Here is a 43,322-nt window from a genome sequence, read left to right on the forward strand (position 1 = left end):
TCGAGGTAAGGTTGAATTTGTCCGGTTTGGGTTGCGACCGATAGGAATGCGCCGCGCCCAAAATCACTCACGAGAAGGGTGTTCTCGTCGAGAGCTTCGATGTCGTACAGAAAAACGCCGTCTTCACTAACGGCATGCCGCCAGTTTACTGTGCCATCCGGCGCGGTAGAGATGACCTCATTGCCGTCCACAATGACAATCTGGTTGCCAGAACGCACAATTCCGGTCGGATTGCGCAGACCTTGCCCATCCGAGAGTTTGATTTCCTCGGTCGCGCCGTCGGGAGTGAGCTTGTATAGCCCGCCATTGGTGGCGTCTGAGCCGAACTCTTCATCTGGTCCACCCGGTCCAATTGAAACTGCGTAAAGATCGCGCCCCATGGGCAAAACGGCTTCGGTAAAGGGCGGCAGCGGCTGTTCGGCGACAGCAGGGCAGGCTGCAAAGCAGGCAACCAGTAGCGACAGAGCTTTCATCTCAATTAATTCTCCTGTGTAGCTGCGCTTCAACGTTGCCGCCCTTTTTCCCTGCGATGACTGCTCTGGGGCGGCCTTCTCGAACCAAGCGGTCTGCATCAGATGTTTCGGCCAACGGCCAGAAAGTGCGGAGCCAGCGCGTTGACGGTGGCGTCAATGATCAGCGGGTCTTCGTAAAACTGAAGCTGGTTGGCGCCGTCGATCCAATGCAACGTCTTCTGCTTGGACGCGATATCTTCAAAAATGCGACGGGGAATGTCCTGACCGCTTGCTGCTCTGTCACCATGGATCATTAACACGGGCAGACTCAGTTGAGGGGCTGTTTCGTCGATCCGCCAGCCCCAAATGCCAGCTTCGCTCATGGCGGTGATGCGGTTTTCCCAACCCCCTTTGAAAGTCAGCCAAGGGGCCCTGTTGTCCCAGGGCAGGTACCAGTCCGCAATGGCTGTTGCCGTCAGAAGGGCATCCTCAGAACCGACAATTGGAATGTAGCTTGCTTCCCCCGTTTTTTCGAAATCGGCGGCTGCTTTGGTCGCGCGTTCCATGCGCGCTTCTACTTCCGCATCACTGCCAAGGTACATTCTGGCGGTCTCTGCGGTCAGATAATGACCTGCGACGACCCCGAGAGAGGCCACGCGATCGTCTGTCGCCGCTGTTTCGATCGCCCAATTGACGCCCTGGCAAATCCCAAGAAGATGAAGCCGGCTTGCGTCGATGCCTTCCTGAGCGGCGAGAAATCCGAGGGCCGCCTGGCAGTCTTCAACCTTGGCTTCGCCAGACTCGTAGCGTCGGGGGGTGCCTGAGCTTTCTCCGTGATAGCGTGGATCGAATATCAAAACGGCCAGCCCGCGCGATGCCAGGCGGGTTGCATATTGCACGGGCGATTGTTCCTTTACGAATGCAACAGGCCCGATGATCACAACTGCCGGGTGAGGTCCTTCCGAAGCAGGTCTCAACAACTTTCCGATAAGGGTTTCCCCAGAGCTGTCAAAGGACATCGTTTCAACATCATAAGAGCCAAGTGCCGATTGATCTACGTCACCGGATGCCTCCGCAGTGCTGGGCCGGGCGGCGAAAGCTCCGGTCATGGATGTTGCAATCGCAATTGAGTTGAACATGCGTCGTGTAATCACTGCTGCTATCCTTTCGTGTTCAGTTTGATGGGTGCCACACCCAAAAGGTCATGGGCAGAACGCCTGATCGGCGGGCGCCCGGTTGGGCTTCGCTTGTCAGTTAGCTCGCGACTCGCATAATTGGGATGACGTAGCTAGCATGATGAGCATGCAAAAAATGAATGATGGTTTAACTTCTCTGGATGTGCGGACTCTGCGGTTCCTGCAGATCCTGCTTCGAACAAGTAGCGTGACACGCACTGCACTGCATTTGGGGATCAGCCAGCCCGCTGCCAGTCGAATTCTTGCCCGGGTACGAGACCTGATCGGGGATCCGGTGCTGATCCGAACGCAGTCCGGATACCAGTTGACGGATCATGCGCTGAGCCTGAATGAATCGGTCGATGCGGCACTGTTGGCGATAGCCAACGTCTTCAGGCCTTCCGCCTTTGATCCGCACCAATCCAACCATTGCTATCGCATCGCCTCCACAGATTACGGCGTAGCTGCTGTCCTCGGACCGATGATGGACGCCTTTGCCATTACCGCTCCAGCATTAAAATTCGAAGTCTCACCACTGGTGCCACAAAGCTTTAGCGACTTGGAAAATGGAGCGATTGATCTGCTCCTATACGCGGATTTGGATGCCAGGGACGATCTGCTCATTCAGAAGCTATTTGATGAAACCTACGAAGTTCTTTTTCGACACGGCCACCCGCTTGAGGCACTCGCAGCTTCAGAACGGGTCCTTAGTCCGCAGGACGTTACCCCCTACCGGCTAATTGAGTTCAGTTACCCGGGCACTACCGATTTGAAACCGGATACGATCATGCGGGAAGACAGAGATGGTTCGAATGCCGTATTCCAGCAGCCCTATTTCACCACGCTGCCTTTTTTGGTCGGACAGACGGATGCAGTTGCAGCTGTCCCCAAGCGGCTGGCAAAACAAGTTCAGAAATTGACCTCTCTTTGTTCAGCTCCGTTTCTGCCGAGTAGCGGGTTCCCCTATTATCTTATCCGTCACGAGCGCAGCCGCTTCAACCCGGCGGTCAATTGGCTGAGGGAACAGGCATTGGAGATCACCACGTCCGACTGACCAGATGTTCGAGCCGCGATGATGGTTTGGGCGTGAGAACTTCGAAGCACGGAGAAGCCATTCAAATCACCAGCCGCTCTTGGGTCCTAACGAATCCACAATCCCGCTATGGCTGTTTTAGTGGGCCGAGCTACGACATCGATCGTTACTGTTACATCTCTGCTCAGAGCCGTGCTCCTGATCATCGTCTGCTTTCCAGCTTTGCGATTGCAGCGAACGGCAGCTTTGGCGGGCCGCACCGCAGAGAAGGTGAACAGGGTCGAACGGCAGGAATGGGCCGTTGAATAGGTCGCGGAAACGGGGCAGGGGCTTATGCTGCGTTTGCACCGAGGTCTGCAAGGAGCCCTTTCTGTTGGATGCTGCACTTTGCTCAGCCGGCTGTTTGCGCAGTGCCAATTTCCACCTATTCAGTTTTGCGGGCGGCTGTAGCGAAACCAAATTTCACCTGACTGAGGCCGTCGTACTACGGAAGATGCCGTAAAACCACCTCTCCTGCGTAGCTGCAACCATGAAATTGAAGTACATTCTTCACCAGATCTATGCCGACAAGGTTCAAATCTGCCATTTTGCTAACCTTCTGATGACTTCCATCGCCCAGACCTATCAGAGGATGGTCCTTCCATCATATCCCTTTATTCAGGCTACCCACGAAGGATTAGGTCATAAGGTAAAATTTTGTTTTGATTGGATTTCGGTTTTTCACCGCTGGTCATCATTCCAACCGCCGCAGTTGCAAATTGCGCGTGAGGAACACGTACAGTGTTGAGCCAGGGAGCAAGCCATTGATTCATTGGATTGTCGTCAAATCCGAAAATTGCGATATCGTCGGGCACAGAGAGCCCAAGCTCGCGACACCTTCTGTAAACACCATATGCAATCTGGTCGTTACCACATGCGATGGCGGAGTACTTCTTGTTTGACAGGATTTTCGTAGCAACTTCATATCCACTTTCCATCGACAGGTCAGCAGCCTGAATGTCAGCTTCGTGTACGCTGGTTCCCAGTTCTACGCAGGCATCAAGCATGCCCTTGAGGCGCTTGGCGCTTGTGTCTGAAGAGGTCGGGCCGTGAATGAATGCAACGTTGGGGCCATAAATTCGCAACATCGCAGACGTTTGTTCCCTAGCCGCTGAATAGTCGTCGATACCAACAAAGGGAACCTCGGGCATCGAGGTCAAACGCCTGTTGATAAAAATCACGGGGATCTCTGACTGGAAGGCAGCGAGCTTTTCACTGTCAACGGCGCAAAGCAAATAAACTCCAGATATCTGTCGGGACCGGATTTCCTCCAGGGCTTTATCCTGAAGGTGCGGGTCTTCGTTGGAGTTGAACATCATCAGGGCCTTTCCCTGATCGTTCAGCTGTCGTTCGATTTCCCAGGCCACGGAAGCATAGAAGTTATTCAAAATATTCGAAATAATAAGGGCATAGGTGTCATTGGATTGCCCTCTAAGTGCACGTCCAGCCCGGTTGGGCCGATATCCGAGTGCATCAATTGCCTCTTGCACCTTTTCCCGCGTTGCCTTGGATACCGAAGCCTCGCGGTCATTGATGACCCGAGACACGCTGGCAATTGATACGCCTGCACGTTTGGCAACGTCTTTGATTGAAGGAGGAGAGCCGTCGATTCCGCGCAAATTTATTTCCTATGGATTGAACCGCCGACCGTATGCCGACGTATTGCTGAAACTTTAGCCTACCGTCTAAAAGTCTTCGATTTCCAGACGTAAATCGTAGCATTTCTGTTCTTGTGCACCAAGGATGGCTTCGGAGTTGAACTCTGTCTGCGGTTCCAGCCCAAGTGCGAAGATTCCAGATTGAAAGGCCCGCCATAAAGCGGTTTTAGGCAGTTGGCCGGAATGAAATTCGATCTTCAACCTCGCACCAATGTCGGGGTTTTCAATGCCGATTACGCAGGCCGATGTTGAGTTCGCCTGGGGCGACGGGCCGACATCGACAATCTCGACGTGATCATTGGACGGAATTGCCGAGCCGTCGTCTAGTCGATCACGCAAAGCCCAGTCCTTTCCAACCAAACGTGCGTTTTTATTCAGCATTGGGTAACCGATGTTGAAATGATAGAGGATGCCATGGCGGGTGGGTCTGAAGCCGAGATTTGTGACACGATCAGACAGGTGAACAGACGGTTTCGAAAGGGAGAGTGAAAGCTCCCGCTCCAACTCCAACGCTTCGCCAAAGACGCTGGTCTGGCGGACACAGGTGCGCAAGTGTATGCGATCACCCTGCCAGTCGATTTCTTTTGCCAGAATTTCACATTTGTTCCCCGTAATGCGCCCATGCAGCGGGTGGGCGTTGCGGGTGCGCAGCGGATAGAGCATGTCTTTTGCAGAAGTCTCGGTGGCGGGTCCGTGGTGGTCTAAACCGCAAGTGACCAGGAAACCGTCGAAACCGCGCAGGAACCCGAGCCCGCCTTCGATATCGGGGATTGGGGCATGTGTCACAGCATCGTTGGCGCTGTGCCAGCCAATCTCGCGGCCCATATAAGACAGACGCAAGATGTCTCCGCCGCGATCCAGCGCCACATCCATGGCTAGACCTGAGGGTGTTCGCATCTCGATTAACCTACCACCGACCCCGGGGCCGTCACCAAGCGTAACAAGGCGTATGTCTGCTAACCCATGCAGCAAGATACTTTTTTTTCGTAGGTTTCGTTCCTCAAGGGGAGTCATCGGGTTCCGTACTCCAGGTGGGGGGCCTCTACTTAATGTCGAATGGGTTTTTAGGTTGGCGGCCCGGACCGCCGACCTTGATGGTTTGGTTTAGGTTGACACTTTTTCCCAACGCGCACCGTTCTCGCTCGAACGTACGCAGGCCTCAATGAAGGCCAGCCCGACTGCGCCATCTTCAACTGTCGGAAGGTCGCGGGCGAAGCTGTCGGGTTCCCGTCCTTCGCGTTGGGCCCAAATGCATTCGGCTGCGTTGGAATAAAGGTTACCAAAGCCTTCGATATAGCCCTCTGGGTGGCGCGGAGGCATTCGGGTAGCGGCATTGGCCACTTCCACTGCACCGGGCCCACCGCGTGTGATGCAGCGGGTGGGTTCGCCAAACGGTGTGTAGAAGAGGTTGTCGTTATCCTCACCAACCCACTGGATACCGCCTTTGGTGCCATAGACCTCAATCGACAGACGGTTGTAGTTGCCGGGTGCTACCTGACTGGTCCAAAGTGTGCCGCTGGCACCGCCTTTGTAGCGCAGGAGGACGTTGGCGTTGTCGTCCAGTTGTCGTCCTGGCACGTAAGCACGCAGGTCGGCGCAGACTTCCTCGAGTTCCAGCCCGGTGATGAATGCGGCAAGGTTAAAGGCATGCACGCCGATATCCCCGATAGACCCGCCCGAACCAGCCAGCTTGGGGTCGGTGCGCCACGCGGCCTGCTTTTGACCTTCCTGATCCAGCGCCGTAGTCAACCAATCCTGAACGTAGGACGTGCGGACCACCTGAATCTCGCCCAGTGTTCCGTCTGCGACCATGGCCCGTGCCTGTCGCACCATAGGATAACCAGTGTTATTCTGCGTCAACACGAAGAGGCAGTGCGACGCATTGGCAATCCTCACCAGTTCGTTGGCTTCTTCAAGGTTCAGCGTCATGGGCTTGTCGCAGATGACATTGATGCCCTTTTCCAGAAAGGCTTTGGCCGGTCCAAAGTGCAGTTGGTTAGGCGTTACGATTGACACTGCGTCAATGCCGTCCTCGCGCGCGGCCTCGCGATCTGCCATTTCTTCCCAACTGGTGTAGATGCGGTTGGGATCGAGCCCCAAATCTTGACCAGATGCCTCGGCTCTTGTGGGATCTGAGGACAGCGCGCCGGCTGTAATTTCCCATTTGTCGTCAAGCCGTGCAGCCATACGATGCACGGCTCCGATGAAGGCCCCCTGACCGCCACCAACCATACCAAGGCGTAATTTACGGGCTGCCTTTTCTGTTCCGAAGGATTCGATTGCCATTTTGCTTACTCCAGGCCCAAGATTGCCCGGGCGCCGCTGGTGTCGCCTTTGCCGCCAGCGAAGTCATCAAAGGTTTTGTCAGTGACACGGCGAATGTGGTCACGGATGTATCGCGCACCTTTTGGGGCTGCGTCTTCAGGGTGTTCGATGCAGTCTTCCCATTCGTACACGCACCAGCCCTCGAACCCATATTCAGTTAACTTTGAAAAGATCGCGCCGAAATCCGTTTGCCCGTCCCCCAGCGAGCGGTCACGTGCTGCCCGTTTCAGCCAGGGCTGATAGCCCGAAAGGAAACCCTGTTTGCCGGACGGGTTGAATTCGCTGTCCTTGACATGGAACATCTTGATGCGTTCGTGGTAGAAATCAATGAACTGAAGGTAATCCAACCCCTGTTTCACGAAATGGCTTGCATCGTAGTTGATGTTACAGCGGGGGTGATTGCCGGTCCGCTCATAGAACATCTCAAAGGTGACCCCGTCGAAAAGATCTTCGGTTGGATGTAGTTCAAAGCACAGATCCACACCACATTCATCATAGACGTCGAGGATTGGTGTCCAAATGCGCGCCAATTCATCAAAGGCTTCGTTTATCAGCGCTTCGTCCCGCTGCGGGAATGGATACCAGAAGGGCCAGGCTAGGGCGCCAGAGAATGTGGCATGCTCGGTCAGGCCAAGGTTTTTTGAGGCCTGTGCGCATTTAATCAGTTGGTCGATGGCCCACTCCTGGCGTGCCTTTCGGTTGCCCCGCACATTCTCTGGACACAGGCCGTCCATCCAGACGTCAAAGGCCGGATGAACCGCGCAAAGCTGACCTTGGATGTGACTAGCCGTGTCACAGATGACCACACCGTTTTCCTGCGCGATGCCGTTCAATTCGTCTGCATAATCCTTGCTTTCGGCGGCCTTGGCCACATCTATGAATCGGCCATCCCACATTGGAAGCTGGATCGCCTCAAAGCCGCTATCCGAACACCATTTAGAAATGGCGTCCAGTGAATTGAATGGCGGTTTGTCGTCCGCGAACTGGCCCAGAAAGAGCCCCGGTCCTTTAAGTGTTTTCATTGTGTCCTCCCGTGATTCCATCATTGGCGCCGAATCTTCGCATTGCAACATACGCAGCAAAAATTGGTAACGTTTACATTTTCTATATCAGCCAGATTTGGGCAGGTGTCAAGCCGAGGCGGGGGCTAATTTTCTCGATTTCGGCGAATGAAAGTGTCATGACATACAAAAAAACAATATAAAAACAGCAATATAGTTAAGTTATCAAACTCTGCGTATCGAATGTGATTTCAGTGGCCAACTGGGCCACGAGTCAGAGCCTCTTGCGTTTTTTCGTTTTAATGCTTGACGAATGTAAACGTTTACTGTCACGTTTACGACGCTGCTTATGGCGGTTTGGCTGGCTCTGAGTGCTGAACTTGGAAGAAGCCAAGGATCGATCTCGCAGGGAGGAGACGTGATGAAAGTTAGTGCGACACGCAGGCAATTGCTGAAAGGGGGCGCGGCATTTACGGCAACTGCCGCCATTGGCATCAATCCAAAATTCCTGAGGCCTGCTCACGCCTCGGGGTTCGCGGCTGGTATGACAGGCGGACCCGTCGGGTTCCCGGGGGCCGAACGGTTCCAATACAACGAATCGCATTCTGAAGGTCGCGCCATTGAGGCGATGAAAAAGCTGGTGGCCGAGGGCAAGGCTCCGCAAAAAATCACCATGCTCCTGACAGATGGGGCGATCGGCCAAATCACCAAGCCATTCCCTTCGGGCATGTCCGTCAAAGATGTCTGGGAAGCTGAAACCGGCGTCGAGCTTGAAATCGTAGGCGCGCCTGCAGGCGACATCTGGGCACGTGTGCTGCAGGATGTAACAACCCAGTCCGGTGCCTACGATATTTATACCCACCCTTGGAACAGCCTTGGTGATCTGGTTGAGGCCGGAGGGGCTGCCAACCTTGACGAACTGGTTGAAAAACATAAGCCCGACTGGGCGGATGAAACCCGCGGGACACCTACTGCCCAGACGGCTGAACTGCTTTATAAGTACAACGGCAGCTACTATGGCGCGTCGCTTGATGGCGATTTTCAGACCTGGGTCTACAACAAATCCTACTTCGAAGATCCAGCACATGCGGATGCTTTTGAAGCTCAGTATGGTCGTAAACTGGCGCCGCCCACCACTTGGGAAGAAAGCGACCAGATCAGCGCCTTCTTCACAGGCCGGACAGGTGTCGGCGGCGTGAAGATTTATGGTAACGGCAACGACATGGCGCCATTTTGGGGCCTGCCGCGCTTCTACGCGCGCTTTGCCGCACAGGCGATCCCGAACATGTATTGGTTCGATGAAAACGGTCGTCCGAACCTTGATACCGACGAAGGGATAAAGGCCGCTACAGAATATGTGAGAACCAAGGAGTGGTCTCACCCCGACGTACTGTCCTGGACCTACGCTGAGGGTTACAGCGGTATCGGCAGCGGGCAGACACCGCACCTGACGACCTATACCAATGTGACCAAGTTCGTGGATCGCATGAACGAAGATGGCAGCCCGGCCAATCCCGCGGCAGGCATGCTTAGTGCGCATATGCCGCCAGGTGTGAACCATGGTGGATCACTCGTGCGCCGTTCAGTGATCTATTACAACATCACCGGAACCGTGAGCTCGCGTAGCGCCAATCAAGAGGCGGCTTATCTCTTCCTGCAGTGGCTAAGTTCCACACGCACGTATTCTTGGATGGCAGGCAACCCGTCAGGCTATTTTGATCCTTTCCAAAAGGCTAATTTCAACGAGCCTTTCGTAGAGGAGACCTATCACCCCTACATGATGGACGCGATCCGTGAAACCGTAGCACGGTCAGCGCCCACCATCAACTTCGCAGGGCAAACCGCTTTGGATGCAGCCTTGGACGAAGAACTGCAGGCGGCACTTACGGGACAAAAATCACCTGAAAATGCTATGCGGGCCGCCACCAAAAAGTGGGAGCGTATCATCCAGCGCAAGGGCGAAGACAAGATGATCTCCACCATCCAGAAGAGTCGGGCCGCCTGGCCCACGGTGGTCGACAAGGCCTGAGCCTTTCTTCGAAACGCTAAGCAATTTTCGGGCGTACTGCGGTGCGCCCGGACCAATCCCTATAACCCGGAGGTAAGTCACGGATGAGCGGCCTACTGTTAAGAACCCTAACCGTTGCATTGTTTGCCGCTGTCGCACTTCTACCTGTCGGCTGGATGATCTCGATGGCGTTCAAACCGCCGGCGGAGTGGACTTCGGCGGCTGGCAACGTGACCCTACTTCCGCAGAATCCGACGCTGTCGAATTTCTCTTACGTGTTCACAGGCGAGGCGATGAACCAGCCAGTGTCGCTAGATCGGACGGTCTGGTGGCCGATGTTTGCCTCGCTTTTGACTTCGGTTCTGGGCACGCTCATTGCTATCGTTTGTGGCACTGCAGCTGCCTATGCTGTAAGCCGCCAAAAAATTGGCGAAAGCATCGGGCTGTCGCTGTTGCAGCTGCGCATCTTCCCCCCCCTGGCCGTTATGATCCCCGTCATGATCATGTGGGCTTTTCTGGGCATGATCGACACCTGGTGGGGGCTGTCGCTGATCTACGGCATCGTGACCATGCCCTTTTCCTTTTGGCTGATGAAAACCTACTTCGATGATCTCCCGCGCGAAATCGAAGAGGCCGCTGTTGTCGAGGGCTGTTCTGCCTTTGAAGCCTTCTACCAGATCACTCTGCCGATTGTGGCTTCGGCGGTGGCATCCACGGCTCTCTTTATCTTCATTCTTAACTGGTCGGACTATCTGATCGCGCTGCTGCTTACACGCAAGGACTGGACGACCATTCCGGTCTATATGAACGCCCTGGCGACCGCTGCAAGCGGCCAGCTTTTCGGTGCTAAGGCAGCACTTGGCCTGATCGCCGCCATCCCCCCGATCATCCTCGGCATCTCGATCCAGAAGTTTTTGGTTCGCGGGCTGACCTTTGGAGCCCTGAAACAATGAGCATTCTGGATATTCACACCCCTGCCGAAGCGACCTCTGAGTCGCGACAGGATCGACTCGAGCAGGACCGGGTAACCCTTGCAAAGCGCTTGCTAATTCCCGCGCAGATACTGCTGGTGTTTATCGTGGTCTTCCCGCTTTTGATGCAGGTCTATATCAGCCTGACCTGGTGGACGCCGCTGGACGGTGACCCCTGGTATAAGGCCTATCTGAGCTGGAACTGGTTCGACAATTATCGCTATCTCTTTACGGACGGTGATCTCTGGGGTGCCATTGGGCGGACGATCCTATTTGTGGGTATCGCGGTACCGGTCGAATTCGCGCTGGGGCTCGCGCTTGCGGTTCTCTTTTACGAAGGCGTCGTGGCGCGCTCGGTTCTCTACAGCCTGATCTTGATGCCGATGATGATCGTGCCAGCGGTCGCGGGATATATCTTCTATCTGATCTTCCAGCAGACAGGCCCGCTCAATGCACTTCTATCGATCTTCTGGGACGGTGCATCAGAGGTAAACTGGCTCAGTGATGTGACAAATGCCTTCATCGCCATCCTAATTGCCGAGATCTGGCACTGGACGCCACTGATGTTCTTGATCCTTTTTGCAGGCCTCATGAGCGTGCCTGAAGATCAGATGCGTGCCGCCGTGATCCTGCGCGCCAACTGGTGGCAGCGGTTTCGCTATATCGCATTACCGCGCATCAAACCTGTGATCTTCATTGCACTTGGCCTGCGGATAATCGAAAGCCTGAAAATTTTTGACGAGATTTTCGTGATGACCAACGGAGGACCGGGTGTAGCAACACAGAGCATATCACTCTTTCTCTACAAGCAGACCTTTCAAGGATTGGAATGGTCGTATGTCGCCGCCATCGGGATCACCATTCTTGTCGCACTCAGCGTTCTGACGGCCGTCATCTTGACACGGGTCGACCGGGCAAACGCGACAAGCCAGGAGAAAACCTGATGTCCAGTATCTCAATCAAAAACGTGTCCAAGCACTTCGGTGCCTTCACCGCAGTTGATGACATCTCGCTGGAGATTCAGGACGGAGAGTTTGTTGCTATTCTGGGGCCCTCGGGTTGCGGCAAGTCGACGACAATGAACATGATCGCAGGGCTTGAGGACGTGAGCGCGGGCAAGATCCTGTTTGACGGCCAAGACGTCACCAACCTCAAGGTACAGCAGCGTGGTGTGGGGTTCGTCTTTCAGAATTATGCGATTTTCACGCATATGACGGTACGTGAAAATCTGGCGTTCGGGTTAAAGATCAGTGGGGTTAACGCTGCCGAAATCGACAAAAAAGTGCACGACATGGCAGATTTCATGGCTCTGTCGCATCGCCTGGAAGAACCTTCGTCCAGCCTCAGTGTGAATGAGCTGCAAAAGCTAGCTATCGGTCGGTCTGCCATTGTGGAACCAAGCATCTTCTTGCTTGATGAGCCGCTTTCCAATCTCGACGCAGCTTTCCGAGAAAAGATGAGGTCAGATCTGCGGCTGCTACAACGAGAGCTTGGACAAACCATGGTCTATGTCACACACGACCAGATCGAAGCCATGGGGCTTGCCGACCGTATCGCGGTAATGAACCAGGCCAACCTGCAGCAGTTCGGTACACCTGCAGAGATTTATTCCCACCCCAAAAACGTCTTTGTGGCGCAGTTCATCGGTGCGCCCAGCATGAACATCGTCAGCGGCAAGCTGATAGACACGAATGGGGCATTGGACTTTCACTTTGCCGGGCGCGAAGCCAATGGATTGCGGCTGACCGAAGGATTGGCGCAAGCGGGCCGCAACAATGGCAACCAGTCTATCCTGTTTGGTTTCCGCCCCGAAACACTTTCTGTGTCGAATGCGCCTGCGCTGAATACCATTCCCGCTGAAATTTCACTTGTGGAAACCATTGGACGGCGGCGGATCGTGCATTTCCAGTCAGGTAGCACAAGCTTCCTTGGCGTCTTTGAGCGCAGCTTTTCAATGCGCGCCGGGGACACCACTAACGTGCGGTTCGACGTGTCCAAATGCCATTTATTCGACCCCAAGAGCAAGTTGCGTCTACCTGTGCCGGTGGAGGCAAATCGAGATCAGAAGGAGCTGGTTCATGGCTAAAATTCAACTCGAAGGCGTGAGCAAACGGTACGGAACCTTCACAGCTCTGAAAGATGTCACACTCACAGTAGACACGGCTTCTTTTACCTCTGTCTTTGGGCCGCCTGGGTCGGGAAAATCGGTGTTTCTCAGAATTCTCCTGGGCCTGGAACCTGTGGACGATGGTCGAATTTTGATCGACGGCAAGGACGTAACGCGAGCCGCACCAAATGAACGCAACATGGCCATGGTTTTCCAGAACTTGGCACTCTTTCCACATCTGACGTCGCGCCAGAACATCGCCTTTCCACTACGTCGCCGACAGGTTGCTGAAGGGGAGATCAATCGGCGCATCGATCAACTCACCTCGGTTCTTAGTATCGGGCATATTCTGCACAAGAAGCCAGCGGCTTTGTCCGGAGGTGAGCGTCAGCGCGTAGCCATCGCACGAGCACTGGTAAGGGATGCTTCGGCCTATCTGATGGACGAACCCATTGCCGCGTTGGATGCGCGACTGCGTGACGACATGCGGGTCGAGCTCAAACGCCTGCAATCGGAACTGGGCAAGACTTTCATCTATGTCACCCACGATTGCGAAGAAGCCATGAGTGTGGCCGATAGCATGGCCATACTCGAAGCGGGTAAAGTCATTCAGTTCGACAGGCCCGACGGCATCTACGCAAAACCCGCCACACAATATGTGGCTGAACTGGTGGGAGCGCCCAAGATCAACTTGTTGAACGGGCGGCGCCAGAAAAATGAGGTCCACGTCGCTTTCGGACGTTTCGCGTTGGGGGATCATCGGGCTGGAAGTCAGGTGCCGGACGGGGAGGTGTGCATCGCCATTCGCCCGGAATCGGTCACGCTGCAAAGTCCGGTCGCAGACAGCCAGCAAGGTGGAAAGGTGACGGATATCGAGCGTCTTGGCGCCTTTGCCATTGTAACACTTGGGGAGAGGGATAGTCACCTAAGGGCGATTGTACCCGGAGATGCGCAATACACCGTCGGCAGTACCGTGGGTGTCTCGGTCGCTCCGGAAAATATCCTGCTCTTTAATACCCAGACCGGCAACAGGATTTGCTGAATGCCTAGGGCTTGTATGACAGACAACACATCGGTGGCCATCATCGGCTTTGGGTTGATCGGGCAGTCCTGGGCGGTGAGTTTTGCTCGCGCGGGCTGCCAGGTTGTGGTCTTTGACCAAGACCCCGCACTCTTTAGCACCGCCAAATCAGAGATTGAAATTACCCTCAAGGAACTTCACCGGTACGGTCTGCTTTGGGATCAGTCACCGGCGGAAGTCTCGACACGCATACGACATGCGGTGTCGCTGGAAGATGCTGTGTCCGGAGCCACTCACGTACAAGAAAATACGCCGGAGATTGCCAGCATCAAAACAGAGATATTCTCCCGTCTCGATGCAGCGACACCGCAGGAGGCCACCATCGCCAGTTCCACCTCTGCCTTGCTGCCATCCCAGTTCTGCGGCGGGCTAAAAGGTGCAGAACGGTGTTTGGTGGCCCACCCTCTTAACCCTCCCCACCTTATTCCCGCCGTGGAGCTGGTACCGAACCCGGAAACTTCGGATGAAGCCATGCTCAGGGCGCAACGGCTGATGGAGGCGATCGGACAAACTCCAATTTTGGCCAAACGCGAAGTCGCTGGTTTCATCATGAACCGGTTGCAGGGTGCTTTGCTTGACGAGGCTTTCTCGTTGGTCAGCAAGGACCTGGCCTGCATTGAAGATGTGGACACTGCGGTGCGGGACGGCCTGTCGCGGCGGTGGGGATTTATGGGGCCGTTTGAAACCATCGATTTGAATGCGCCCGGTGGAATCGCTGCATTTATGGATCGTTATGGCCCGGCTTACGCCGAGATCGGCAAGGATCGTCCAAACCGGCCGGTTTGGGAAGAACGCTTGCAAAAAACCGTCACCTCGGCGCGCCGGGCACAGTTGCCGGAAAATGAACTCAACTCGCGTCGCGCGTGGCGGGATCGAAATCTCGCGCTATCGGCATCCCTGTTCAATCAACTGAAATCAAAATGACCATGCCAAAGACACGAAAAACCATCATTACCTGTGCTTTGACCGGCGCAATCCATACTCCGTCCATGTCGCCTTACCTGCCTGTGACACCAGAGGACATTATCGAAGAGGGGGTGAAGGCAGTTGAGGCTGGAGCAGCAATTCTGCATGTGCATGCTCGCAATCCCGAGACCGGGCAACCGGATCAGTCAGTCGAGGCTTTCGCAAAGATTTTACCCGAACTGAAGCGGCGCACCGGGGCTGTGATCAACATCACCTCGGGCGGCAGTCCCTTCATGACTGTCGAAGAACGCTCGCGGCCCGCCGCACATTTCGCTCCTGAGCTTGCCTCGCTCAATCTCGGTTCGATCAACTTCGGGCTTTTCCCGATGCAGGACAGGTTCGGAAAGCTCGAACAGCAATGGGAAAACGACCATCTGGAGAATTCGCGCGATCTAGTGTTCCGCAACACGTTCAAAGACATTGAATATGTTCTGAACACTTGTCGCCGCAACGGGACCAAGTTCGAATTTGAATGCTACGACATCGGGCATCTCTATAATCTTGCGCATTTCATTGGCCGGAAAGCTGTAGAGCCGCCTTATTTCGTTCAATCGGTATTTGGGCTACTAGGTGGGATTGGTAACCACCCCGAAGATGTTGCGATGATGCGCCGGACGGCGGACCGACTCTTCGACGATCAATACTTGTGGTCGGTCTTGGGGGCCGGGGCGAGCCAGATGCGCATTGCAGCGCTATCGGTTGCCATGGGCGGTCATCTTCGCGTGGGCCTCGAAGACAGTCTCTGGATTCGCCCGGGAGAGCTGGCGGAGTCCAGCGCTGAACAGGTGAAGCAGGCTTGCCAGTTTCTCGACAGCCTAAGCGTAGCGCCGGCAACCCCGGACGAAGCACGCGAAATTCTGGGGCTCAAGGGACAAGACAAGGTGAATTTCTGATGGACATTTCCGTAGTTGCGGACGTGAAACCCCTTTTGGGCGAAAGCCCGGTCTGGGACACCCATTCCGAACGGTTGTTCTTTGTTGACAGCCTTGGCAAGCGCATCTTTCGCATGACATTGGATGGTAACGAGGTCCGAGCCTGGACGGTGCCTTCTGAAATTGGTTCCATGGCGCTTTGCAAAAACGGAAACGCCATAGTTGCGCTCAGCGATGGGTTTCACGAGCTGGATTTTTGCTCGGGTGAGCTCAGGTTTATTGTCGATCCGGAACCCGATAGCCCGAACAACCGCCTCAACGACGGCAAGGTTGACCTGCAGGGTCGGTTTGTGTGCGGATCCATGGACACGAATGAAGAGGCACCGGCCGGCGCGCTGTGGCAATTGGGGCGTGGCGGAGAAATCCGACAACTCGATAACGGGATTATCTGTTCCAACGGCCCATGCTGGTCCCCTGATGGACAGGTGCTCTATTTTACGGACAGCTTTACAGGCGAAATTTCTGCCTACGACTATGCGCCCGAGACTGGTGCCGTGTCCAACAAGAGGATTTTCGTGCGCACAGACAACAGCCGCGGAGGCGCGCCGGATGGAGCGACAGTAGATACTGAGGGCTATCTCTGGAGTGCCATGGTCTTTGACGGGCGTATCTTCCGTTATGCTCCGAATGGAGAAGTTGACCGTGTAATCGAAATGCCAGTGGTGAAGATTACCAGTCTGACCTTTGGCGGGCCGCGTCTGGATCAGCTTTTTGTTACATCCATGGCCGAGCCACCGTTGCCGAAATACCCAGGCGACGGGCCATTGCGCGGCTCGCTTTTCAGAATTGACGGGCTTGGTGTCAAAGGCATGCCAGAGCCGCGTTTTGCCGGTGAACTGGAAGGACTGACAACATGACCATTACTGCAAAAACAGCGATTATCACCGGTGCAGCACAGGGAGTTGGCGCGGCTGTTGCCCTCCGGTTGGCCAAAGGCGGTGTGGGCAGGCTGATTCTGATTGATCGGCAGGATGACAAACTCGAATGTGTTTCCAAAGAACTGATGGAACTCGGTGCCGAAACGGTGTGTCTGCCGCTAGACCTGACGGATGTTGTATCGCTCAAGCGTCAGGTCAAGACGGTTATCGAACGGGTGGGGCGTATCGACATCGTGGTGAATGCGGCAGGAACCACTGCCCGCGGCGGATTGGATGATACAGACCCCGAAACGTTGGATTTCATTTTCGATTTGAATGTGCGCGCGCCATTTTTTCTGATGCAGGAAGCTGCACGTGCGATGACAAAGGGAGGGGTCATCGTCAACATCACCTCGATGCTGGCCTATGGCGGGCCGCCTTTCCTGCTTGGATATTCTGCCAGCAAAGCGGCCCTTGTCGCATTGACCAAGGGAGTGGCAAATGCGCTTAAACGTGATGGGATCAGGGTCTTTGGTGTAAACCTCGGCTGGACATGGACGCCGGGCGAACACGATACGCAGACTCAGGTTCACGGTCTTCCGGAGAATTGGTGCGAAACCGTAGGCGCGACGCAGCCCTTTGGCCGTCTCCTGATGCCCGAGGATCCGGCTGGGCTGATAGCCTTTCTGGTTTCAGCGGATGCCGCAATGATGACCGGTGCGATCATAGACCTGGATCAGTTCGTAGCGGGAACGGTTGACGACAATCCTGGTGCCGCATGAGCCGCGTAACTGCGTTCAGGCCGCGACCCATCATTGGCCCCAGCGCCAGTTCCCGCGATCTGTTGGCCGATCTGTTCCGGACAGGGGTAGAAGCCGCGTCAGGCACCAAAGCCGTCGGGGATTCTTATTCCCTATCCTCCTTCCAGCGCCCTTCCGCTGTACTCGCTGTTGGAAAGGCAGCTTACCAAATGCATGCTGGTCTACCTGAATGCGAACGCTCTCAATTGCCTTCCCTGATCGTTACAAAGCACAACCATGTGCCTTCAGGCGTGTGCGATGGTGACAACGTCCGTATCATTGAGAGCAGCCACCCCATACCGACAGAACAGTCTCTATCGGCGGGGCAGGCGGTGTTGGATTTCGTGCGAGGGCTCGGACCAGACGATCGCCTTTTGGTATTGGTGTCGGGGGGCGCGTCATCTCTCGTCGAGGTTCTCAGTGACGGCATCCAGCTCAAAGAATTGCAATCCTTGACCCTTGCGAGCATGGCCGATGGTAGCGACATCGAAACGATCAACCGCCGCCGTCAGGAGATTTCGCAGATCAAGGGTGGCGGGCTGCTCACCCATTTTCAGGGCAGGTCCGTAGATGTTTTGGCGATATCCGATGTTGAGGGCGACGACATTGCGGTTATCGGTTCGGGTATCGGGCACAAGGCGGCGGGCGAATTCGAATATGACAGTCACATTGTGGGCTCGAACGCGCAGGCCCGCGCGGCAGTGGCAAGAAAAGCCACGGAGCTTGGCCTCACGGTTCAGATCAACCGCGAGAACCTCTATGGCGATATTCTGGATATTTCCTCCGAAATCATAGAAACCTGTGTGGCAGGGCGCGACGGGATCTACATTTTCGGCGGCGAACCTACTGTGCAGTTGCCTGAAAATCCGGGGTACGGAGGCCGCAACCAAAGCTTGGCCTTGATGATTGCGCACCTGATTCAGGGTCGACAGGATTTAACCTGTCTTGTGGCGGGCACGGATGGAACCGACGGCGTGACCGATGCCGCCGGTGCAATTGTCGACGGAAGCAGTTTCTCCAGGGTGAAGGGCGGCGACGACGCCCTGTCCGGCGCCGATGCTGGCACATTTCTGAGCGCCACGGGCGATCAATACGTGACCGGCCCTACGGGAACAAATGTGATGGATTTGCTGCTTGTGCACAAGCGCAGCGCTTGACTTTCATGCAGTAGGAAAAAAGCATGACCCAACACGACTCCGAATTTGTTGGCGCTCTGGGTGCGAACCGGCGCCGAACGAAAATTGTTGCGACACTAGGACCATCATCGAATTCCAAGGATACTATCCGGGCTTTGGCACTGGCGGGTGCGAACGTGTTTCGGATGAATTTCAGCCACGGTACTCATGCCGATCACACAGGCATACACGCCGCTATCCGCTCCGTCGAGCAAGAGCTGGGATACCCGATCGCTATTTTGGCCGACCTTCAGGGCCCCAAGCTGCGCGTCGGGACATTTCAGGGAGGTGCGGCAGAGCTTAAGGAAGGCCAGGAATTTGGCTTTCGTTTAGCCAAGATGAATGGGACTGCAAACGCGGTTTCGCTTCCGCACGGCGAAATCTACACTTGCGTGCAACCCGGCGATGACATGCTGATCGATGATGGCAAAATCCGAATGCGTGCCAAGACAGTTTCGGCGGACGAGATAGTTTGCGACGTGTTGGTCGGCGGGATTATCCGCGACCGCAAGGGTGTTAACTTGCCTGATCGCGCATTAGAAATCTCGGCGCTGACCGACAAAGATCGTGGCGACCTGAGGCTGGCTTTGCGATTGGGGGTCGACTGGGTGGCAATGTCCTTTGTGCAGACTGCGGCCGATATTGCCCATCTTCGAGAACAGATCGGTGGTCAGGCTAAAATTGTCGCAAAGATTGAAAAGCCCGTGGCCGTCGCCAACTTCGCCGAAATTCTCGAGGCGACCGATGCCGTCATGGTCGCGCGCGGCGATTTGGGTGTCGAATATGCTTGGAGTGACGTTCCAACCGTACAAAAAGACGTCATCTCCAAATGCCGGTTAGTTGGGAAACCGGTGATCGTTGCAACACAAATGCTTGAATCTATGATCTCAAGCCCGGCTCCGACGCGCGCCGAAGTCTCGGACGTGGCCAACGCGATCTTTGACGGTGCCGATACGGTGATGCTGTCGGCCGAATCCGCCGTTGGCGCGTATCCTTCTGAAGCTGTCAGTGCGATGAGTTCGATTGCTGTATCATCCGAGTATGCACCGCATTATTGGGAGGGATTGCGCAGCCCTGACGGTATTGACCCTGGAAACGATTCCACCTCGATTGCCAGTGCGGCTTGCCTGATAGCGCATATGCGGCACGCGTTTTGTATCGTGACCTATTCCGAAACTGGTGCGACTGCCAAGCGGGTGGCGAATTCCCGACTGAATGTGCCCGTTCTGGCCTTTTGCCCGGCGCAAAAACCAGCGCGCCAATTGGCGCTTGTCTGGGGCGTGACACCAAAAGTCAGCAGGAGTCGTGCCGATTTCGACTCCTTTCGCAACGGGCGTATTCCCGAAAGTTTGGCCGGGTTTGGCGGGATACCCGGAAACAAACCGGTTGTTGTCACGTCTGGCTCGACCTTTGGTCAGCCGGGCGGCACGGACTCGATCAAAATCGCCTATATGAGTATGCCAAATAAATCGGAGGCACCAAGATGAGCTCCTTCATCGGGTTCTGTCGCAATTTCCTTTGAGGATTGCGTATATGGAACTGGCGCGGCAGTTATCCTGCCAATTGGGCGAACTGCTGAAACGGCGAGAGTCCAGGCGTGAATTGGCATTTGCGGATCATGCTAACCGATTCGATGCCAGCGAGAGCGGCGCAGCTGAATCGAAAGACTTGAATCCCAACATTGGCCTGACCCGGCGTTTAATGAACCGGTGATCTTGTTCTATGATGTTATTATCCGGAAAGAATGAGCTCGACGCTCCAATCAGAAGTGTTGCAGTCCTCGAAGTGGATTAGAATTGATCCATCGGGATTGGGGCGTTGGGAGCACGAATGGCGGGCAGGCCGAAATATCTCATGAGCTGCTAGCTCGCGCTATTATCTGGCCGCCCCTTCGACTTTGCGCTCGCAGCGAACGGCAGGTTCGGCGGGTCGCGCCGCAGCATAGAAACTAAGGAGTGAATGTCCGGTATGGGCCGACAATGGCTGCGTGTTTCTTGAAGGGCACGAAATGCGCCGAATCCGGCAACTTCGGAAGTTAAGATTAGCATTTTTGTTCAATCAGATTTTGCGGACGACATCTTTCCAATACGGTTCCCGAAGCCTTGGTTTGAAGATCTTTCCACTGTCTTCACGGGGCAAGGCCTTGTGGAAATCCACGATCCGTGGGTGTTTGAAACGCGCTAATTTGCCATCCAGAAATGCTAGAACTTCCGCCACGTCCGGGGGCCAGCCCGCTGTGGGTTCGATGGCTGCCACAACCTGTTCCCCAAATTCAGGGTCAGGCGCGCCGAAGACCGCCACATCATAGATGAACGGCGCACGCATCAGCACGCCCTCGATCTCGGCGGGGAAAATGTTGACCCCACCCGAGATGATCATGTCCTTCTTGCGATCTGTGATGAACAGGTAGCCCTCTTCATCGACGTGTCCCAGGTCGCCGACCGAGTAATGCCCGTGTTTCTCGACATTCGCACGCGCGTCCGGGTCGTTGGAATAGTCAAAGCCTCCGAACGCATCCATGCGGACATAGATTTCGCCGACCTCTCCGGTCGGAAGCTTTTCTCCCTCCGGTCCCAATATCATGATCGAGGCGCCCATTTGCATCCGCCCTGCCGTTCCCGGTCTGGCGAGCGCCTCAGGGGACGACACCATTGTCATGAACCCAATTTCGGTCGCGCCATAGCTTTCCCAGAAGACGGGTCCCCACCAGTCAATCATGGCAACCTTCAGGTCATGAGCCCACGGAGATCCTGTCGAAACTGCGAATTTCACAGATGACAAATCGTATTTTTCGCGCAATCTTTCGGGCAATTTCAACAATCGGCTCATCATGGTTGGAACCAAATAAACGTGGGTTACTTTCTCTGCTTCAATCGCGGCCAGAAAGCCCTCGGGGTCAAATCTAGGAGCCAATACGGTCGACACGCCAGGAGCGACCAACGCTGCGTTTGTGAGCGTTGACGGGGCGGAGTGATAAATCGGTGCCGCCGTAAAGAACCGTGCGCCCGGCTCCAGTTGAAGCATCTCTGAGCCGACCCGTTGCAAGACATCCTCAAAGTTCTTGCGCTCTCCGGGTTGAAGGCGTCGCACACCCTTTGGTTTGCCGGTCGAGCCGGACGTGTAGCGCAGGAGGGGGCGCATCGGGGCGCGCTGCTCTATTGGGATCTGCGCCTCCAACAGGGTGCTCCATTCCGGGAACTCCGCACTGTCTCTGGCTTCAATTGGACTAATGTCGAAGGCCTCGCAAAGCGCAGGGCCAGGACGTACACCAACGACATGGCGGCCCGTTAAGGCCGGGCGCAGGGCTTCGATGAAGTCACGATGAACGATCACGAATTCCGCGCCGCTATCGTCGCAAATATCAGTAACCTCTTCGACGGCTGCGTGCCAGTTCAACGCGACGATCACTGTTCCGGCCAGAGCCGCCGCGCGCATGATCTCCAGGTGGGTTAAGTCGTTCCGCATAATGATTGCCACGGGCACGTCTTCCCCTGCGCCCATCGCTCTCAATGCGGCCGCCCCTCGCGTCGCGCGGTCCTCAAAATCGGCGCGCCCAATGCGCTGGGAAAAATCCGCAACGAAGGTTTCGTTTGTGTGCGTGTGATCGGCCATTGACGCCCCCAGGATGCTGAGACCGTCAAGATACTCCATTGCCCAAGTGAAGTCTCCTATCGAGCAAGATGCGCGCCACCTGAGCCGCCGAGCAAAGCACAAAATAGCCATTCGTTGATTGAGCTCGAGCGGCTGCTTCGTTCGCGATGTGTGAGTTGATCAGACCCGAAGCTTTGCAGCCGCAGCGAATGTCTACTCTGACGGGCCGCGCCGCAGCGACGGTGACCAAGGTGGAACGGCAGGAATGGGCCGGTCTACGCGATCAGCTGACGGTGGGGCAGGGGGCTGTGCTGCAACGGCACCGGCGTCCGGAATGAGCCCATTTAGCACAATTGCTGCGATTTCTACTATTGTACGCTTTCCGCAGCAAGGAAGACATCAAATTTGGACGACAGACGTTTCCAGATAAGTTTCAGTTTAGTGATACTGATTGCCTTCTCAGCTGTAAGCGGCCGCATCCTCAACAAAAAGTTCAACTGAGCGCCTGTGTACGCTTGTAGACCGGGTCGTAAGATAGAATGTCGACGTCCAGTTAAGCCGATCAGGTGCGACGGCTCTAAGCTTGTCGTGGTATTCCAGACTTGTTGCGAAATGTACCGGCAAGGCCCCGAGATAGTGCCCGGTTTCAATCAAAACAGCCATTGCCTCCATATTCGCCACGACCGCCCGCATTTCAGTGGGTTTCAATTCGGGTGAGACGAACACATCGTAAGAACGCTGGCAAATCGGATACGCCGCGAGGTCCTCAAGACTTATCTCCGCGTCCGGTACCGAAAAAAGCGGATGATCCCGCCCACAATACAATCGATGTTCTTCGTTGCAAAGTTTGGTGTAGCGCAATTCCGGCACCTGTTTGCGAAACGGCGCGATGGCAACATGCAAATCGCCCGAAATCAACCCTTGCGTTAATTCGATCGGCGAAGCGACGATTATCTCCAGCCTGACTTCGTTGGGGCGATCCAGAAACCGCTTCAGCGCTTTTGTCAGGTGAAGATCCGCCAGCGTGTTTACGGCATCGACGATCCCGATCCGCAGATCACCAGTTACAGCATCGCGCAACTCCAGCAATTCAGCGTCAAAATCCCTAACGTTGCGCAAGATTTCCTTGGCCTTGTGGTAGGCAATCTCACCGCGTTCGGTCAGGTGAAATCCGCCCCTCCCCCGTTCGCAGACCCTATATCCAAGAGAAGCCTCCAGGTCACGGATTCGGATGCTGATCGCGGATTGGGTGATCCCCAGCGCATATTGTGCGTCGGTGAAGCCATCGCATTCAACGACCGTCACAAAGGTTTCGAGCAATGTATTTCTGAACAGTTTCAACGTCGTCAACTTCTGCAGTTTTCAAGCATATTTTACATAAAAATCTTTCACGTGAACATGAGCAATATGATATTTTTTTGTGTATTTTTCTATGCTGTGCTGACTCCGGCCTGACAACCAAAAGGTATCAAAGGGAGGAACCCAGCATGACCTTTACTCTACGGCAATTGCACACGACGGCAGCGGCAGCCCTGCTCAGCCTGGCACCGCTCACTGCTATGGCCGAAGACTGGAAATTCGCCATCGAAGAGATTCCGGGCTCGATCATGGACGCCTATGCGCAAGAGTTCAAATCGCGCATCGAGGCCGCAACCGACGGCGAAGTGACCGTCACGGTCTTTCCAATGGGCACCCTGGGTACGCCCACCGAAACCGTCGAACAGGCTGCCGATGGCGTGATCCAGTTCACCAACGTCTCGATCGGCAACCTAGGCACTGTGGTGCCGGAAAGCCAGGTCTTCCTGCTGCCCTATCTGCTGCCTTCCGACCCGACGGCAATCTCGAACATCCTAAGCGGTTCGGAGACCATCTATGGTCCGCTGAACGACGACTTCCGCAAACGCGGTCTGGAAGTTCTGACCATGTATTCCGAAGGCCCGCAGGTCTGGACCACCAATCGCGAGATTCGCACGCCCGAAGATTTCGACAACTTCAAGATGCGTGTGATGGTCTCGCCGATTCTGGTTGAAACCTACAACAACATGGGTGCCAGCCCGACGCCGCTGCCGTTTGGCGAAGTATTCGGCGCGCTGCAACTGGGTGCCATCGACGGTCAGGTCAACCCGATCCCGACCATTGAAGAAATGAAGTTCTACGAAGTCACCAGCCACCTGATCTGGGCCGGTGAGCAGGAACTTGTCACCACAGTTGTGGCCGGTTCGGACTGGTTCGAAACCCTCAGCCCCGACCGTAAGCAGCTGGTGCGTGACACAATGGCAGACATGACCGGGTTTATTGATGAAGTCGTCACCGACTTTAACCAGAAACGTCTGGATATCATCAAGGAAGCCAAACCAGATATCGGTCTGGTCGTCCTGAGTGAAGACGAGCGCGACGCGTTCCGCGAACGTAGTACCGGTACCTCGGCTGCTTATGTCGAAACCGTCGGCCCCCGCGGGCAGGAGCTGCTGGACGCGCTTCAGGCGGAATTGTCGAGCAACTAATCCCTCCCAACCACTCACCGGAAAACTATCTCACGCGCCCTGCGCGTGAGGCTTTCAAAAAGGGGGAAACCATGGAAAACGGTACTGCCGCTCCTTTCGGCTTTCTGGGAAAGATCGACGCTGTCATCGGACGGATCGAAGTCTGGATCCTGGGCTGGGGGATCATCCTTATGGCTGTAAACACGATCGCGAATGTCTTTGGGCGATACGTGTTCAACCAATCCATCTATTTTTCCGAAGAACTGAATGAGTTCCTGATCGTCATCGTCACCTTTATGGGGCTGGGCTATGCCACGCGTAAGGGCATCCATATCCGCATGTCGGCGATCTATGACGCGCTGCCGATCAAGGTACGCAAGGCCCTGATGGTCGTGATCGCCGCGACAACGGCCGTCGTCATGGCGATTCTGGCCTGGTATGCGCTTGAATACGTGCAGAAAGTCGCCTCTCGCGGGCGCATCACCCCGGCACTACAATTGCCGTTATACCTAACGTATGTCTGGGTGGTTATCGGCCTGACACTCGCATCATTCCAATACCTGCTGACCGCGATCCGCAACCTGAATTTCGCTGAAGAAGACGTTTACGTCTCCTACCTCGAAGTCGACAGCTATGAAGACCCTGAAACGGCTGCAGCGATCAAGAAATTCGAAGACTCCGAGGAGGCAGACAAATGACCGAGTTGATGCTTGCCGTCATGATCATCCTGTTGCTGGCAGGGTTTCCGATGAAGATGCCCCTGATCTCGGCGGCTGTGCTGGGGTTCCTTGTCTATTTCCCAACGATGAGCATGCAGATCCTGATCCAGCAGATGATCGGGGGTGTAAAACCCGCCGCGCTGATCGCGGTGCCGATGTTCATTCTGGCTGCTGACATCATCACACGCGGCCATTCGGCAAACCGGCTGATAGACCTTGTCATGAGTTTCATGGGTCACATCAAAGGCGGTCTGGCGATCTCGGTTACGTCGGCCTGCGCGCTGTTCGGTGCGGTGTGTGGCTCGACCCAGGCGACCGTGGTGGCCATCGGAGGGGCCATGCGGCCGCGGATGCTGAAATCAGGCTACAGTGATAGCTTCTCGATCGGCTTGATCGTGAATGCGGCCGACCTCGCCTATCTGATCCCGCCCTCCATTGGCATGATCATCTATGGCGTTGTTTCCGGTACCTCGATCTCACAATTGTTCATCGCCGGCATCCTGCCGGGGCTGCTGATCGTGGTCCTGTTCTCGGCCTATTGCATGTACTACGCCTATCGCCATGATATCCCTGTATTGCCGCGTGAAGGCTGGGGGCAGCGGTTCACCGCACTGCGCAGGTCGCTGTGGCCGATGGGCTTCCCCGCCATCATCGTCGGCGGTATCTATGGCGGTGTCTTTTCGCCGACCGAAGCGGCGGCAATCTGTGTGCTCTATGCGGTTGTCCTCGAAGTCGTGATTTTCCGCTCGATCAAGGTGGGTGACCTGTTTGACATCGCGCTGTCCACCGGCGCCATCACCTCGGTCGTATTCATCCTGATCGCGGCGGGTGCTGCGTTTAGCTGGACGCTCAGCTTTGCGCAGGTACCGCAGACTATTATCGCCGCGCTGGGTTTGGAAAGCGCCAGCCCGTTGATGGTTCTGCTTGCGATCAACATTGCCTTTTTTGTGGGTTGCATGTTCGTGGACTCGATTGTGGTGATCCTGATCCTGGTTCCGATCTTCGCGCCCATGATCAAGGCCAGCGGGCTTGATCCGGTGCTGGTCGGCGTGCTGATCACGCTTCAGGTCGCCATCGGCGCGGCGACGCCGCCCTTCGGTTGCAACCTGTTCACCGCCATCGCAGTCTTCCGCCGACCCTTTGTCGAGGTCGTGCGTGGCGTGCCCCCGTTCCTGATCATCCTGCTGATCGTAACCGGACTGCTGATCGCCTTTCCTCAAATCGCCCTGTTCCTGCCGGAACTGGCCTATCGTTAAACCACAAGAAACGGAGAAATCATGTCGGGACATGGTTATGAATCTGGTCGTCTGAATCTGCCTTTTGTCGGCATCTCGACATTTGGCAAGAAACCCTATGTCGAGAACTGGGACGAAATCGACGCAGATGTTGCGATCCTCGGAGCACCTTTCGATTTCGGTTGCCAGTTCCGCCCGGGCGCGCGCTTTGGTCCGCGTTCAGTGCGCGAGGCATCGACCCTGTTCAGCTTTGGTCACGCGGGTGCCTACGACCACGAGGATGACGCGACCTATCTGGGCAGCGACGTGCGTATCGTCGATCTTGGGGATGCTGATATCATCCACACCAAGACAGAGGAAAGCCACGCCAATATCGAATACGGGGTCAAAAAGATCCTTGATGCCGGTGCCATCCCTGTCACCATCGGTGGCGATCATTCGGTCAACATCCCCTGCATCAATGCTTATGCCGAGGACTGCGCCAAGAACGGTCCGATCCATGTGATCCAGATCGACGCGCATCTGGATTTCGTGGATGAGCGCAAAGGTGTCACCGTGGGTCACGGCAACCCGATGCGACGCGCCATCGAGAAAGACTATGTCTCGGGCATGACTCAATTGGGCATCCGCAATGTCTCTTCGACAGCGAAAGAAGGATATGAGGATGCCCGCGCACGCGGGTCGGACATTCTGTCTGTGCGGCAGGTGCGCAAGCTGGGCACCGAGGCCGTTCTGGATCGCATACCCGAAGGGGCCCGCTATTATGTGACCATCGATATCGACGCGTTCTGCCCTTCTATCGCGCCGGGCACCGGCACCCCCAGCCATGGTGGTTTCCAATACTATGATGTCTTGGAGATTTTACAGGGACTTTCTAAACGCGGAGACGTTGTCGGCATTGATCTGGTCGAAGTCGCTCCGGCCTACGATCCAGCCGAAAGCACTCAAATCCTGGCGGCGCAGCTGCTGCTGAATTTCATAGGTTTTATCTTTCACAATAAAATGTAGGTTTCCTCCCCGGCGTTCGTCATGTCGGATGCCAATTGCCCCGCCACGGAATCGTCAATTATTGCGTGGCGGGGCTTCCCGTGCCCGAAACCTTGACTATCGTATTTTGCGGCACATCAATTATTCAACGCATCACCTGCAATTTCTTCAAAAATAATCGCATTATCTTCCATGTTGCCAAAGACAGCTAACACTCCAAAGCAGATCTCAAATTATGAACGTCCAAGTGCAGCTTTGTCCACTGAACTGCCCTAAGCCAATGGCGCTTCTATGTCCGGTTTGCGCTGAATGCCGCAATTTTCGTACCCGACGATTTCATACAACTGCACTTCTTGACTGACGCTCCTGAAATGAGAGGTCGGAAACTGGGGCGATTGTCCGAGATTTTGACGGTAGTGAAGGCTGTTTCGAGTGACCAAGCTCTTGAAACAGAGCAGACAATCAACAAAACCGAACCCGACTGACGTCAGCGATTTGACACTATTGCTGTCGCGGGTCCTTTCCTGTTTATGAGCTCTCAAGTCATGGAGTCTTGATCAGAAGAAAACTCGCGTTCATCTAGGTCCAGTACCGCAGGGTCGATCATGCGTTTGTTTGCGCTCATCTTGACAGATTTCCGCATAGCCTCACTTCGCCGGAGCAATCGCCGGAACCGAACTTCGTCGAGCATGAGCAGCGTCGAGGGTGCCAATGCCCGCACATTCACAGGACGCGACCGCTTCGATAGCATGGCCAATTGCCCAAACATTTCGCCACGACCTAATCGCGACGTGTGTCTGCCGAATTCCACTTCGACTGCCCCGGAAGCGATGAAGAATACACTCCGGGCCAATTCATCTTTGGCAATGATGGTTTCACCTGCGTTGGCATATCGGGTACGCAGTGCTCTGCTGAGCTTCCTCAGTGAGGCTTTGTCGAGATCGGAAAATAGCGGAAACTGTTTAACCAGATCCCTTCCTTTAAAGGCGATGTCCAGTACCGGACGCCCTTCAGAAAAAGCGCGTCGTTCCGCCACTTCCCGCATCAACACCGAATAGAGTTCTTCGCCCACTAGGCCATCCTCGCGCATGACCGCGTATTCACGCTCTTCCAGTCGCAGCGCAGTCCGTCGGATGAAACGCCTCTCCAGCTTTTCGGCATAGCCTGGATATTGGAGCCGCAAACCATCAAGCGCCGTCTCAACCGCCTCGGATCGACGTGCCAGCAGGTCATCAAGCAATTCCGCAACCCGGCGACCGTGGATTCGGCGTATGCGGCCCCGGACGAAGCCATCGAGATCCCGCAGGATCAAGCGTTGCATGAGCAATCTTTCAAACCGATCCGTTGTGATACGAGTGAGTGGAAAAGAGATTCGAAGTCGGTTGTGTAGGAATACGGCGATCCGAAAAGACCTGCCATAAACAACAGACCTATTTGACGCGCGCTGATAGCCGATCCGGCCTCCGGTTCGAGCGCCTTCAATGAGCCGATCAGCGTCGGACAGAATCTTCTCACTCAGAACCGATGACATGGTGCGCTCTCGCATTCGGGCCAATACGGAGTCCCGCTCTGCACCGGCCAGCGCAATAAGGCCGAGCGTGATCCGGTCCCGATCAAGGATCTGTGCGCTGTCTTCCGCCGCCTTTACAGCCTCGTCGAGGCGTTCGCTAAATCGCTTGGCTTCGTTTCTGACAATATCGTGGGTCAAGTTGTAGTTTTCTGCCGTGCGGGATACGTCCTCGCGAACAGACTGCAAGGCGACTGCGACCACTTGGCGTGAAAGTGCCGTATCAAGCGGAGAGAGCTTGTCGAGCCCCAGTTTTGTGATGACCGAGCGCAAGGTTGCTCCCTGAAAAATGAGCGTAAACAGAGTAAAGCCAGTGGCCAGGATGCCGACCAGGCGCTTGGTCTCCAGCGGGATATGCGAGCTTTCGGTGACTGCCAGTGCCAGCGCCAGAGTCACGGCACCGCGCAGCCCACCCCACAGCATCGCAGTGCGATAGGGGCGTTCCACAGTTGGCGACAGACCGATTGTCGTGAGCAATGGCAAGAGCCCAAACAGAACCGCCGCCCGCGCGAGTGTTGCAGCAAGAACCACCACAACCAGCAAGACGAAATCAGAAGCCCGAACTCCCTCCAGCAATCTCGGGATCAACAATGCTGCAAGAATAAAGATCAGCGCTCCGGCCCAATGTGCCAGAAGGTCCCATACTTCTTGCAGATTTGTCCAAGCGACCGGCGACAAACGACCGGGTCCCGTTAGGTTGAGCGTAAGACCTGCGGCCACCACCGCGATGACACCCGAAGCCCCGACGCTTTGTTCCGCAACGATATAGGCGAGATATGGCAGCGCAACGGAAATGGAAATCTGCGCCATTTCCCAGCGGTCTACGAAAGCCATCAGCCAAACCGCCATGCGCGCCATGAACCAACCGGTGAGTGCTCCGCCTGCGATCAACAGTGGAAATTGCCCCACGGCTTCACTTAGCAATGGATCGGGTCTCCCAAGCATGACAAAGCTCATGAAAAGCCCAAAAAGAGCAATCGCAGCAGCATCGTTGAGGAGGCTTTCGCCCTCGATAATACGCGACAACCTGCGCGGTGCGGAAATCGATCGAAAAATGCTGACCACCGCCGAAGGATCCGTTGTCGACACAATAGCACCGATCAACAGGCAGGCTGCCAGCGGTAGCGTACTGACCCAACTGAGCGCATATCCAATGGAAAGTGTCGCCACTATCACTGCCACGACGGCCATCATCAGAATGGGCATCCAGTCGTCCAGCATCCTGCGCAGGTTCATGCCGAGTGTCGCCTGAAAGAGCAACGTTGGCAGGAAAACATAGAGGAATACGTTGGACCGGATCGGGAGGTCAATTATCGCTTGTGCCCCCGGGTTTAGCGCATCCGTCAGGTCGGTGTTGAGGAAGAAGGTCGCGCCAAGCCCAATCACTATCCCCAGGACGGCGAGGATAACGCTGTAAGGCAAGCGTAGTCGTGCGGCCACTGGTTCCGCCAGGCCGATTACTACAAAAAGAGAAGTTATGATGGTCGTAACGACGACAATATCCATCGTTACGTCTTAGCTGAGAACTCTATCTAATGGAATCCACTCTCCAAGCCAGCTCGACCACGAGGGATCAATGTGTGGCCTTACATTCGTCCAGACCGTTCAATTGCAGCGAGTGCCGTGTGTGGATGGTTCCTGCATAGCAAGATATTTTTTTAAGCTGATATGAGCATCTGTCAGATGCAGTCGTGTGTCCGGCCTGTTGGCGCAGCGCACGCGGCTGCTGGCCCTGATGGTTACCGCTGACCAAGTCCCAAACGGCAATACGGACAGTATGGTGTCCCAGACATTCGAAGGGGTGTCTTGGTTGGTGGGCTGACGTTGCTCTATCGTCTCAATGGTCTTGCGTCTCTGGTTTTCCTTTACTTCGATTATGCGGTGCGGGGTCGGTAGCGTTCATTTCTCGTCAGGACCGCCCAGACAATCCACGCCGTTTTGTTTGCCATCGCCACCCTCGCCAGCCTTGGTGGCTTGCTTTACAGTAGGGCAATAGCCCATGGGTCCGCGCGGTCCGGATTATCCTTCATTTGTCTAAGGCGTGCCGTCATGCCTGCTACCAATAAGCGTCTGACGAATCTGTCTCCCATTTTGAGATGCGCCCCAGACGCTCTTTGCCGCCACTTGATCGGTTGATAAGAGACAATCCCAACCAGGCAACAAACTCTCGTCCGTTTCGGAACTGATGCCCGTCGCCCGCTGTAGCGACGATGGCTGAGGCGGTCAAAGGGCCAACCCCGGGAATGGTTCGCAGCAGCATGACCTGGCGGTTTCTTCGACCCTCAAGCAGGATACGTTTGTCGTACCAGAGAATGCGCAGATGCAGAGCAACCATCTGGTTACACAGGTTCGTCAAAACATCGATGGCGACATCGGGAAACGGCAGCAAAGGGCCGGACTTGTACTTGATAAACCAATACCATTCCAATCAGTGAATGGTTCGGCATTCTGATCAAGCGCTCCGCAATCGGACTGTGATTTCGGACAGTCGTGACCAGGACTGCAAGGTCACCGGTAAGGTAAGCGCGGCTTCGGCAAACTCCCATGAATAGCTGACAATCGAAAAGATCATCCCCGGCGTTGCTTCCAAGTTTTGCGTCGCGAACCAGAGGTTGAACAAGATCAGACCTATCAGCAGAACAAAGATCACGCCGTACAGAATGGCTTCGGTGTCCGACAGTTTTACTTCGAACCGACGCAGCTTTTTCAGGTGGACCAGCACCGGCCGTTCTCGGCGCTTTTCCAAAACGCTAACCTGATGCTCCATTTGCTCATTCAGGGCACGGTTCCACTGCCAAAACGTCGAATGAAACAGGGCGTAGACGGATATCATCCCGACAAGAACCCCGCAGGCTGACAGGGCCAGAGCCGGCGAGAAGTAAAACAGCAAAACTGCTGATACGACGAATTGCACGACCCCTGCGATTGCCGACGGTAGAATCTCCTCCAGAAAGTCGGCCAGTTCACGCCCCATTCCGATCCGGGCGTTCAGAGACGAAATCGGTAGGTTCGAAAACCGCGCGGCAAGCGCCTTGCCCAGTTCGACGCGGATCGTTCCGTAAACACGCGTATCATAAACCCGCCGGATCACGCCGATCAGTGTGAGGGCGACCATGAGCGCGCCTAAATGCACAAAGGGCTGAAACTCTCCGCTCAGCAATCCATCTATGGCGAAGCCGATGAACAGCGGGATCAAAACCGTCAGCGCGGTTTCCGCCAGAATCAGGAACCACGTAAGCCCTACGCGCCAGCGGAACACACTCAGAAGCGTGCCGATTGTCAGTTTTCGATCTGTCAGCATGGCGCACTACTGATCGTAGTGAATGCGAACACGGACATCGCCTGGCCAGACCGAGGCAGCCTTGAAATCCGGCTCGTCCTGAGGGTCAGTGGCACCTGTTGAGCCCAGCCCCTCCAACAGTTTCGTCTCAGTCATGTTCAGGTCTTCGTCCTTGTTTTCATCATGAAACAGCAGCACAGCGTATGGGCCCTCGTTCAGGTCAGAAAACTCATGGCTGACGCTGCCTTTGCGTGACGGAATCTGGGCGTAATCAACGGCGCTCCAAACATCTAAACTGTCAAAGGCGTGTGCGTCATCAAATACAAGGATCACGATGTTGCCCTTGGCGTTGCGGATGCCGTCCACGGTCACATTCAGACCGTCAGCAGTAGCAGGCGTCGCGAGCGCCAAAAGGGCGAATGCAGGGGCCAAAAGGTTCCGAGTCATAGCTTTGTCCTTTTTCGAGAAGGCTGCGGAAGGGGTGGCTTGAAAACGGCAATGACATCCTCGGTGATGGCGATCAGCACCGGTACCAGCAGCAGCATCAGCGCGGTGCCGAAGAGCTCCCCAAAGGCCAGGGAGATTGCCGCAGGGATCAGGTACTGCGCTTGCTCAGAGGTTTCGGTCAGCAAAGGCAGTAGGCCGATCACCGTCGTTGCGGTGGTCAGAAAAATCGCCTTGAAACGTCCGATGCCTGCGCTCTTCAGCGCCAGATTCACGGGCTGACCTTCCTCGCGCGCCTGATTGTATCGGGTGATCATGACCAGACTGTCGTTCACGATCACACCGGTCAGAGCCAACATGCCGAAAAACGAAAACAGCGACAGTGAGACATCCATGATCAGGTGCCCGACGGCCGCTGCGATAAAACCAAAGGGGACAATGGCCAGAATGACGAAGGGCTGCCAATAGCTTTTCAGCGGCACGGCCATCAGCACATAGATCAGCACCGCCGCCAGCAGCAGCGCACGTTTCAGGCCATCGCTGATATCGGCCATCTCTTCCAGTTCACCGGCAGGCAGGACTGTCACACTGGGATATTTGGTGCGGAGTTTCGGGACCAACTGTTCGAACACCGCCTGACCCACCTCTTCGGGGGCGACACGGTCGCGGTCGATGGACGCGGCCACGATATTCATACGCTTACCGTCACGACGATCGACCGTGCCCGAGGTATAGGCGCCTTCGATCTCAGCAACCGTCTCAAGCGGTACCCAGGCACCGGATGCGCTGCGCAATTGGGTCTGCATCAGATCAGCCAGTGTATCGCGGTTTTCCCGCGCGTTCTGCACGACCACGCGGACTTCGGCCCCGTCGCGCCTGACCTTGGTCACCTCAGCCCCGCCAAACCCATAGCCAATCTGTTTGGCCAGAGCCTCGGCATTGAACCCAAGGTGCCGCGCGTCCGGACGCAGCCGGAGTTTCAGTTCGGGTTGGCCACCCGCCAGCCCATGCCGAACATTCGCCACGCCCTCGATATTCGACAGGAAGTCTTTCATCTCGGCGCTGGCTTGTCGCAGCAGGTCTTCGTCTTTTGAAGCCAACCGGATGCGGAACCCTCCGGCGAGCGTTTCCGAACCGGTGAACTCCAATTCGGTTGCACCTTCGACCGCACCAACCCGGTCGCGCCATTCGCGGACCACAGTCAGGATCGGAACACTCGGTCGCTGAGCCACCGGGATCATTTCGGCGTATATTTGCGCGCTGCCGGCGCTGTTGATGATGCTGAACACGGTCTGAACGGGCGGCGTGGCCATACCTGCGGCTTCGGCAAGTTCGGCGTTCAGACCGTTCAATTCGCCTTCGATCTGATCCACGTTCGCGCGGGTCAGCGTAAAGGGCGCGCGGGCGTCCATTTCCAGATTCATCGTGATGATCTGACCGGGCACCTCGGGAAAGAACACCGTCCTGACCTTGCCCTTGTACATCAGGCCAAGCCCCAGCGTCGCGGCGGCAATGAACAGGATCAGAACGGCGTAGCGCTGGCGCACCGCCGCGACGAGCACAGGCTGGTAGATATGGTCGCGAACCCGGTCCAACCCGCCCTGCGCATTATCCTGTACCCGACCCCACAGGCGGGTCAGCAGGTATCGACGCTCTTGCCGCATCGAAACCTGCGCCAGATGAGCGGGCAGGATAAACTTGCTTTCGATAAGCGAGAAGATCAGCGTAAGGATCACGATACCCGCGAACCCGGCAAGTACCTTGCCCAGCGGATTGTCGATCAACAGCATCGGGAAAAAAGCCGCGATTGTAGTCAGGACACCAAAGACGGTGGCAACGGCCACGCGATGCACGCCGCGTTCCGTGTCTTTGATCGGGTCTTTACCCTTGCGGCGTTCCTCAAAAACGCTTTCACCGACCACAACGGCGTCATCGACCAGAATACCCAATGCAATAATCAGGCCAAAAGTCGTGACATCGTTCAGCGAGTAATCCACCCATTTCGAGCCCGAGACCGCAATTGCCCCCATGACCGACACGGGAATGCCCATAGCGACCCAGAAGGCCAAGCGCACGTTCAGGAATACCGACAGCATAAGGGTCACAAGGATCAGTCCCTGCACCCCGTTCGACCGCAACAGCGCCAACCGGTCTGATATATAACCTGCGCTATCGCCCCAAACCTCGACCTGAACCTGCGACGGCAGCTGGTGGCTGAACTCATCCACCGTGCTGCGCACCACGTCGCTGATCTCTAGCAGGTTCTCTTTCTGGCCAACTAGAACCTCCATCCCTACAGTTGGTTTGCCGTTCAGGCGAAACAGGTATTCTCTGTCCTGAAATCCGTCCTCGATTTTGGCGATATCGCCCAAAGGCACAAAGGACCCGTCGTCACGTTCAATAATCGGCAGGGCCGCGTATTCGGGAGTGTATTTCGCCCGATCATCGGCCCGCAGATAAATCGTGCCGCCCTCGGTCCGCAGACGGCCTGCTTGAAAGGCCAGCGAATTGCCTTCGATGGCGCGAGTCACATCCGAGACGGTCAGCCCATAGTGGCGCAACAGCGCCGGGTCGATTTCGATGCGCAGTTCTCGCGGGATCAGGCCCCAGATTTGCAGCCGGGACAATTCCGGCTGCGCCAGCAGCTCTTCTTTCAAGCGCTGCGCAAGGCTCTGCAATGTGGCCGGGTCTGTTTCGCCGTAGAGGTTCAGATAAAGTGCAGGGAAATCGAAACCCGACGCCTCGATCACAGGGCGGCGCGCGGTATCGGGCAGATCGGTCAAGCCGTCGATCCGAATACGAACACGATCCAGAACAGCTTGCAGTTTCTGGCCACCTGCGCGGCGGACAGTCACAACACTTAGATCATTTTGGGATTGCGAGGTTACGCTACGCACGCCCTCTAACCCTTCGAGCGCCTGCTCGACTTTCTGGGTCACCAGTTCATCGACCTGCTCGGCCGTGGTATCGGGAAACTCGATCGAGATTGTAACGCTTTCCGGAGGAATGCGAGGGAAGCCTTCGATGCGAATGTTCAGCAGCGTCTGCACGCCAAGGAAGAGGATCAGCGCCATCATCAGATTGGCAGCGACCGGATTGCGGATAAACCAGGAGGTCAACGCATGCATGGCTCAACCCTCATCTGATTGCGGCGTCACCCGCTGGCCCGGTAGAAACGAAGCCAGTGGTGTTCTGGCCACGCGCCAAGGGCCAGGTCCATCAGGGGCCGAAATTGTGACTGCACCCTCAGTGCGGAACAAAATGTCAGGGCTGAGCCTCTGCAGGTGGTCTACATCATCCACAAGCCAAATGTACCCTGCTCGGGTCAAGGTGCTTTCCGGTAGGGTCACAGTGTCTGTAATCCGGCGTCCGGGAATATGCACCTGCAAGAAATCTCCGGCAAGTATGCCTTCATCGGGATTTGTGACGTCCAAAAAGACGCGCACCTGCCGGGTGTTTTGATCCAGAAACCCGCCTCCGCGCCGGACTTGAGCTTTCCCCAAGGCTACGCCTGAGCGCTGTGTCAGGTCAGCGGTGGCGCCAGAGACCGGGTGATCCAAAAGCGCCCAATCCGCCTGACTGAACTCGGCAACCAATTCAAATTGCCGGTCATCCGAAAGGTGTATCAGGGCATCGCCCGGGTTGACCGTCTGGCCAAGGCTAGCAAAACGCTGGGTGACAAAGCCTGAAAACGGCGCAACAACTTCCGCGTCCTTCAGTTCATTTCGCGCCGCATTCAAGCGTGCCTGCGCAGCCGCAACGGATTTCTTGGCAATGCGCAATTGCGGCAGGTTCACAGCCAGTTCGTTTGGCGGTTCTGTCTCATCCCGATCAAACTGCCGTTGCGCAACGGTCACGTTATTCTGCGCGCGCAATAATGCCAGTTCCGCTTGCTCAAGCTCCACCTCAGCTGCGGCAACGGTACTTTGATAGGGTGCACTTTCAATAGAAAACAAAGGGTCACCCTGTTCCACCTTTGCCCCGGCCAAAGCGGCGGCGTGCACTGTGGTGATGCGCCCTGATACGGCTGATCGCAGCACGGCATCCCACCGAGGTCGAACTTCGGCAAACGCAGAAACCCGCGCCCGGACAGTTTCGGAAGCAACGGTGACGACAGAGACCGTCGGTGGCGGAGGTGAGGTCTTTGTTGCCTGAACATCAATTGTATCTTCTGTATCAAACAACAGGGTGATGATCGCGACAAACAGCGCTAGCGATAGTCCAATCCAGAGCCATCGTCGGGTTGGTCTTTGCTGCGTTTCCAAGGTTTTGACCGTCATTGTCCTGTTTTTCCTATTCCACCGAATCCATTGCGCCTTGTGGTATGCGGTAGAAGCTCATATATTATGAACGATCGTTCGTTCAACACCGAATGCGAAAAATGACCAAAGACTCCAAAAAACCGGGTTCAATCCGGGAAAAGACAACAGCCAAGCGGCGGAACCAGATTTTGCAGGCCGCGGTGATGTGTTTCCTTGAGTGCGGCTATCACCAGACTGGTGTCCGCGATATCGCGGCGCGGGCAGGCGTCAGCCTTGGAAATCTCTACAACCATTTTCGCGGCAAACATGATGTGCTTGTCGAGATTGCGATGCTTGAACGCCACGAGATGGAGCCGTTTCTGAAAATACTGTACTCCAAAGCCCCCGCGCCCAAAGTGTTGAAAAAGTTTATCCGAGCCTACGCCAAATATCTGGCTGCGCCGGAAAACGTTATTCTCACGCTGGAAATTTCGAGTGAAGCAGTTCGTCAACCGGACATCGCGCAACTGTTCGTCGAGAACCGGTCCAGCTTGACTAATGCTCTGGAAGCAGTTGTGCGGCGAGGAGTTGCTGACGGTGAATTGCGCTCTGTTCCGGACCCTCTTCAGGCGTCACAACTGGTGATAGAGGTTCTGGAAGGTAGCGCATATCGTAGTGTGCTGTCTGAAATACCAATGACCGGAGTCATTGCGTGCGCTGAAGACTTTATTCTGAGTTCCCTGCTGATGCGTCAGTGATACGGGTTTTGCGTGTTTTCTTAGAACTCATGAAAGTTTGCTAAGCGGAAGCCGCACTGCAGCATTCGTGCGGACAGCCAAGTTCCGCTTGGGGCCGCTCGATACCTGTGAAAGTGGATGCTTTCCTGTCATAAGCTGCGCCAGAACTGATAGTCCGCTCCCATCTTTTATCGGTAGAGCGGCTTGGTTTCTTTCAGATCGGAACACAAACACGCAAGGCATCGAGAATTGCGGCGTGCATATTTCGGCTTGTAACTGCGTCGCCTATGCGGGCCAAATAAAATTGGCCGCTCCGATTGGTGTCAACGAATGGAAATGTTCCGTCAATGAGCGCCTTGTGTTCAACCTGCCCAAGGTTGTGCGAGATTGGTTTGAGATCGTGATAGAGTTCCGCCATCGGGACCAGACCTTGTTCAACGACCACATAATCAACAAGACGTTCAGTGACGCCCCCCGTCAATACATGACGCAGGCTGGCGCGAACCCGACTGCCTTCGCGGGCGAGAGAGGCGAGCTCCTGCAGGCAGGTGAAGGTGACTCCGTTGGAGGCCAGATCGCGCAATGCGACGGCAGAGGTCGTTGGGCCAAGATCATGCAGAAGGGACCGGTCTTGGGTAACAAGATTGACGCGACAGCCGGCGCCTGCAAGCGCGTCAGCCGTGACGGCCGCAGGGTGGTCGCCGACCTCGTCAAACAACAGCACTTCGCCTGAGACACGCACCTCACCAGACAACACCTCCCAACTGGAGATCGCCAAGTCACCGCCGGGGATGGCTAGCATTTCGGGCCAGCCACCTGTCGCAATGATCACGACATCAGGATCTTCGGACAGCACGTCATTGGCTTCGGCATAGGTGTTCAAGCGGATATCGACCCCAAGCCCCGTCACTTCGGAAATCAACCAATCAGCAACGCCCCAGACTTGTCTGCGCGTCATCCCCTTGGCGGCCAGAACTAACTGCCCGCCCAGCCGATCCGACGCCTCGAACAGAACGACGTCGTGGCCGCGCAGGGTGCAGACCCGCGCAGCCTCCAGTCCACCAGGGCCGCCGCCGACAACGACCACTTTCTTTCGAGTGTCGCTATGGGTGATGATGTGAGGCAGGGTCTGCTCACGCCCAGTGGCGGCATTGTGCCCACACACGGCAGGTTTGCCCTGATTGACCCGGTCCACGCAGTAGCCCAAGCCGACACAGGGGCGGATACGCTCTTCTTCTCCGCGTGCGAGTTTTTGCACCAAATAGGGGTCGGCCATCTGTGCGCGAGTCATGCCCACGAGATCGACATGGCCGCCAGAGATCGCGTGGCGGGCCGTAGCAATATCCGCAATCCCTCCGGCGTGCAGGATCGGCAGATCGACGGCATCACGGATGCGCCCGGCCACAGTGATATGCGGGGCTGCGGGCAGGCCCATGGGGCGCACCCATTCGGCCAGGCCAAGATCATCGTAGGGTGCGCCGGCAAGAATATTGAGCAGGTCGACATGTCCGGAATTTTCCAGCATCCGGGCAGCGGCAATGCAATCTTCGGCGCTCAGTCCTCCCTCGGTCAGTTCATCGCCGGTAATGCGCACCGACAGTATGAACTCGGCGCCAACTTCAGCGCGCACCGCTTCAAGCACCTGCAGGGTCAGGCGCATGCGGTTCTCCAGCGTTCCGCCATAGTCATCGTCACGCTCGTTGGTCAGTGGGGACAGGAATTGCCCCAGAAGATGTGAGTGAGACAGAAGCTCGATCCCGTCAAACCCGCCCTGCTGACAGCGACGCGCAGCAGCTGCGAAATCGCCAATCACGCGGCCGATGTCCTCTTGCTCCATAGCTTTGGGAAAGGCGCGGTGAGCGCGTTCGCGGATACCGGACGGAGCCAATACCGGCAGCCAATGCCCATCATCCCATGCTGTGCGACGTCCCATATGTGTTATCTGGCACATAATGGCGGCACCATGTTCGTGAACGCCATCTGTCATTTTCCGAAACCATGGGATGATACTGTCATCACCGGCATAAAGCTGACCAAACACCGATGGGCTATCAGGGGCGATATTGGTCGACCCACCGACCATGGTCAGGCCGACCCCGCCTTTGGCCTTTTCCTCGTGATACAACCTGTAACGGTCCCTTGGGTGGCCGTCTTCAACAAAATTCGGTGCATGGGATGTGCTAACGATACGGTTGAGCAAAGTCAGGTGTTTCAATTGAAACGGATCAAGTAGGTTTGCCACTTTCGCATCTCTTTGGTCAAATCTGCTGTTTGAAAATCTTCCTGGGGTCGGGCCCACTGGTCAGATTCCATGCCTGATGAGGTTCGTTGTCGAAGGTATTTTACTTGGGAAGCAACGTGTGCGAATTCGCAACTTCCGACATAGCTGTATAAAAAGACGACCCGACCACGAAACCCATATGTAGAACATTCGTTGAGCAGAGACGGAAACCTGACAGGTGCCGCTCAGTCCACCAAGGTCCGCTGAGGGCCGTGAGCCGTGTAGTCTTAGATTGGAGGTGCTGCGCGCTCTGTAACCAACTGTCTGGCCACGACCCTTTCTCGATGTATCATGTACAGTCCTGCACTGACGATGATGGCGATACCAAGCAGGCTAAGCGTGTTAGGGAAGTCGCTGAAGACGAGATAGCCAAACAGGGCTGCTACCGGCAGCTCAAAATATTGCAGAGGGGCCAATGTAGCGGAAGGGGCAAACGAAAGTGCATAGGTCATCATCATGTGGCTCACCGTCGCAAAGAAACCAGCTCCCAGAAGCCACAACAACGCGATATCAGTCGGCCAAACGGGATCGAAAAGGTCGGATCCGGAACCTTGCGCAACTATTAAGGTTGGAATGCAAAACAGACTTGCAATCAGGCCAGTGTGGAATTGCAGAGCAACAGGGTGCATCCGACGCGACAAACCCCGCGTCACCAGAATGTAGAAAGCAAATGCAACTGCCGTACCAAGCGGAATAACTGCAACCGCGCCGAAGGCCGCGAAACTGGGTTGGATGACGAACAATACCCCAACAAACCCCACAAGAGCTGCCCCGACGCGACGAGGGCCGACATCTTCGCCAAGGTAAAACTTGCCGACCAACAAGACAATGAACGGTGCCACAAACACGATCGCCAGCGCATCGGCAAGCGGCATCACACGGATTGCCGTAATGAAGCAAAAAGTCGCGAACAGCAAAAGTAATGAGCGGAAAACGAGTACCATCAATTGACCTCTCGGCACTCGCAACGACAGCCCCATAATCCAGATGAACGGTGCCATCAAAGCGCACTGCACTGCAAAGCGGGCAGCCGTTATCTGCCCAACTGGCACACTGGCCGATGCGAGTTTCGCAGCTACATCCAGCAAAGGAGCAGTAAGGCAAAATCCAAGCATCAGCGCAACGCCTGCAAGGATGCGATCCGTAGAATGAGGTGTGGATTTAGCGGAGGTCATCCCACCATGTAGAGATGTCGCCTAATGCGTGTCTGTTCTCAATGCGACGCCAGACAAAAGACCCGAAATTTGCGAGTTCGGGTTGGATGGAATGTGTTACCCCGCAGTTGTTCGTTTGCCAAACCCTTTGCCAACCAACGCTTCAATGCCTCCTTTCGTTGATGCATTGCAGAAACTCATGAGCTGGGCGAAGGCCGGAATGGGCCGCAATGGCGGGCTGCGAACCTGATCTCTCCAATCAAGCCAAAGGCCCAAGATGTAGTAGCCCTATGATCTGGTAAGTCATATCACTCCACTGCTAAGTGGTGCGGTCGGGTTTCTCGAAACGATCTACCCTAAACTCAAGCTCGAGTTAGCGCCCAGAACCGCAGAGGCAGGGCGACGGCTGCTACCACCAGACCCAGAGTATAGCCGATCCAGACGCCGACCGCTCCGAGATCGAAAAGGAACCCCAGTACATAGCTGGCCGGCAAGGCAAGTGGCCAATAGGCCGTCAGGGTAATGATCGTCGGTAGGTTCATGTCGGACATTCCCCTCAGCGCACCCAGCGCAGTACCCTGAACGCCATCCGCTACCTGCAGAAGTGCCACGATGAAAAACAACGTCACCGCGAGGTCAATGACGGCAGGGTCATCCGACATGGTTTCCGCAAGAATCCGGCCAGCAGTAATGAAGATGATGGCGGCAATCGCCTGCCAGAGCGTGACCATCGCAAAAGACGCCTTCAGGATCGGTCTGAGCCTTTCTCGACTTCCTGCACCGACTGCAAGGCCCACACGGATCGAGGCGGCACCCGCCATGCCAAGCGGGATCATATAGGCCAGCCCCGCAAGCGCGTTGACGATTTGATGGGCGGCCAGCGCCTCGGCCCCCAACCAACCCATCATCAGGCCAACCACGGCGTAGGCTCCGCCCTCACCCGCATAGCCAAGACAGAGCGGCAGGGCGTCTTTGGCCTGTGACCAGACATCCGCCCATGCAACAGTCACCCGCTGGCGAAAGGCGGCCAGCCCCGGTGCGCGTATCAATACATAGATCCCGGCAACCAGCGACGTACATTGTGAGAGTATGCTGGCCAGACCAGCGCCCAGAATTCCAAGATCAAGGATGTGAATAAAGGCATAATTTGCGGGTACGTTGAACAGGACGCCAAGATAAGACAGCGCCACGGCCGTCCAGGGCCGTCCAACGGCGTCGAACAGAGCCTTCAGGCCAAAAAACAGAGTGAAAGGCACGATCCAGATCGCCATCGACATCCAGTACGGCAGCAGGATCGCCAGAACCTCCTTCGGTTGACCCAAAGGCCCAAGCAGCGGATAAAGTGCCATCATCCCCAATGCCGCGCTGCCGCCGCCCAGAAAGCAAAGCAACAGCCCGCTGCGTAAAGCCAGCGCAACCCGCGCGGCGTCGCGTGCGCCCTCGGCTTGGCTGATCTGTACGGAAATAGCAGTGATCACGCCCCAAAGAGCGGAAATCAGGATGATCAGAACGGCTGTGGTCACACCAGCTGCCGCCAGCGGGACCGTCCCGAGCGGAGAAATCATCGCCGTATCTACGACACCGATCAAAAGCGCAGCCGCCAGCCCGACCATCAGCGGAACGGCAAGTCGGATCAACAGCGTGAATTCGGCGCGGGTTGGTGCCTGCGAAATCAGGATTTGGTCTGTCATGGGTCACCTGCCGGACAATGTCCGGCGAAAGAGTCGCGGTAAGGAGCTTTAAGCTCGGAATGAAGAGGGGCTGCTCAGCCCTGCGACGGGAACACCATGAAATTGGTCCTTTGGGGACATGTTAACAAGTAAGGTTCTAGGTCAAAAATTTTTCGGCGTCCAGATTGCTTTGGCAGGGCTGTTTGGCGAACCCTGCCAAGGTCAGCAATGAGCGGGGTTCACCGGGACGTGGTGGGCTCTGGCCAGACCATCGTCTAATTGGCAGCCACGTGGGCAAGGTCACACAGAAATTTGGCGCTTTGATCGTCGGCCGGAAAAAACAGCTCAATCTT

At 55.8% G+C, this 43,322-nt stretch carries 34 protein-coding genes and 2 pseudogenes (1 of these 36 only partly in view); 18 read left to right on the forward strand and 18 right to left on the reverse strand.

Features of this window, described 5'->3' with window-relative positions; genetic code table 11:
- A protein-coding gene (locus tag ACR0LF_RS18385) for a hypothetical protein (RefSeq protein WP_480582694.1) crosses the window boundary here: on the reverse strand, positions 1-572 show its 5' portion. 403 nt of this gene lie to the left of the window's left edge; only the first 572 of its 975 coding nucleotides appear in the window; it begins with the start codon at positions 570-572; the stop codon falls past the left edge of the window.
- Positions 572-1,606: an alpha/beta hydrolase gene (locus tag ACR0LF_RS18390; protein ID WP_480856448.1), complete on the reverse strand. Its 1,035-nt coding sequence runs from the start codon at positions 1,604-1,606 to the stop codon at positions 572-574. The genes ACR0LF_RS18385 and ACR0LF_RS18390 overlap by 1 nt, the downstream gene beginning before the upstream one ends.
- 157 nt (positions 1,607-1,763) lie before the next feature.
- On the opposite strand from ACR0LF_RS18390, the gene ACR0LF_RS18395 reads away from it, so the two are divergent.
- A complete protein-coding gene (locus ACR0LF_RS18395; protein WP_480582690.1) occupies positions 1,764-2,681 on the forward strand; it encodes a LysR family transcriptional regulator in 918 nt (305 codons plus the stop codon).
- Between the two features lie 641 nt (positions 2,682-3,322).
- On the opposite strand, the gene ACR0LF_RS18400 is transcribed toward ACR0LF_RS18395, so the two are convergent.
- From ACR0LF_RS18400 to ACR0LF_RS18415, 4 genes are all read right to left on the reverse strand, one after another.
- Positions 3,323-4,318: a LacI family DNA-binding transcriptional regulator gene (locus tag ACR0LF_RS18400; RefSeq protein ID WP_480582688.1), complete on the reverse strand. Its 996-nt coding sequence runs from the start codon at positions 4,316-4,318 to the stop codon at positions 3,323-3,325.
- A gap of 66 nt (positions 4,319-4,384) precedes the next feature.
- Positions 4,385-5,371, reverse strand: coding sequence for a DUF4432 family protein (locus ACR0LF_RS18405; protein ID WP_480582686.1), 987 nt, complete (start codon positions 5,369-5,371; stop codon positions 4,385-4,387).
- Positions 5,372-5,461: 90 nt separating this feature from the next.
- Positions 5,462-6,643 (reverse strand): Gfo/Idh/MocA family protein, encoded by a 1,182-nt coding sequence (locus ACR0LF_RS18410; protein ID WP_480582685.1) that lies wholly within the window; start codon positions 6,641-6,643, stop codon positions 5,462-5,464.
- A 5-nt stretch (positions 6,644-6,648) separates the two neighbouring features.
- Positions 6,649-7,704: a sugar phosphate isomerase/epimerase family protein gene (locus ACR0LF_RS18415; RefSeq protein WP_480582683.1), complete on the reverse strand. Its 1,056-nt coding sequence runs from the start codon at positions 7,702-7,704 to the stop codon at positions 6,649-6,651.
- A gap of 400 nt (positions 7,705-8,104) precedes the next feature.
- Here ACR0LF_RS18415 and ACR0LF_RS18420 point away from each other — a divergent pair, with 400 nt between their 5' ends.
- The 11 genes from ACR0LF_RS18420 to pyk all read left to right on the forward strand — a co-directional run bounded on the left by ACR0LF_RS18420 (position 8,105) and on the right by pyk (position 20,067).
- Positions 8,105-9,712: an ABC transporter substrate-binding protein gene (locus ACR0LF_RS18420; RefSeq protein ID WP_480582681.1), complete on the forward strand. Its 1,608-nt coding sequence runs from the start codon at positions 8,105-8,107 to the stop codon at positions 9,710-9,712.
- A gap of 83 nt (positions 9,713-9,795) precedes the next feature.
- Complete coding sequence (locus ACR0LF_RS18425; protein WP_480582679.1) at positions 9,796-10,644, forward strand: carbohydrate ABC transporter permease; 849 nt, start codon at positions 9,796-9,798, stop codon at positions 10,642-10,644.
- Positions 10,641-11,606, forward strand: coding sequence for a carbohydrate ABC transporter permease (locus tag ACR0LF_RS18430; RefSeq protein WP_480582677.1), 966 nt, complete (start codon positions 10,641-10,643; stop codon positions 11,604-11,606). The genes ACR0LF_RS18425 and ACR0LF_RS18430 overlap by 4 nt, the downstream gene beginning before the upstream one ends.
- Positions 11,606-12,748: an ABC transporter ATP-binding protein gene (locus ACR0LF_RS18435; protein ID WP_480582675.1), complete on the forward strand. Its 1,143-nt coding sequence runs from the start codon at positions 11,606-11,608 to the stop codon at positions 12,746-12,748. The genes ACR0LF_RS18430 and ACR0LF_RS18435 overlap by 1 nt, the downstream gene beginning before the upstream one ends.
- Positions 12,741-13,811, forward strand: coding sequence for an ABC transporter ATP-binding protein (locus tag ACR0LF_RS18440; RefSeq protein WP_480582673.1), 1,071 nt, complete (start codon positions 12,741-12,743; stop codon positions 13,809-13,811). The genes ACR0LF_RS18435 and ACR0LF_RS18440 overlap by 8 nt, the downstream gene beginning before the upstream one ends.
- A gap of 15 nt (positions 13,812-13,826) precedes the next feature.
- Positions 13,827-14,774 carry a 3-hydroxyacyl-CoA dehydrogenase gene (locus tag ACR0LF_RS18445; protein ID WP_480582672.1) on the forward strand — a complete coding sequence of 316 codons (948 nt, stop codon included), beginning with the start codon at positions 13,827-13,829 and terminating at the stop codon, positions 14,772-14,774.
- Between the two features lie 2 nt (positions 14,775-14,776).
- A complete protein-coding gene (gene kce, locus ACR0LF_RS18450) occupies positions 14,777-15,709 on the forward strand; it encodes a 3,5-dioxohexanoate:acetyl-CoA acetone transferase (protein ID WP_480582670.1) in 933 nt (310 codons plus the stop codon).
- On the forward strand, positions 15,709-16,605 hold the full coding sequence (locus tag ACR0LF_RS18455) for an SMP-30/gluconolactonase/LRE family protein (RefSeq protein WP_480582668.1): 897 nt from the start codon (positions 15,709-15,711) through the stop codon (positions 16,603-16,605). The genes kce and ACR0LF_RS18455 overlap by 1 nt, the downstream gene beginning before the upstream one ends.
- Positions 16,602-17,387 carry an oxidoreductase gene (locus ACR0LF_RS18460; RefSeq protein WP_480582666.1) on the forward strand — a complete coding sequence of 262 codons (786 nt, stop codon included), beginning with the start codon at positions 16,602-16,604 and terminating at the stop codon, positions 17,385-17,387. The genes ACR0LF_RS18455 and ACR0LF_RS18460 overlap by 4 nt, the downstream gene beginning before the upstream one ends.
- On the forward strand, positions 17,384-18,562 hold the full coding sequence (locus ACR0LF_RS18465) for a glycerate kinase type-2 family protein (protein ID WP_480582664.1): 1,179 nt from the start codon (positions 17,384-17,386) through the stop codon (positions 18,560-18,562). Before ACR0LF_RS18460 ends, ACR0LF_RS18465 begins: the two co-directional genes overlap by 4 nt.
- Before the next feature lie 23 nt (positions 18,563-18,585).
- Positions 18,586-20,067, forward strand: coding sequence for a pyruvate kinase (gene pyk, locus ACR0LF_RS18470; RefSeq protein ID WP_480582662.1), 1,482 nt, complete (start codon positions 18,586-18,588; stop codon positions 20,065-20,067).
- Positions 20,068-20,131: 64 nt separating this feature from the next.
- Here the strand turns inward: pyk and ACR0LF_RS18475 are convergent.
- Together ACR0LF_RS18475 and ACR0LF_RS18480 are read right to left on the reverse strand one after the other, a co-directional pair.
- Positions 20,132-20,313 (reverse strand): annotated as a pseudogene (locus tag ACR0LF_RS18475) (DDE-type integrase/transposase/recombinase); the annotation flags it as partial.
- Between the two features lie 325 nt (positions 20,314-20,638).
- On the reverse strand, positions 20,639-22,231 hold the full coding sequence (locus tag ACR0LF_RS18480; protein WP_480582660.1) for an AMP-binding protein: 1,593 nt from the start codon (positions 22,229-22,231) through the stop codon (positions 20,639-20,641).
- A gap of 149 nt (positions 22,232-22,380) precedes the next feature.
- On the opposite strand from ACR0LF_RS18480, the gene ACR0LF_RS18485 reads away from it, so the two are divergent.
- Entirely contained in the window at positions 22,381-22,509 is a 129-nt protein-coding gene (locus tag ACR0LF_RS18485) for a hypothetical protein (RefSeq protein WP_480582658.1), read from the forward strand.
- Between the two features lie 121 nt (positions 22,510-22,630).
- On the opposite strand, the gene ACR0LF_RS18490 is transcribed toward ACR0LF_RS18485, so the two are convergent.
- Positions 22,631-23,512 (reverse strand): LysR family transcriptional regulator, encoded by an 882-nt coding sequence (locus ACR0LF_RS18490; RefSeq protein WP_480856449.1) that lies wholly within the window; start codon positions 23,510-23,512, stop codon positions 22,631-22,633.
- Between the two features lie 146 nt (positions 23,513-23,658).
- Here ACR0LF_RS18490 and ACR0LF_RS18495 point away from each other — a divergent pair, with 146 nt between their 5' ends.
- From ACR0LF_RS18495 to speB, 4 genes are all read left to right on the forward strand, one after another.
- Complete coding sequence (locus tag ACR0LF_RS18495; RefSeq protein WP_480582654.1) at positions 23,659-24,675, forward strand: TRAP transporter substrate-binding protein; 1,017 nt, start codon at positions 23,659-23,661, stop codon at positions 24,673-24,675.
- Between the two features lie 71 nt (positions 24,676-24,746).
- Positions 24,747-25,352, forward strand: coding sequence for a TRAP transporter small permease (locus tag ACR0LF_RS18500; protein WP_480582652.1), 606 nt, complete (start codon positions 24,747-24,749; stop codon positions 25,350-25,352).
- Positions 25,349-26,629, forward strand: a complete 1,281-nt coding sequence (locus ACR0LF_RS18505) for a TRAP transporter large permease (RefSeq protein WP_480582651.1) — start codon at positions 25,349-25,351, stop codon at positions 26,627-26,629. Before ACR0LF_RS18500 ends, ACR0LF_RS18505 begins: the two co-directional genes overlap by 4 nt.
- Positions 26,630-26,650: 21 nt before the next feature.
- Positions 26,651-27,616 (forward strand): agmatinase, encoded by a 966-nt coding sequence (gene speB / locus ACR0LF_RS18510; RefSeq protein ID WP_480582649.1) that lies wholly within the window; start codon positions 26,651-26,653, stop codon positions 27,614-27,616.
- A 517-nt stretch (positions 27,617-28,133) separates the two neighbouring features.
- Here the strand turns inward: speB and ACR0LF_RS18515 are convergent.
- The 6 genes and pseudogenes from ACR0LF_RS18515 to ACR0LF_RS18540 form a co-directional block, all read right to left on the reverse strand.
- A complete protein-coding gene (locus ACR0LF_RS18515; RefSeq protein WP_480582647.1) occupies positions 28,134-30,668 on the reverse strand; it encodes a cation:proton antiporter in 2,535 nt (844 codons plus the stop codon).
- Between the two features lie 368 nt (positions 30,669-31,036).
- Positions 31,037-31,416, reverse strand: a pseudogene (locus tag ACR0LF_RS18520) (transposase); the annotation flags it as partial.
- Positions 31,417-31,614: 198 nt separating this feature from the next.
- A complete protein-coding gene (locus tag ACR0LF_RS18525) occupies positions 31,615-32,463 on the reverse strand; it encodes an ABC transporter six-transmembrane domain-containing protein (RefSeq protein ID WP_480582645.1) in 849 nt (282 codons plus the stop codon).
- 6 nt (positions 32,464-32,469) lie between these two features.
- Complete coding sequence (locus tag ACR0LF_RS18530) at positions 32,470-32,889, reverse strand: DUF2141 domain-containing protein (RefSeq protein WP_480582643.1); 420 nt, start codon at positions 32,887-32,889, stop codon at positions 32,470-32,472.
- Positions 32,886-36,014, reverse strand: coding sequence for an efflux RND transporter permease subunit (locus tag ACR0LF_RS18535; RefSeq protein ID WP_480582641.1), 3,129 nt, complete (start codon positions 36,012-36,014; stop codon positions 32,886-32,888). The genes ACR0LF_RS18530 and ACR0LF_RS18535 overlap by 4 nt, the downstream gene beginning before the upstream one ends.
- A 3-nt stretch (positions 36,015-36,017) precedes the next feature.
- On the reverse strand, positions 36,018-37,166 hold the full coding sequence (locus tag ACR0LF_RS18540; protein ID WP_480582639.1) for an efflux RND transporter periplasmic adaptor subunit: 1,149 nt from the start codon (positions 37,164-37,166) through the stop codon (positions 36,018-36,020).
- A 170-nt stretch (positions 37,167-37,336) separates the two neighbouring features.
- Between ACR0LF_RS18540 and ACR0LF_RS18545 the strand changes: the two genes are divergently transcribed.
- Positions 37,337-37,885: a TetR/AcrR family transcriptional regulator gene (locus ACR0LF_RS18545; RefSeq protein ID WP_480856450.1), complete on the forward strand. Its 549-nt coding sequence runs from the start codon at positions 37,337-37,339 to the stop codon at positions 37,883-37,885.
- Positions 37,886-38,078: 193 nt separating this feature from the next.
- Here the strand turns inward: ACR0LF_RS18545 and ACR0LF_RS18550 are convergent, their stop codons facing one another.
- The 3 genes from ACR0LF_RS18550 to ACR0LF_RS18560 all read right to left on the reverse strand — a co-directional run bounded on the left by ACR0LF_RS18550 (position 38,079) and on the right by ACR0LF_RS18560 (position 42,990).
- A complete protein-coding gene (locus tag ACR0LF_RS18550) occupies positions 38,079-40,106 on the reverse strand; it encodes an oxidoreductase (protein ID WP_480582636.1) in 2,028 nt (675 codons plus the stop codon).
- Positions 40,107-40,372: 266 nt separating this feature from the next.
- Positions 40,373-41,320, reverse strand: a complete 948-nt coding sequence (locus ACR0LF_RS18555) for a DMT family transporter (RefSeq protein WP_480582634.1) — start codon at positions 41,318-41,320, stop codon at positions 40,373-40,375.
- A gap of 341 nt (positions 41,321-41,661) precedes the next feature.
- Positions 41,662-42,990, reverse strand: a complete 1,329-nt coding sequence (locus ACR0LF_RS18560) for an MATE family efflux transporter (protein WP_480582632.1) — start codon at positions 42,988-42,990, stop codon at positions 41,662-41,664.
- Positions 42,991-43,322 lie beyond the last annotated feature (332 nt).

The organism is Ruegeria sp. E8 (assembly GCF_056533985.1).

What these genes read in the sequence shown, in the direction of transcription:
- ACR0LF_RS18515 (WP_480582647.1), bottom strand. Translation starts at nt 30,668, where the DNA reads ATGGATATTGTCGTCGTTACGACCATCATAACTTCTCTTTTTGTAGTA.
- ACR0LF_RS18560 (WP_480582632.1), bottom strand. Translation starts at nt 42,990, where the DNA reads ATGACAGACCAAATCCTGATTTCGCAGGCACCAACCCGCGCCGAATTC.
- ACR0LF_RS18555 (WP_480582634.1), bottom strand. Translation starts at nt 41,320, where the DNA reads ATGACCTCCGCTAAATCCACACCTCATTCTACGGATCGCATCCTTGCA.
- ACR0LF_RS18430 (WP_480582677.1), top strand. Translation starts at nt 10,641, where the DNA reads ATGAGCATTCTGGATATTCACACCCCTGCCGAAGCGACCTCTGAGTCG.
- ACR0LF_RS18480 (WP_480582660.1), bottom strand. Translation starts at nt 22,231, where the DNA reads ATGGAGTATCTTGACGGTCTCAGCATCCTGGGGGCGTCAATGGCCGAT.
- ACR0LF_RS18525 (WP_480582645.1), bottom strand. Translation starts at nt 32,463, where the DNA reads ATGCTGACAGATCGAAAACTGACAATCGGCACGCTTCTGAGTGTGTTC.
- ACR0LF_RS18500 (WP_480582652.1), top strand. Translation starts at nt 24,747, where the DNA reads ATGGAAAACGGTACTGCCGCTCCTTTCGGCTTTCTGGGAAAGATCGAC.
- ACR0LF_RS18435 (WP_480582675.1), top strand. Translation starts at nt 11,606, where the DNA reads ATGTCCAGTATCTCAATCAAAAACGTGTCCAAGCACTTCGGTGCCTTC.
- speB (WP_480582649.1), top strand. Translation starts at nt 26,651, where the DNA reads ATGTCGGGACATGGTTATGAATCTGGTCGTCTGAATCTGCCTTTTGTC.
- ACR0LF_RS18465 (WP_480582664.1), top strand. Translation starts at nt 17,384, where the DNA reads ATGAGCCGCGTAACTGCGTTCAGGCCGCGACCCATCATTGGCCCCAGC.
- ACR0LF_RS18440 (WP_480582673.1), top strand. Translation starts at nt 12,741, where the DNA reads ATGGCTAAAATTCAACTCGAAGGCGTGAGCAAACGGTACGGAACCTTC.
- pyk (WP_480582662.1), top strand. Translation starts at nt 18,586, where the DNA reads ATGACCCAACACGACTCCGAATTTGTTGGCGCTCTGGGTGCGAACCGG.
- ACR0LF_RS18485 (WP_480582658.1), top strand. Translation starts at nt 22,381, where the DNA reads ATGTCTACTCTGACGGGCCGCGCCGCAGCGACGGTGACCAAGGTGGAA.
- ACR0LF_RS18505 (WP_480582651.1), top strand. Translation starts at nt 25,349, where the DNA reads ATGACCGAGTTGATGCTTGCCGTCATGATCATCCTGTTGCTGGCAGGG.
- ACR0LF_RS18420 (WP_480582681.1), top strand. Translation starts at nt 8,105, where the DNA reads ATGAAAGTTAGTGCGACACGCAGGCAATTGCTGAAAGGGGGCGCGGCA.
- ACR0LF_RS18405 (WP_480582686.1), bottom strand. Translation starts at nt 5,371, where the DNA reads ATGACTCCCCTTGAGGAACGAAACCTACGAAAAAAAAGTATCTTGCTG.
- kce (WP_480582670.1), top strand. Translation starts at nt 14,777, where the DNA reads ATGCCAAAGACACGAAAAACCATCATTACCTGTGCTTTGACCGGCGCA.
- ACR0LF_RS18415 (WP_480582683.1), bottom strand. Translation starts at nt 7,704, where the DNA reads ATGAAAACACTTAAAGGACCGGGGCTCTTTCTGGGCCAGTTCGCGGAC.
- ACR0LF_RS18425 (WP_480582679.1), top strand. Translation starts at nt 9,796, where the DNA reads ATGAGCGGCCTACTGTTAAGAACCCTAACCGTTGCATTGTTTGCCGCT.
- ACR0LF_RS18535 (WP_480582641.1), bottom strand. Translation starts at nt 36,014, where the DNA reads ATGCATGCGTTGACCTCCTGGTTTATCCGCAATCCGGTCGCTGCCAAT.
- ACR0LF_RS18455 (WP_480582668.1), top strand. Translation starts at nt 15,709, where the DNA reads ATGGACATTTCCGTAGTTGCGGACGTGAAACCCCTTTTGGGCGAAAGC.
- ACR0LF_RS18410 (WP_480582685.1), bottom strand. Translation starts at nt 6,643, where the DNA reads ATGGCAATCGAATCCTTCGGAACAGAAAAGGCAGCCCGTAAATTACGC.
- ACR0LF_RS18530 (WP_480582643.1), bottom strand. Translation starts at nt 32,889, where the DNA reads ATGACTCGGAACCTTTTGGCCCCTGCATTCGCCCTTTTGGCGCTCGCG.
- ACR0LF_RS18445 (WP_480582672.1), top strand. Translation starts at nt 13,827, where the DNA reads ATGACAGACAACACATCGGTGGCCATCATCGGCTTTGGGTTGATCGGG.
- ACR0LF_RS18395 (WP_480582690.1), top strand. Translation starts at nt 1,764, where the DNA reads ATGAATGATGGTTTAACTTCTCTGGATGTGCGGACTCTGCGGTTCCTG.
- ACR0LF_RS18460 (WP_480582666.1), top strand. Translation starts at nt 16,602, where the DNA reads ATGACCATTACTGCAAAAACAGCGATTATCACCGGTGCAGCACAGGGA.
- ACR0LF_RS18495 (WP_480582654.1), top strand. Translation starts at nt 23,659, where the DNA reads ATGACCTTTACTCTACGGCAATTGCACACGACGGCAGCGGCAGCCCTG.
- ACR0LF_RS18540 (WP_480582639.1), bottom strand. Translation starts at nt 37,166, where the DNA reads ATGACGGTCAAAACCTTGGAAACGCAGCAAAGACCAACCCGACGATGG.